Here is a 57671-nt window from a genome sequence, read left to right as displayed (position 1 = left end):
GGTAAAACTACTTTATTGAATGCTTTAGGAGGGCTAGATAAGTGTAATTCTGGTGAAGTTTATTTAATGGGTGAAAGGTTTGATAATCAATCTGTTAATAAAAGAGCAATAATGCGTAATAAACACCTAGGGTTCATATATCAGTTACATCACTTGTTACCTGAGTTTACAGCTATTGAGAATGTTATGATTCCTTTAGCGATCACTAAGAAATATAATAGAAAAGACTCAATAAAGCTTGCTAAAGAAATACTTGAGAAAGTAGGTTTAGATCATAGAGCAAATCATAAACCAGCAGAGCTATCAGGCGGTGAGCGACAAAGAGTAGCAATTGCTAGAGCATTAGTAACTAACCCAAACTGTATTCTTGCAGATGAGCCAACAGGTAACCTTGATAGCCAACGATCTGAGAGTATTTTTCAATTAATGCAACAGCTTAGCGATGATTATGGAACAAGTTTTGTAATTGTGACTCATGATGCAAAATTAGCTAGTCGAATGAATAAGATCTATAAATTAGTTGATGGCGAAATAGAGCTGGTTTAGCATTCTAGTTAATTTTATCTGCTTAAATATTAACCAGTTATTTTAAATACTTCACGGATTAATATTTAAAAAAAACATGATTATGGTGTGTGTTTAGTATAGAGAGTGATGGAATTAAGAAGTTTTAACTTTATGTTTTTCTAAATGACTCATTAAAGGCTAATAAAAACTAAGTATAATCTATTAATTTGGTATCGTATTATTTACAATTATCAGGTAGTATATTTTTGTCTATACCTTTAGATGAACAGCTTGTTATAATTAAGTTAGATTTATCAATCTTGTAATCAAGATAAAGTTCCCCATACTTTGTGTGCTTTTTATTAATATTTTCATCATTAGATACTTTACTTTGTATTATTTTTTGTTCTTTTTCACTAGAGTGCCCAGTTTTTTCTGTGCAACTTACAATTAATGTAACTAACAATAAAATACTCGCTAAATGGTATAGCATAACTATTCCCTAGTAGAGAAATACACATTAATATTATATAGAGTATTTTGGTATATAAGCTATATAAGTTAGTTTCATGTATGATGTCGTTGAAAACAAAAGGTTATGGATTAGTGAAAGTAGTAGTGATTATCACTATTATTAGTATATTAATAACTATTGGAAATAATGAATATTCAAGCTATATTAATAAAACTAATCTAACAACAGATGCTTTATATGGGACTTTTGATGTCTGGGCATTGAATAAATTATAATAATCTCCATGTAAATAATTTTGAAATAGATCATTATATGTCCTTTCCTTTTGGTAATTTTGCCTATACAAATTCATTTAGAGAAGAGTTATATGATAGCTTTGAAACTTATGCTGATACCACATTTGAATTAATAGATGCTTTATCATCATCAAATGCTAAAACTGCTGTTGAGCTATCTTTATCCCCATTTTTTACTCGACAATATAGCAGCATATCTCAGATACTAAAGATAGAATCACAATCATCGATATTGGGTAAAGTGGGAACAAAATTGATTAATGAAATAAAATTAAACAATTCATCCAACATACATTTTTATGCTCTAGATGAAACATCAATCTTAAAGCCTAACTCAAAAAGCATGGATGGAAGAAGATTTGTTTATGGATTGACTAATGGTACGGGTAAAGTTGGCATAGGTCATTCATACTCTTATTTAGTATACTTAGGCAGGAGATGGGGCAATGGGTGGTACCTGTTAATTTGCAGCGAGTGACTGCTGCTGATTCTGGTATTAGTGTAAGCTTAGATCAATTCCATAAATACATATCTAATCAAGAGAATTCAGGAGATATTAATGTTCTGATTGGTGACTCAAAATACAGTTCAATGGAATGTATTCATAGAGTTTACTCAGAACATAATAATACATTATTGTTAAGCAGGCTTAACTCTGTTAGAAATTTATCTTTTCAAGATCATAGTGATAATAAGCTCAAAAAATATGGTGAGTCTTTTAAATTAAATGATGAATCAATATGGACTACAGCTCCATCTGATTCTGAACAATGTGAAATAGTTACTACACGAGGAAAAGTATATACTGTAAAATTGACTCGTTGGAATAATTTAATTATTCATGGAAAAAGGAACATGCCAATGCATGAGAATTGTTTTGATATTGTTAAAGTTCAAGTTTTTAAAGACAATGGAGATCCAGTATACTACAAAAATATGTGGTTGATGTTAGCTGGCAAAGATAGAGGAAAGCTGACTAGTTTTGAAATATTTTCTAGATATTCAAGTAGATTTAATATTGAGCATTTCTTTAGGTTTTCTAAGCAACATTTACTTTTAGGTAAATATGAAACTCCAGATACTCCAACACTAGATATTTGGAATCAAGTTAGTGTACTTGCCTACATAAATTCACTTGCATGTGCAAGTTTATTGGATACGGATTTATTACATCCTTGGCAAAAACAAATGCGTAAAAACAATAGTATTTCCACGCCTTATCAAGTGCAAAGGAATCTATCAACCATATTACAAGAGATTGGTTCACCAGCAAAGCATTGTGTATATAAATCTCATGGATATGGACGAGCTCCAGGTACTATTTTAAATAAAAGAGCTTCTTATCAGCCTTATAAAAAATCAGAAAATAGTGAGTATGGTAAAAAACAAAAAATACCAGACTCTAAGATAGTTTTGAAAAAGTCTAAAAATGAAATAATTAGTGTTCTAGAACTAACAAATCATCAAACTAATTTGTTAAATTCCTATATAAATTAGGCAGATTTTAGAAAATTATATAGTATTTGAGATTCCGCTGATAGGTGGAAGAGTAAACTGTCCCTGTTATTCAATACCACTTTATAAAATATTTTTATTCCTTGCTTTTATGCAGCATCTAAAATACCAGAATATACTTCATCATGAGTCATATATCCAATACTAGAATGTAGTCTTTCATTGTTGTAAATATCAATATATTCTTTGATACCTACTTTAGCCTCTTTCATAGTTATATATGATGCCGGATAAACATTTTCATATTTCAGTGTTCTCCAAAATCTCTCAATTGCAATATTATCTATAGATCTTCCTTTAGCATCCATAGATATATTTATTTTATTATCAGATATTATTTTAATATGCTCTTTTGCTGTATATTGAGTTCCTTGATCAGAGTTAAAGATATCAGGTTTACCATATTTAAATAACGCTTCTTTTAACACACTAGTTGTTAGATGTGTATCCATAGTATTAGAAATCTTCCAAGCTAGTGTTTTCTTGCTATGCCAATCTATTATGGCTGCTAAATATGCATACCCACATTCTAGTCTAATATACGTGATATCAGCACTCCATACCTTATTAGCTTTATCTATAACAACCTGATTCGTCTCATTTTTAAATACATTAAGTAAGTATGGATATTTCTTGTGTTGCTTATTAATGACAGTTGTCTTTTTTTTAGGATACAATGCCTTAATACCCATTAATTCCATAGCACTTTTGATTAGCTTCCTTCCAACTAGAAATCCTAATCTATTTAGCAACTTTACTAGCCTTCTCGTACCATAATATGGATGTTTAGTATGTATCAAATCTATTGCATTTAATAGTTTAATATCATCATTACTACTAAATTTTGATATTGGTGTATAATAGTACACACTCTTAGATACAGATAATAGTTTAAGCTGATTATTTAAAGATAATTCTAGCTTAGTATCTACAGAGTTTACTCTATCATTTGATGATACCAAGCTTTTTAGCTTTCCCATTAAAAAATCCCTCTCTACTATTACCTCGACTAGTTTTTTACTTGTTGCATCTTTATCTTTTCTAAGCTCATCTATTTCCTGCTTATACTCCTTAACAACAGAGCTTTTATCAAATGCTAAGCAAGCATTAGATAAAAATTGCTGCTTCCAATTATGCACGTTTTTAGGAAGTAAATCATACTTACTTGCTATCTCATTAACTGTCATATCGCCTTCTAGCAATTCTATAATTACTTTAGCTTTAAAATCAGCTGTATACGTTACTCTTTTTTTACTCATTTATCTATTTCCTAATTTATCTAGTTAAGTTTAACATCTAGGAATAAAAATCTTTCTAAAATCAGTAGCTTTTTCTGGGGACATTATAGAGATTACTACACATCAAAAGTCCTATTATATAATTCTGATAAATCTGCTGTTGCGATGTATATAAATAAGTATAAAAATTTTGGTAAAACATCTTTAGACTTTAAGAAAAATGAATTATTTAATGAATTAGCTCCACCAAATGGAGTTGTTATAGATAAATATATAAAATGGATTTCACCATCAGAAATTAAAATAGTTCAAAAGATAAGTTTATCAGGAAAGTATAAATGATATTCTAATAAAAAATTATTTTTAATTTACTGACATCTAGTATACTGCATTGGTAGATAGTTATATTTTTCTGTAGGTTATCAAACTATGAAAACAGTCGTATTTGTCTACAATGATTCTTTAAAATCATATAAAGAGAATTTCTTATTAAAAGTTGAAAGAGATCTAAATGGATATCAATACAACACTTTAATTATTGATAATATGCCAGAGGTTGTTGAGATTCTTGAAGAGAACTCTAGAATATGTTGTATAGTTTTAGATAGAGCAAGTTTTAGCGTAGAAGCTTTTCATAATATTGCTCATTTAAATACAAAATTACCTATATTTGTTGCCTCTGACTATAATCAAGGTATCAAGCTTAACTTGAAAGATTTTAACTTAAATATTAATTTCTTACAGTATGATGCTTTGGCTAATGAGGATTCTGATTTTATTCATAAGACCATCACAAATTATTTTAATGACATTTTACCTCCATTAACTTATGAGTTATTTAAATATTCAAGAGATTTTAATTCATCATTTTGTACGCCTGGACATCAGGGAGGCTATGGCTTCCAAAGATCTCCTGTCGATGCTTTATTTTATGATTTCTATGGTGAAAATATTTTTAAAACTGATTTATCTATTTCAATGAAGGAACTTGGTAGTTTGTTAGATCATTCAGAGGCACATAAAGATGCCGAAGAATATATATCAAAAGTTTTTAAATCTGAAAGATCTCTTATTGTGACTAATGGAACATCAACAGCCAATAAGGTAGTTGGTATGTACAGTGTTGCTGATGGTGATACTGTTTTAGTTGATAGAAATTGCCATAAATCTATAACTCATCTTATGATGATGGTTGATGTTAATCCTATATACCTAAAGCCAACAAGAAATGCATATGGAATAATAGGCGGCATACCTAAGAGTGAATTTCAAAGAAAAACTATTCAAGAGAAAATAGAAAATAGCAATATTGCAGATAATTGGCCAGAATATGCTGTTATTACAAACTCAACTTATGATGGTATTTTGTATAATACTGATACAATACATGGTGAGTTAGATGTCAAAAAGTTACACTTTGATAGTGCTTGGATACCTTATGCGATATTTCATCCAATATATAAAAATAAAACTGCAATGCAGATTAATCCTAAGTCTGAGCATATAATTTTTGAGACACAGTCTACGCATAAGCTTTTAGCTGCCTTTAGTCAATCATCTATGTTGCATATAAAAGGTGATTATAATGAAGAAGTTTTGAATGAAGCATATATGATGCACACTTCAACATCACCATTTTATCCAATAGTTTCAAGTACGGAGATGGCAGCTGCGATGATGGAAGGTGAACAAGGCTATAACCTTATAGATAAAACTATTGGTTTAGCAATAGATTTTAGGCAAGAATTAGTTAAGTTAGAATCTGAAGCTAATGGTTGGTTTTTTGATGTTTGGCAGCCTGATAATATATCAAACAAAGAAGCTTGGTTATTAAAAAATACTGATAAGTGGCATGGTTTTAAAAATGTAGATGGTGATTTTTTATCACTAGATCCTATTAAGATAACTATTTTAACTCCAGGGATAAAAGATAACAATGTTCAAGATTGGGGTATTCCAGCAGATGTTGTGGCAAAGTTCTTAGATGAGCATGATATTATTGTTGAAAAATCTGGTCCATACTCTTTATTGTTCATATTTAGTTTGGGAACTACAAAAGCAAGATCAATAAGACTTATATCTGTATTAAATAAATTTAAGCAGATGTATGATAAGAATATCTTGGTAGAGAAAATGTTACCAACTTTATATGCAGAGGATCCAAAGTTTTATGATAATAAAAGAATACAAGAAGTTAGTGAACAGCTACATAAATATATGCAAGATGCTAATTTACCAAGTCTGATGTATCATGCTTTTAATGCCTTACCAGAACAAAAGCTTAATCCTCATAGAGCTTTTCAGAAATTATTAAAAGGTAGAACTAAGAAAGTTTTGTTGGCCGATATATATGAACATGTTTGCGCTGTTATGATACTCCCTTATCCACCAGGAATTCCAGTGATATTCCCGGGCGAGCGGATAACAGCAGAATCAAAAGTAATTTTAGATTTCTTATTGATGTTAGAAAAAATAGGCTCAATGTTACCAGGATTCGACACAGATATTCATGGTCCAGAGAGAGCTAAAGATGGTAAACTATATATAAAAGTTCTTGATGATAAAGATTAGTAATTTTTTTTGAGAAAAATACTTATAAAAATTCATAAAAAGATGTATAGTGTCTTCTGTTATAGTTTAAATTTAGTGGGTGATTTTTTATGCTTAAGACTCCTCTTTTTGAGGCACATGTTGCTGCAGATGCTAAAATGGTTGATTTCTCCGGTTGGTTGATGCCAATTAATTATGGTTCGCAAATACAAGAGCATAATAATGTTAGAGAGAACTGTGGTGTATTTGATGTTTCGCATATGCTTGCTGTAGATATCAAAGGTAATGATGCTGAAAAATTCTTACGTCATATGTTGGCAAATGATGTGATTAAATTAGTAAGTAATAAAGCACAATATGGTTGTATGCTAAATCATGAAGCTGGTATTGTTGATGATTTGATTACTTATAAAATTGACTCAGAGAGTTTCAGAATTGTTGTAAATGCTGGTAATAGAGAATCTGATGTCGCATGGTTTAGGGAAAATGCCAAAGATTTTGCTGTTGAAATAACTCCCCAAGAAGATCTAGCTATAGTAGCTGTTCAAGGGCCTAAGGCAGTTGAGGTAGTTAAACATGTGGTGACATCAAATATAGCAGAACAATTAGATGAGCTTAAACCTTTTTCATTTAAGTTTTTTAGTAAATGGATGTTTGCACGTACCGGTTATACTGGAGAGGATGGTTTTGAAATAATGCTTCCGGTAGATCAGGCTATAGATTTTTGGAATAACCTATTGAAACATGGTGCTACACCAGCAGGTCTTGGTGCTAGAGATACGCTTAGATTAGAAGCTGGCATGCATTTGTATGGTTCAGATATGAATAGCTCAACAACACCTTTAGAAAGGGGTCTTGGTTGGAGTGTTGATTTATCTGATGAAGATAGAAACTTTATAGGTAAAAAAGCCTTATTAGCTAAAAAAGCTAAAGGTGTTGATACTAAATGGGTCGGTATAGTTCTTAGATCTAAAGGTATTTTAAGATCTGGTCAAGAAATAGTTTTAGATAATGATGAAAAAGGTTATATTACAAGTGGTAGTTTTTCGCCAACTTTAAAGGTTGCTATAGCTTTGGCGTATGTGCCAAAACAAGGGAATAATCCTAAAGTAAGTATACGTGGCAAAGAACTAGATGTTGAGGTTGTAAAACCAAGATTTGTTAAAAATGGCGAGTCTTTAATATAAATTATAGATGTCATATTGGATTTATTTCAGCATCTCACTTATTAATATATAAATTTTATTGAGATCTTGAAAAGAGCTAAGAATGACACTTTTTAAAATTGATTAATAAAGTTAAATTGATTTAATTATCGGAGGTATAAAAATGTCAAACATTCCTAATGAATTAAAGTATACAAAGTCACATGAGTGGATAAAAATAGATGGTGATGAGGTTACAGTAGGTATTACAGAACATGCTCAGTCTCTATTAGGAGATCTTGTATATGTAGAACTGCCAGAGGTTGGGGAAGAACTTTCAACTGGTGATGATAGTTGTGTTGTTGAATCTGTTAAAGCTGCATCTGATGTATACTCTCCACTTGATGGGAAAATTATTGAGGTAAATGAGTCTTTAGTTGATGATCCTTCTCAAGTAAATAATGCGCCATATAAAGATGGTTGGTTATTTAAACTAAAAATTGCTGATGAGTCTCAGTTAGTTGACTTATTAAGTGCTGAAGCTTACGCAAAAAATATGGAAGAGTAGTTTTTATAACGGTATAAAGTTTTACTAATTTACTCTTTTTAGAAATCTCTTATACAAAGGCATGGAGGAAATATGTCTTTTATCCCACATAAGTCTGAACAAATTAAAAAGATGCTGGATACTATAGGTGCAAGTTCTATAGACCAGTTATTTGATGAGATTCCTACTCAGTTAAGAGCAGACACTCTAAAAATTCCAGATGGAATCAATGAAATACAACTAGCAAATGTCGCGAGAAAAAGAGCTAATAAAAATCACCATAATACAAACTATATAGGAGCTGGTGCATATAGTCATTATATACCATCTGCTATATGGGATATTGTAGCTCGTGGAGAGTTTTACACGGCATATACGCCATACCAGGCTGAGGCTTCTCAAGGAGGCTTACAAGTTATCTATGAGTTTCAAACCATGATGGCAGGATTAACTGGTATGGATGTATCAAATGCATCTATGTATGATGGGGCAACAGCATTAGCTGAATCTGTACTAATGGCGATTCGCTCTAATAAGAAAGCAAAATCGCAAAAGGTTTTGATTGCCGAGGCATTACATCCTACTTACTTAAATGTATTAGAAACTATCACAAAGCATCAAGGTATAGAGATTGATGTTGTAAGCCTTGATTCTAACAATGGCAAGACCAATGTTGCTAAACTTGATGATTTTGCAGATGCCAAATATGCTGCGGTGGTAGTCCAAAGTCCTAACTTCTTTGGTCAGATAGCAGATGTTGATAATCTTACAGATTGGGCGCACGAACATGGGGCTTTAGTAGTAGCTGTAACTAATCCAATGTCTTTGGCAATATTAAAATCGCCTGATAAATGGGGTGAAAAAGGAGCTGATATAGTGTGCGGCGAAGGTCAGCCAATGGGTGTACCTTTAGCTTCTGGTGGTCCATATTTTGGGTTTATGACTTGTAAGATGGCATATGTGCGTCAAATGCCTGGGCGTATTGTTGGTAGGACTGTTGATCTTGATGGTAATGAAGGTTTCTGTTTAACTCTACAAGCTAGAGAACAACATATTCGCCGTGCAAAAGCCACTTCAAATATCTGTACTAACCAAGGTCTTATGGTAACAGCGGCAACTATTTACATAAGTTTGCTTGGTGCTGAAGGTCTAGAAAGAGTTGCTAGTGTATCTCATGAGAATACTAAAAATTTAGCAAATGAATTGTCTAGGCTAGATGGAGTAAATGTTAGGTTTGATAAAGCATTCTTTAATGAAGTAGTTATTAATTTACCTGTAAATGCTGAGATTTTTGTAACAGAAATGGAAAAAGAAGGTATTGATTCGGGTTACTTCTTAGGTGAATATAGTAGCGACTTAGAAAACTCTATTATGATTTGTTCTACTGAAATCCATACACAAGAAGATTTTGGTGAATATATTGTAGCAACTAAGAAAGTTCTAGCTAGGTTAGGAGGTTATTTAAATGGTTATTTTTGAAAAAACTAGAGGTGTAAATTCACCAGCTGTAATGCCTAGTAAAAAAGGCGATATTTCAGATATTCCAGCAAGTATGCTTCGTTCTAAAAAACCTATTTTACCAGAGCAAGCAGAATTAGATGTAGTTAGACATTATACACAGTTATCACGTAAGAACTTTTGCATAGATACTAATTTTTATCCGTTAGGCTCTTGTACTATGAAGTATAATCCGCGCGCAGCACATAAATATGCTTCATTATCTGGCTTTTTAGAGAGACATCCATATGCAAGTAGTCAAAGTGCACAAGGTACTTTAGAGTGTTTATATGATCTGCAGGATTTGATTAAAGAATTAACAGGCATGACAGGAGTCTCGCTTGCTCCTATGGCAGGAGCTCAAGGTGAGTTCGCTGGTGTAGCTATGATAAAAGCATACCATCATAAACGAGGTGATTTTGAGCGTAATGAAATTATCGTTCCAGATGCCGCTCATGGAACAAATCCAGCTACTGCGAAAGTCTGTGGCTTAAAAGTTATTGAGATCCCAACAAAAAAATGTGGCGATATTGATATTGAAGCTCTTGATAAAGTACTTGGCCCAAAGACAGCAGGTATTATGCTTACAAACCCATCTACTGTTGGCGTGTTTGAAAGAAATATAGCTGTTATTGCAAAGAAAGTTCATGAGGCTGGAGGTCTATTATATTATGATGGTGCAAATTTAAATGCGATTATGGGCAAAGCTCGTCCTGGTGATATGGGCTTTGATGTTTTGCATATGAATCTACATAAAACTTTTGCGACTCCTCATGGTGGTGGTGGTCCAGGTGCTGGCCCAGTAGCTGTAAATGCTAAATTAAAAGAGTTTTTGCCAATACCATTAGTTGGTAAGAAAAATGATAAGTTTGTATGGCTAGAAGAAAAAGATGTACCAAATACCATCGGTAGATTATCTGCTTTTAATGGTAACATAGGTGTATTGCTTAGAGCATATATATATGGTGCAATGCTAGGTGGTAATGGCCTGACAGAAGCATCTGAAATAGCAACTCTAAATGCTAACTATATGATGGTTCGCTTAAAAGAAGAAGGCTTCACAATAGCATATCCTGACAGAATGGCGTCTCATGAGTTTATAGTGACTTTAAAACCAGAATTACAAAAATATGGTGTCACAGCTACAGATTTCGCTAAGTGTTTGATAGATAAAGGAGTACATGCTCCAACTATGTACTTCCCATTATTAGTGCCAGAATGCTTGTTAATAGAGCCTACTGAAACTGAGAATGTTGATAGTATGGAAATGTTTATCCAAGCAATGGTTGAAATTAGAGATATTGCAAAAGAGAACCCAGAGTATCTTAAAAAAGCACCATATAACCTACCATCTCGCCGTTTAGATGATGTTAAAGCTGCAAAAGAGCTTGATATTGTCTGGTCACCAAAATAATTTTGAGTAAATTATTATATTTTAATTATTTTAATAAATATAATCAATATATAGAAAGTCTGTCTAGATAAGCTTATTATGTTTATAGGAGAATATATGTCTAATAAAAAAAGTATAAATTGGGGTATTATAGGTGCTGGGAATATTGCTAAAAAAATGACTGCGGCAATAGCACAAATACCTGATGCCAAATTAGTTGCTGTAGCATCTAAGTCATTAGAAAGAGCAAAGTCTTTTGCAGAGAAAAATAATATTTAGCATTACTTTGATTATCAGGAAATAGTTAATTGTAAAGAAATTGATGTTATATATATTGAACTACACATAATTTTTATTTTGAAAATGCAAAGCTAGCATTAGAGCATAACAAACATGTACTTATAGAAAAACCTTTTACAGTAAATGCTACAGAAGCATTAGAATTAGTATGTATTGCAAGAGAAAAAAATCTTTTTCTAATGGAGGCTATTTGGACAAGGTTTTTACCAAGTATTAATTTAATAAAGAATAAAATACAAAAAGGTGAAATAGGAAATGTAAAAGAAATTGATATATCATTTGGTAATTTTGTAGCAACTGAGTATGAAAAAAGATTGAAAGATCCAAACTTAGCAGGTGGTGTTACATTAGATATGGGTATTTATCCAATTTCATTTATATGTTACATTTTAGGTGAGCTTCCAAAAGAAATTAAGTCTATGGTACATTTTAGCGATCTAGGTGTTGATGAAGTAGCAAATTATATGTTTAGATTTAAATCTGGATGTTTTGCTAATATAAAAACCAGTTATAATTTAATTATGAAAAATGGTGCTATTATATATGGGGATAAAGGTTATATTGAATTTCCAAATTTTCAATCTGGGGAGAAATTTACTTTAGTTAAACTAAATTGTCCCTGTTATTCAATACCACTTTATAAAATATTTTTATAGTTGAATTTTAATATTTAGGAATAAAAACTTAATTATTGTTTGTTTTACTACAACTCCCAAGCTTCAATAATATCTTCTTCAGTAATTTTTTTTGGTTGATATTCTTAAAATATATCATATATTGTTTTATAAGCTGGGCAATATACATACCTTCACCTGATATATAGAAAATATTATTTTCATTACAATACTTTAGTAGGTAATTTTTCTTATTATGCCTTTTCAGGCATAGCATGACAAAATACTATTTTTGTGCCTTTAATTAGATTTATAAACTGAATATTTTGCTCTAGATCAGGTGATGATGAAATAGGAGTTGCATCTACTACTAGATCATAAGGTCCTTCAAAATGGGGAATGTTCTCTATACCAAGTTCTTTTCTTTTTTGAGTCATTTTCTCAGCATTTCTACCGATGATAGTTACTTTGATACCTAAGTCTTGTAAGACTTTAAAAGCAACTCCAGAGACTCCGCCATTACCATAAATTATGGCAGTTTTGATATTCTGCTTAGATTCTTTGATACCTTTTGCTAAAGCAATTTGTAAACCATAACAATCAGTATTATAACCATAAAGCTTACCATCTTTATTAATAATTGTATTTACAGCTAGAGTTTGCTGTGCAAGAGGTTCAACATAATCTAAGAAAGAGATCACCTTTGATTTTAGACCATTATGAGCTGTGACAGTACCACCGTTTATAAAAGGTGCTCTAATAGTATCAGTATAAGTTTTAGCAGATATTGTCTCTTTAAATGTGAAATAACAGAGATTTAGACCTAATCTCTGTATAGCAGTATTATGTCTAGTTATTGATGAGTTACTACCAGATGTTGACAGTAAAAATTTAGTTTTAGTGTTTATAGGGGCTTTAGAGATATCTAGCATATATTTTAACCTATGATTTGTTAACTATGGATAATCATTAATGAGTGGGATCTTAAGCTTGGAAGTTTACCAATATTGACTTTTTGTATGGTTTCTGTGCCTGCTTGTTCATGATTAGCGACAATATACCATACTTTACTATCAGGTTTTGGTAAAAGATCATTTATCTCGTAATTATCAATAGCTGTCGCATTATAAACAATAATAATATCTTTCCAACTATCACCATTAGCGTAGTTTTTAAAGTGAGAGATAATAACACCAGATTTACTGTCATGATGAGCAGTTGTTATATTTAGGTTTTTATCAATAACTTTTCTGTTATTTATTCTAAATACGGGATGTTCTTTACGTAATTTTATTAATCCTTTAACATAGTTAAAGAACTCTTTGTAATGTAGTTTGTCTGACCAATGAAAGGCATTAATTTCATCGTCACTTTTATAACTATTATGATCGCCTTGCTTTGTTCTTAGAAACTCTGCACCACCATGTATGAAAGGTATTCCTTGAGAGGTTAGTATTATCCCTAAAGCTAAGGCATTTTGTCGTACAAGAGTATTTTCAAAAATATTACTAGGAAGATTATTTCTATAACAGTTCGTTGCGATATTATGATTTTGGCTTTTTTCAATTTGGTCCCATAGTGTGTAGTTATCATGGGCATCAACATAGTTGATAGATTCATTTGGTTTGGCAGTTAGGTTATGGATAGAGCCTCTCAAACCTTCGATAACATTACCTATATTTTCAGGGTTGTGAGAGTTACCATTTATAAAACCTTTGCCAGGGTTGTTGTTACCACGGATAGCATCTCTATAGGAGTCATTAAAAATAGAGAAATCTTGATTTCTTTGAGTGCCACGGTGAGTCCCATTTGTTAACGGTGAATTATCAGCTTTCCATGGTTCGCCATATATGATTATATTAGGGTCAACTTGCTTTATTTTTGTGACAATATTTTTTATAGTATCTAAGTCAATCAACTCCATTAGGTCAAAACGCACACCATTTATTTTGTAGTTTTTAATCCAATGAACAACAGAATCTTGAATAAATTTACTTACCATAGGGTGTTCAGTCGCTAACTCGTTACCACAACCTGAACCATTAGTAAAATTACCTAACTTATCAGTTCTAAAATAGTATTTAGGTACAATTTTATCTAAGTTTGATGTATCAGTCATATGGTTATAAACCATATCCATTACAACACCAATACCTTTTTGATGGAATTTTAAAACCATTTCTCTAACACCCTTGATTCTTTGAGTTGGATCATAAGGGTTCAGTGAGTAGCAACCATCAGGGGCATTATAGTTTTTAGGGTCATATCCCCAGTTTCTGTTGTCTTCTTCATCGATTTTTTTTTCATCAACCGAAGAGAAGTCAAAAATAGGTAGTAGATGTATATGAGTTATACCAAGTTCTACTAAACTATCTATTCCTGTTGATATCTGTTTATCATTATCTGCATAAATAGAATTTTCCTCTACTGCACCGAGAAATTTACCACGAAGATTTTCATCTATGCCACTTTCTGGGCTTATTGTGAAATCACGCAAATGCACTTCATAAAGAATAGCATTATTTTTGTTTGTAATTTTTTGAGATTTATCTTCTAACCATTTTTCTGGCATTAGCTCAGAATTATTTAAATCTACCAAGAAACCACAATCACCATTTATGCCTAATCCACAAGTATAAGGGTCTACAGCGTAGGTTATTTTTGTGTAGATATTTCCTCTAGGATCTAAATCATCAAAATATAACTTATATAAATAATATTTATTTTCGTAGCTACTGCGATTTATTTTCACATGGTGGGTTCCGTACTCTAATTCTGGTATTAGTTCATATGAGGAGTCAGGTTGCTTTTTGTTATTAGGTGAGTCTTCATTATACAAAAGAACTTCAATTTTTTTAGCTGTAGGTGCCCATAGTCTTAGGGATATTATATTTTCGTTAAAAATTACTCCCATATCATTTTTTGGATAGTAAAATTTATCTAGGTAGTTCCCCATTAATACTTTTGTTGGTAAAAAAATATTGTTTGCACGGATTTCAATTAAATCTGAACCTTTTATATTACTTGGAAGGTTTGTAAATATTATCTGTTGAGACTTCTCTTTTATAATAATATCAATATCAGCAACTTTGCTAGAATTTATCCATAGTTCAAAAAGTGTCCCAATTTGTGGTTTATCTGATAAGTAGGCTTTAATTTTATCACTTTGATCCATTACAGTATATTCTATTTTAGGGTTTGTTCTATTTATAACATCTATTAGAGAAGTATAAATATGAGCATCACCTTGAATAATGTAATAGTTATTATATTGTTCAGATATATCAAAGGAGTTAGTTTGTTCAGCCCATTCATTATGCCAATGCATGGACCATGTTTTTTTTCTAGCTATAACATTATTTTTGTTACATATAGCATAAACCCCAAAATCACTTTGGCTAGATAAAAAAACTATTTCAGTTGATTGATCTTCACTATAAGTCCATAGATCCCAGCTAAAGTTCTCTCCATGGTATAGACCATCTTTTTTGATAAAGTGTACTAGAGCTCCATGTCTTTGTTCTCTAACTATATCAAAACTTTTCTCAGCACTAATAGAAGGATCTTGTTTACTAAAGCATTTGATATTAATTTGAGATGTTTCCTTACTAATATTTGGATCAACGAAAAGTTTATTATTAGTGATGTGTGTCTGAGAACTTTTGAGGGAAATTTCCCAGTCTACATCTACAATTTTATAGCGTTGATTAACTGATTTTGTAACAGCGGCTAAGTCGACTTTATAACCTAGAGCTATAAAATTTTCGGATGATTTAATTTCTAGTTTATTTGAGCTAACAAGCCAGTTAAAACTTAAAGGGATAAAATCATTATCATTTATTGAAACTTTAAATTCACTACCTTCTAAATCAACTAATATAAAAGAGTATTGGTTTGTTCCTGGGTTAAGATTTTCTATAGCAAATATATCTTTAGTTAGCCATAAGCTGCCATCATTACTATCTATAGTCCAGGTAAGTTTAAGCTCCTCTTGCTTTTGCCAGTTGTTAAATTTTCCTACAACATATCCATGTAAGAATCCGTTTGCTTGTATCCTAAATCTAATACTATTTGTTTCATAGTCTAGATTAATATCATGAGCAACATTTAGTAAGCTAAAATTTCCAGCTTTGTCTTGAATCCAAATATTCTGATCTATTGTTTGCATATAATATAATTTCTCTTTCAATTAAATATACGTATGATTATTGCTATTACGAAGCTACCGGTTTTAGAACCAACGTAGCCATTGGAGGTATTTTGATGCTCAATCTTTGATCAAAGCTATGTAAATTTTCTTGTTCTGTAAATATTTTATTTTCGATAATTTGTCCAGAACCGCCAAATTTGAGTTCATCTGAATTAAAAACTTCTTTATATGAGCCTGCCCTTGGAACACCTAAATGATAGTTGTAATATACTTCAGGTGTGAAGTTACATATAAAAATCAAATGGTTGCCAGCCTTATCATTTCTTACAAATGATAAAATACTTTGTTCGGAGTTATTTGCATCTATCCAATTGAAACCTTGGTGATCATAATCACATTCCCAAAGAGCTGTTTCACGACGATAAAAATCATTTAGTTCTTTGAAAAAGGTTAGTGTTTGTTTATGAGCATCATATTCATCAACAACTTGCCATTGCAGCTGTTCATACTCTCGCCATTCAACAAATTGTCCAAATTCGCTACCCATGAAAATAAGCTTTTTACCAGGATGTCCTATCATGTATGTCATGTACAAGCGTAAGCCTGCATATTTATTCCATAAATCTCCCCACATTTTATTGATTAGAGATTTTTTGCCATGAACAACTTCATCATGAGATATTGATAATATAAATTTCTCTGAGTAGTGATATACCATTGAGAAGGTAATTAAATTATGATGATATTTACGATAAACAGGGTCTAATGCAATATATCTTAGAGTATCGTTCATCCATCCCATATTCCATTTAAAATCAAAACCAAGACCACCATCCTCTACAGGCGTTGAGATGTCTGGCCAAGATGATGATTCTTCAGCTATTGTCAAAGCACCTTTACATGTGTGTTTAAGTACGCTGTTTAGCTCTTTTAAGAATGTTGCTCCTTCTAGATTTTCATGCCCACCATAGATATTTGGCTCCCATTGCCCATCTTCTCTATCATAATTTAAGTAAAGGATATTTGATACAGCATCAACACGAATTCCATCAATATGAAACTCATTTATCCAGTACATTGCATTTGATATGAGGAAACATTTGACTTCACTTCGACCTAGATCAAAGTTTTTTGTACCCCAACCTTTATTTTCAGCTTTGTTATAGTTTTGGTATTCATAACAAGCACTACCATCAAAGTTTATTAAGCCATGTAAATCTTTACAAAAATGTCCAGGAACCCAGTCTAGAATTACCCCAATATTTTTATTATGTAGTTTATCAATAAGACGTTTTAAACCTACAGAATCGCCATGACGACTATTTACAGAGTAAAATCCAGTTGGTTGATATCCCCAAGAGGCATCTAAAGGATGCTCATGAAGAGGCATAAATTCAACATGGGTATATCCCATTTCCTTAACATATTTTGGAAGAGTTTCAGCTATTTCATCATAACTCATAAATTCATCATCTTTGGTTTTCCAAGATGCTAGGTGAAGCTCATAAGTATTGATAGGATTTTGATAATAATCAACTTTTGCACGTTTTTTAAGCCATTTATCATCATGCCATTTATATTTTGTCTTTGTATTGATAATAGAGGCTGTACTTGGCCTTAATTCAGATAAAACTGCATAAGGATCACTTTTATGGACTTGTTGGTTAGTATCTTTATTTGTAACAACAAATTTATATTTATCTCCCTCCTTTGCTTCAGGTATAAAGATACTCCATAGTCCTAACTCACTAATAGCTTTCATATAGTATTTATCATTTATTCCCCAGAAACTAAAATCACCAATCACACAAATGTTTTTAGCATTAGGAGCCCATGTTGTAAACCTGATACCTGTAACCTTATCCTCTCGAGCTTTATGAGCACCCATAAAATTATATGCATAGATATGTTTGCCTTCATGGAAGTAGCACTTATCTAGATCGCTTATGTGTGTGTTTGTGTCAAAACTTTGTTTTAATTTTTTCATAAAGCTCCTAATCAAAAAAAATATAAAATGAACTTCATCATCCACAAAAGTAGAGTCTGTTAAGAAGTTTATAAATATCATTGTTTTTATACTAACAAATTATTAACAGCTATAGTATTACTAAGTTTATATCAGCTTAATAAATTAGCTAAATAAGTATGAAAAAATCTATAAATAATAAGTTTATTAATCATTCTAAATTGAGAAAGATAGTGGTAAGATGAATAGTATATTAGTTTTATTTATGGAATGTTGATTATGTATTAATCAATAGCAAAACACTAAGGTAAAATAAAGAAAATGGCAATTCAAACTGTATCGACAAAACCTTTTGCTAATCAAAAACCAGGAACGTCTGGATTACGTAATAAAGTCAAAGTCTTTAAACAGTCTGGATATTTAGAAAACTTTGTTCAATCAATATTTAATTCCTTAGATAATATCGCAGGTAAAACTTTAGTAGTAGGTGGGGATGGTAGGTATTACAATAAAGTAGCAATACAGACTATTATCCATATAGCTGCAGCTAACAAATTTTCTAAAATAATTGTTGGTCATAATGGCATATTATCAACTCCTGCTGCTAGTTGTGTGATCAGAAAGTATAAAGCTTTTGGTGGAGTGATTTTATCTGCAAGTCATAATCCTGGTGGTCCAAATGGTGATTTTGGTATAAAATATAATATTTCAAATGGAGGTCCTGCTCCAGAGAAACTTACAGACAAAATTTATCAAGAAACTCAAAATATTGATAGGTATTATATAAGTGATGCTAGCCAAGCTACTATAGATTTAGACAAAGTTGGTACATACGTAGTAGAAAGTGCGACCGTAGAAGTTATTGATTCTGTAGCTGATTATGCTGAGTTAATGCAACAAATATTCGATTTTGAAAAAATTCGTCAGTTATTTATAAAAGGTTTTAAAGTTCGTTTTGATTCAATGAGTGCTGTTTCTGGACCTTATGCAAAATATATTTTTGAAACCATATTAAATGCTCCTGTTGGAACGGTTGTTAATGCCGAGCCTTTAGAAGATTTTGGTGGTCTTCATCCTGATCCTAATCCGGTAAATGCTGCAGATTTAGTAAAGCACATGCGAAGTGGTGAGTATGATTTTGGAGCAGCTTCTGATGGCGATGCAGATAGAAATATGATTGTTGGTAAAAAGATTGATGTAGCACCGTCAGATAGTTTAGCTATTATGGCTGCTAATGCGAATCTTATCCCAGTATACTTAAAAGGACTTAAAGGTGTTGCAAGATCTATACCAACATCAACGGCTGTCGATAGAGTGGCAGAATCTTTAAATATCCCATGTTTTGAAACTCCAACAGGTTGGAAGTTTTTCGGTAATCTTCTTGATGCTAACAAAATTACCCTTTGTGGCGAAGAAAGTTATGGAACAGGCTCTGATCATATTCGCGAAAAGGATGGTGTTTGGGCCGTTTTATATTGGTTAAATTTAGTAGCTGCAACAAATAAAAATATAGATGATTTGGTAATTGAACATTGGCAAAAATTTGGGCGCAATTTTTATTCTAGACATGATTATGAGGCAATTGATAATAAAATTGCTAATCAAATTATGTCCTCATTAAGACAGAAGGTTATAGGGTTACAAGGAAGTAAGCTTTGTGGTAAGACTGTATGCAAGGCTGATGATTTTAGTTATAAAGATCCAATTGATGGTTCAGTTTCAAATCATCAGGGTATTAGAGTTATTTTAGAAGATGGCTCTCGTATCGTATTTAGGCTATCTGGTACAGGAACACAAGGAGCTACTTTAAGAGTATATTTAGAGAAATATCAAGAGGATGTTAACAGTTTTGATATCCCAACACAACAAGCTTTAGCAGATTTAGTAGATACCGCAGAGAGTTTGACAAATGTCAAATTTTTAACAGGAATGAATAAACCAACTGTTATAACCTAATTCGTAAGGAAATATTAAACAAAGGAGTTAATAATATTATGAAATATTCTGATACCTCACCAAATCATCAATTATATAAAAAAGCTATGGCATTAGTTTTGGCAGGAGGTCGCGGATCTCGCTTATATAATCTGACTGATACTCGTGCAAAACCAGCGGTTTATTTTGGTGGTAAGTTTAGAATTATAGATTTTGCTTTATCTAACTGTTTAAATTCTGGGATACGTAAAATAGGAGTTGTGACTCAATATAAGTCACATTCATTATTACGTCATTTACAGCGTGGCTGGGGTTTTTTAAGAGGTGAGTTAAATGAGTTTATAGACTTACTTCCTGCACAACAAAGAGTTAATGAAGAGCATTGGTATAGAGGTACAGCTGATGCGGTTTACCAAAATATTGATATTTTACGCTCATATTCTCCAGAATATGTTGTTGTATTGGCAGGTGATCATATCTATAAGATGGACTATTCTGTAATGTTACGTGATCATGCGAAAAGTGGTTGTAAATGTACAGTAGGGTGTGTTGAAATTCCTAAAGAAGAGGCTTTTGCCTTTGGGATAATGGGTATTGATAAAGAGCGTAAAGTGACAGGTTTTGTTGAGAAGCCTCAAGAGAATGCTCCAACAATACCTGGTGATTCAGATAGATGTTTAGCAAGTATGGGTATTTATATTTTTAACTCGGATTATCTATATGATCTTCTTGAAGAAGACATTACAAATAATCTATCAAGTCATGATTTCGGAAAAGATATAATTCCAAGAGCAGTAAAAGAGCAGCAGGCTTTAGCTCACCCATTTAGCATGTCTTGTGTACCTAGAGGTGAGGGTGTTGAACCATATTGGAGAGATGTAGGTACAATTGATGCTTTTTGGGCAGCCAACCTTGATTTAGCAGCAAATATGCCAGAGTTTAATTTATATGATAAAGACTGGCCTGTTTGGACTGCTCAAGAGCAGTTGCCTCCTGCGAAATTTGTACCGGATCAAAAAGGTAACAATGGTGTTATTACAAATACTTTAGCTTCTTGCGGATGTATAGTACTTGGTTCAGAGCTTTCTAAGACATTAATGTTCTCAAATGTTAGGATATCATCATACTGTATTATTGATCAGTCGGTTATAATGCCGGGTGTTGTCGTCGGTGAGAATTGTCGTTTGAAAAAAGTTGTAATTGACAAAGGTTGTGATATTCCTGATGGCATGGTTATTGGTGAGAACCCTAAAGAAGATGCTAAGAATTTTTTTAGAACTGACAAAGGTGTAGTCTTAGTTACTAAGCCTATGATTGATAAGTTAATAAAATAAGTTAATTGAATATAAGAGAAAATCATGCGAATTTTACATGTCTGTAGTGAGCTATATCCACTACTAAAAACTGGAGGTCTTGCCGATGTTACAGCTGCGTTACCTCCGGCATTGTCAGAAATAGGTGTTGACAGTAGAGTTTTAGTTCCTGGCTTTCCAGCATTTATGAACAATGTTGAAGAAAAAGAACTTTTAATAGAGCTATCAACAAAATTTGATGATAAGGTAGCTATATTTATAGCAAAGATCCCTAATACAGAAATCAAAATATATGTGATTGATGCTCCTAGTTTATATGATCGTCCAGGAAATCCTTATGCTGATAAAGATAATAATGGGTACGTAGATAATTATAAAAGATTTGCATTATTAGGTTGGGTTGCAGCTGAGCTAGTAAAGGGCTTGGATTGTCAGTGGATTCCTAATATAGTGCATGGCCACGATTGGCACTCAGGACTAGTTCCTGCATATATAAAAGCAGCAGAAATCACAACAGGTATAAAAAGTGTCAAGTCTGTGTTTACTATACATAATTTAGCATATCAAGGGCTCTTCCCAATAGATATATTTCCAGAATTAGGTTTGCCTAAAAGTTTCCTAGGTATGGATGGTTTAGAGTTTTATGGGCAAGTATCTTTTTTGAAAGCAGGCTTAAACTTTGCTGATAAAATTACTACTGTTAGTCCAACATATGCTAAAGAAATTCAATCATATGAACAAGGTTGTGGTTTAGATGGATTATTATCTAAAAGGAAAAATGATTTATATGGTATTTTGAATGGGGTAGATCCTAGTGTTTGGAACCCACGCATAGATCCTGTTATAAAAAATAAATACTCTAAAGGATCTGTTGCTATTAGTAAAGCAAAAAATAAATCATTTTTACAGAGATCAAAAGGTCTTAAGATCCAAAATACTGCGCCTTTATTTGGTTTAGTTAGTCGTCTAACAGAACAAAAAGGGTTACATCTTGTTATTGCTGGTTTAGAAGAAATCTTATCTAAAGGTGGACAGCTTGTCTTATTAGGCAGTGGCGATCGTATTTTAGAAAATGAATTTAAAACTATAGCAGAAAAATATCCTAATTCTGTATCTGTGCAGATAGGTTATGATGAGAAATATGCTCATGAGATTGTTGCAGCTTGTGATGTTATTTTGGTTTCTTCTCGCTTTGAACCTTGTGGTTTAACGCAGCTTTATGGATTAGTTTATGGTACTTTACCTTTAGTTCATAAGGTAGGAGGGCTAGCAGATACAGTTACAGATACCTCTTTAGAGAACTTAGCAGATAACACTGCAACAGGTTTTGTATTTGAGAAATTTACAGTAGAAAGTTACAAGCGAGCTGTTCGCAGAGCTTTTGCATTATATGATCGCAAAGTTGATTGGAGAAAAGTTAGACAAATAGCAATGCAACAAGATGTTAGCTGGAGCGCTGCGGCTAACAGGCTATATGGTATTTATCAACAATTAGTAAAGGAAATAGATTAAAAAAATCTCATATATCTTGTATAGAAAATGTTTTAATGACATTATATTGCCAAATTAAATCAATATTTTTTAACTGAAGTAAATTTCTTATTAAAGGTTTTATTAAAATGAATAAAAAAAATCAGATAGAGCTATATCTTGAAAAAATACTAAACTGTGATGTTAGCCAAGCAAATGATCAAGACTTGTATTATGCTTTGTTAACCTATGCTAAAGAACAAACAGCTAAACTTCCTGAGCAAAGTTATAAAAAGAAAATTTACTATATTTCTAGTGAGTTTTTGATTGGAAAAATGTTAATTAGTAACCTAGTTAATTTAGGTGTTTACGATGATGTTTGTCAGGTATTAAAAGATAGTGGCAAAAATATTGTACAAATTGAAGAGTTTGAGCCAGAACCATCTTTAGGTAATGGTGGTTTAGGAAGATTAGCCGCATGTTTTTTAGACTCTATAGCATCTTTAGGTATTCCAGGTACAGGTATTAGTTTGAACTATCATTATGGTTTATTTAAGCAAAAATTTAAAAATCATAGCCAAAGTGAAAGACCAAATCCTTGGATAGAAAAGCTAGGTTGGTTAAATAAGAAAGATGCGAGCTATAAAATTGATTTTAATAATTTTAGCGTTGAGTCCCAATTATGCGAGATTGATGTAGTTGGTTACGCAAATAATTTTGTAAATAAATTATGCTTATTTGATATTACTAGTGTTGATCCAGATGTGATAGAGGATGATATATCTTTTGATAAAACTGCTATACAGAAAAATTTGACACTATTTCTATACCCTGATGATAGTGATGAAGATGGCCATCTTTTAAGAATTTTCCAACAATATTTTATGGTAAGCAATGCAGTTAGTTTAATTTTCTCAGATATTACTAAAAATGGTTATTCATTAGAAAACTTACCAGAGTATGCTGTTGTACAAATTAATGATACTCATCCAACTTTAGTTATTCCTGAGTTGATTCGTCAATTGGTAGCTAATGGTATAGATATTGATAAAGCTATAGAGCTTGTTAGTAAAACTGCCGCGTATACCAATCATACGATTTTAGCCGAAGCCTTAGAAAAGTGGCCTTTAAGTTATTTAGAAAAAGTTTTATCTAGTCAAATGATAGATATTATTAAATATTTAGATAAGAAAACTAAAGAGCACTATAAAGATCATGAGCTTGCGATAATTGATGATAATGATTGTGTTCATATGGCACATATTTGTATTCATTACAGCTTTAGTGTTAATGGTGTTGCTGCACTTCATACAGAGATCTTAAAAAAATCAGAGTTAAAGCACTTTAATGATATATATCCGACTAAATTTAATAACAAAACTAATGGTATTACATTTAGACGTTGGTTGTTGCAAGCAAATCCGGAATTAGCATCTTATCTGAAAAATTTAGTAGGTGATAGTTATATCCAAGATTCAAAACAATTAGAAAAACTATTAGCATATCACAATGATAAAAATGTACTGACTAAGCTTGATGATATTAAAAAAACTAAAAAAGAGCAGTTTATAGAGTTTGCAAGCTATTATTCAGGTGTCGATCTATTAAAAGATGGTATCTTTGATGTTCAAATAAAACGTATTCATGAATATAAGCGTCAACAAATGAATGCTTTATATATCATTCATAAATATCTTGAAATTAAATCAGGGCTTTATCTAAAGCCTAAGCGACCAATTAATTTTATTTTTGGTGGTAAGGCTGCTCCTGCTTATACGATTGCTAAACACATTATTCATTTGATTTTATGCTTACAAGAGCTAATTAATAATGATGAAGAGGTTAATCAATATATTCGTGTACTTTTTGTTGAGAATTATAATGTTAGTGTAGCTGAGAAACTGATTCCAGCTACAGATGTTTCTGAACAAATATCTTTAGCCTCTAAAGAAGCTAGTGGTACAGGTAATATGAAGTTCATGCTAAATGGAGCTATTACTCTTGGTACTATGGATGGTGCTAACGTTGAAATAGCGGAGTTAGTAGGAAGTACTAATATTTATACATTTGGTAAAGATAGCAATACGATTATTGACTTATATAAAACACATGGCTATAAGTCGATAGATTATTATCACAATCCAGTTATTAAAAATGTTGTTGATTTTATAATTTCTCCAACCTTATTATCAATTGGGGATAAAGACAAATTAATTCCCTTGTTTAATGAGCTAATTAGTAAAGATTGGTTTATGACTTTGATAGATTTAGTTGAGTATATTAAAATTAAAGATAAAGTATTTAGAGATTATGAATATCGCGAACATTGGCTAAGAATGAGCTTAGTAAATACAGCTAAATCTGGTTTCTTTAGTTCAGATAGAACTATTAGTCAATATAACAAACATATTTGGAAGATTTAATCTAAAGAGATGTTTTTTGCAACTTGCTTTGTAAGTTATAGCAGCATACTTTTTTCATGGCAGAAAAGGTATGCAAAACTGCCTAGCACTGTGCTATTGCTTTATTGTGAACTAATGACAGTTATAAAACTCACTAAAGTTCAGACAATCGTAACTGTCTACTCATCAGTTCACAATAGCTTAACTCAATGTATGCTTTAATTTAGAGAAAATATATGGAAAAAACTGGAGTCTTATTAGCTGTATCAAGTTTACCTAGTAATTTTGGTATTGGCGACTTAGGTAAAAATGCTTATAAATTTGTAGATATCTTAAAAAAAGCAAATATTAAAATATGGCAAGTATTACCACTTACACCGTTAGGCTATGGAAATTCACCATATCAGTCTAGTTCATCATTTGCTGGAGATAAAATATATATATCTATTGATAATCTAGTTGATATAGGTTTGCTTGAGAATTCTGATATTGAGTATTTAAATGCTAATTTAGATACTATTGATTATGATGTTGTCCGATCACATAAAGCTAAATTATTAGATAGAGCTTTTGAAAATTTTAAAATATCTACAAATAGGAAGCTTAAATTAGAGTATCAAAAGTTTATTGATGAAAATAGTTGGGTTTTGAAATATGCTATTTTTAAAGCCTTTAGGAAGGCTAATAATGACGAAGCTTGGAACCTTTGGCCACAAGAGTATAAAAACTGGATCAGGGATAAATCTATAGATACTGATCAATATCAGTTAGATATTGATTATGAACTATTTCTACAATATATATTCTACAGACAATGGTTTGAACTAAAAAAATATGCTAATCAAAATTCTATACAAATTATGGGAGATCTACCTATTTATTTAGGTTTTGATTCTGCTGATGTATGGGAGCATCAAGCTGTATTTTTGTTAGATGAAGACCAAAAGCCAACATTTGTAGCAGGAGTTCCGCCAGATTTTTTCTCTGCAACTGGCCAATTGTGGGGCAATCCCCTATATGATTGGGATAAATTACAAAAGACAGGTTTTGAGTTTTGGATAGAGCGTTTAAAAGGTAATTTCAAATTATTTGATATTGTTAGGATTGATCATTTTAGAGCATTTGATACATATTGGAAGATTCCAGCTAATGCTAAAACAGCTATCAATGGAGAATGGATAGAAGCTCCAGGATATAAGTTTTTTAATACGGTTTTTGAGAAATTACCTGGTGCAAATATCATTGCTGAGGATCTTGGAGATTTACGTCCTGAAGTGTTGGAGTTACGCGATCACTATAATTTAAAAGGTATGAAGGTTTTTCCTTTTCATTTTGATCTTAAGACTGGTAATTTTATTGAAGATCCAAATATTGTTGCTTACTCTGGAACGCATGATAATAATACTCTAAAAGGTTGGTATTTCGATGAACTAAATAGATACCAAAGAAAGCTTTTAAAACGTTATTTTAAAGCTAATGATAAAAATATTTTTAGAAAAATTATTAAGTATTTACTAAACTGTGATGCTGAATATGTAATATTACCAATTCAAGATATTTTAGAATTAGGTAGTGAAGCTAGGCTAAATACCCCAGGTACAGTTGGTTTGCCAAATTGGGAGTGGAAATTGATTAATTTTAATGGGTTACATCAATTTATACTGGGGATGGTATAATATTTTTTGCTTAGGCATTTTATATATAGATGAGAAGAGTAGAAAATCCTTTAACTATCTATTTGCCATTATGATGACTGACCTCATTGGTTTTTGTCTTTCTAGTTAGCAATAGGAGCAATCATTTTACTTCTGGAGAGAATCATGGAAGAAATAGAGATTCTTGAACTCAATAAGGAATACAGTTTTGACGTGAGAGTGGAGGACGGTGAAAACCATTTTGCATGACGCTTAGAATTATCACCTGATAAAGTAACACTGACAGTGAAGGGTGAGACAAATGAGAGTAGAGGATTCTCTTTGGGTTTTTCAGATATTGATGAAGTATGGTGCAATGGGTATACTAAGTCATATATATTGAAGAATTTAAAGGTGCTTCGCGGCCAATCTGGAATATTGGAGCATAACAAGATTGGATTTTTTGAGTATGTTTATGAAGTTGATTATTTCGCATACTTTACGGGTAGAGTGCATCAAGGGCAGAAGTTCTGAGGTTTTTCAGTTGATTTCTAAGAGGCTAAAAGCTGGATTTCACATACGAACACTCAAGAGAAAATATTAAAGTACTGTGAAGAAAAGAAGCTTTTTATTTTTAATGACAAGGACTTTGATCCTACTCAATTTAAAGTGCCTATTCAGGGCGTCGGTCATATCATTTTAGGATACAACGTCAGTGCTCATTATTCTGCGAGCGACTTTTCTTCAGGTGTACATTTCCCACCATCTTTCCATCTTCTGCTTTCTGAAGAGCAGTCACTGGTCTGCCTAAAAGAGTTGTATGACAGATTCTATGACCTAATGTCTTTTATCATTGGTAATGATATTAGTGTTAACAGTCTGAAGATTACTTTCGATACAACTATGTACTCTACAATGAAAGCATCTTTATATTATCCCCATACCAAATACTGTCACCAACGTAAGAGCAGATATCCTCTATACCCACTGGGTAGAGATCTACGATTCGATACCTTTGGATATCCCGAATTCGATATTTCTGTCTTTGACCGTTTTTTCTCGTTAGATAACGATAATTCATCAAAGTGGAAGAAATACCGAAAATATAGAGATATGAACAGCGTTGAAGAACGGTTTTTAGGTTATTTTAGACTCCTTGAGTCCCTTGCCTTCAAGTCAAAGAATTATGTTAATGAAGAAATTCTAGGTTCACTAATTGATAAGTTTGAATCGTGCCTTGTTAAAAGATTTGGCGATAAGAAGTCAGTTATCGGCTTCTTAAAAGATCTGCTTAGGTATAATGGTTCTAAATACAATACCGTGAAATGTATTGGTGATTTCTATAAGTCTCTACCTAAGGAAATACGAGATAAATGGATATTTTCTGGCAGCGATATTTCTGGAATTTGCAAACTGAGAAATGATATAACCCATGCTAATGATTACCAAGAAAGTGATATTAGCCTATATAAGAAGTCCATATTTATAGAAACACTTCTTGTTTTTGCCCTATACGAAAAGTTAGGTATATCCAGTGACAAAGTAGCGCTTATTATTCACAGCTTAGATGGGCATGACCACATCATGAATAGAGGATGAAGGGGTATTTTCTTAGAGGCTTCTGGTAATAAAAAAATGAAATTAGCAGTACATATAACAAGTCAATGGGCTTCATGCCTTCGATGTTAGACAGATTACTCTGCGCTTCGCTTCGTACACGAAATCTTAAATGTGAACAAAATTATCTAAAAAAATAAAGAAAGAGCCAGCAAGCTCTCAAATTTTATAATTACTCAAAGCTAACACCAAGATGTAAAGCCGTTTTAGACTCATTAGAATCACAATCCTCGGCTTTCTTATGTGTATCTTTTCTAATGGAGTAGATCAAATAACAGCTTACTGTAAAGGTACGAGCCGATGGCATTTTCATTATTTTTTCGTATCTAGAGAGAAATATCATTATCATCTAAGCATTTTTCGCAACTCTAACTTTAAATATGTTAGAATTTATGTCAATTAATTAGGTTAAAAAATATTCAAAATGCTTACATTTCAAGAAATTATTTTAAAACTACATCATTATTGGGCATCTAAAGGATGTGCGATTATTCAACCATTGGATATGGAAGTAGGTGCTGGGACATTTCATCCAGCTACAACACTACGTGCGATAGGTCCAGAGCCATGGACAGCAGCTTATGTGCAGCCTTCAAGAAGACCAACAGATGGTCGTTATGGTGAAAATCCAAATCGTACGCAACATTATTATCAGTATCAGGTTGTAATGAAACCCTCACCAGATAATATTCAAGAGCTTTACTTAGGTTCACTAAAGGAACTTGGTATAGATGCTCTAGAGAATGATATCCGATTTGTCGAAGATAACTGGGAGTCGCCAACTTTAGGTGCTTGGGGGCTTGGTTGGGAAGTATGGTCAAACGGTATGGAAATTACTCAGTTTACTTATTTCCAACAAGTTGGGGGATTAGAGTGTAAGCCTGTAATGGGTGAAATTACTTATGGTCTTGAGCGTCTGGCAATATATATCCAAAATGTTGACAGTATGTATGATTTACTTTGGGCAAATACTCAAAATGGTCCATTATATTATCGTGATGTATTTATGCAAAATGAAATTGAAATGTCTACGTATAATTTTGAAGAGGCAAATGTGGATGAGTTATTTAATCAATTTAATTTACTAGAAAAAGAAGGGTATCGACTAGTTGAAAAGAATCTATCGATCCCTGCTTATGAGTTTGTCTTAAAAGCTTCGCATACCTTTAATTTACTAGATGCTCGTCATGCAATATCTGTTACAGAGAGACAAGGGTACATTTTGCGAGTTAGGAAATTAGCTTTACAAGTTGCACAAGAGTATTACAATGCAAGAGAAAAACTAGGTTTTCCTGCTTTTAAAAAATAATTTACTTCTTGTATGCAATAGCAGATATTTCAACTAAAGCACCTATGTTTTGATGAAGAACACCTAAAGATGTAGATCTAGCAGGTTTATTTGTGAAGTATTTTTTATATTCCTTATTAAAATCTTTAAAATCTTTCTGTTTAGCAATAGCAACATTTACATCAACGATATCATTTAAAGTGTAATCATGTGCTTTTAATGTCTTTTCTATTAAAAGAATCGCCTTTTTAGTCTGTTGAGTTATATCTTCATTCTTTAATGATTCATTATTGCTTTGGGCATTTTGACCGGATATATATAAAAAATTACCAGCTTTAACGGCGGGTCTGTATAAGCTATTAGAGTATCCTAGAGATATTAAACTTACAAATAGTATTGATATAATTAATTTTTTCATTGTTAGACCTTATTATTTTAAGTTTGTAAACATAAAAAGTTTAGCATATTTAGACTAGTTTATAGATGATAATATTGTTTTGCATTAGTAATAAAAATATGTAAAACTGCTTGGCATATCTTAGAACTTTGTTTTAAATAATGAAATCTATATCACAAATACTTATATTCTTAGGTATTCAAGTTAAAAATGATGTAAAAGTACAAATAGAGTTTGTTTTTTTGGATAGTCGTAAATGTAATGAAGAGTCTGCATTTATTGCCCTAAGAGGACAAACTACAGATGGTAATAAGTATATTAAAAATGTTATCTCTAAAGGTGTTAATTTAGTTTTAACTGATAGTATCGAATTTGAGGATAGGGATAAGATCTTTTACGTCGAGGATTTGAAAAATAAACTCGCAAGTTTTGCTATATGGTTTTATGACTACAAAAAGCCAAAAAATATCATAGGTATAACAGGCACAAATGGTAAGACTTCAATTTCTAATTATATTGCACAATTTATAGATTTAAATGCACAAAAAACATTACTGTTAGGTACAAATGGTAATGGTATTTACCCAGATCTAAAAGAGAGTTCTCATACTACACTTGATGTTTTATCTTTATATCAGACTGTATCGAGTTATAGTGATTATGAGAATTTAATAATGGAAGTATCCTCACACGCATTGGATCAAAAGCGTGTTGCTGGACTAGATTTTGATACAGCAGTGTTTAGTAATCTTAGTCATGACCATCTTGATTATCATAAGACTATGGATGCTTATTTTGAAGCGAAAGCTAAGTTATTCCAGTTTAAGAGCCTAAAGAAAGTAGTTATAAATGTAGATGATGACTATAGTAAAAAACTCTGTGCTATCTGTAGCTGTGAAGTTGTAACTGTAAGTCTAAAGTCAAAGCAAGCTGATATATATTTGAAAGTCAGTGATATTAAAAATATGCAGACAAGTTTTGATTTGTATATTGCTCAAGAATTTGTGGGTGGGTATAAAACTTGCTTAATAGGTGAGTTTAACTTAATGAATCTGGGTTTAAGCTTGGCGGCATTAGATGGCTATATAGCTAGAGAGCAAGTTCTAGCAAATGTAGATTTAATTAATCCAGTAAAAGGACGTATGGAAGTTATCCAGTTGACTAATAATGTTAAAGTTATAATTGACTATGCGCATACGCCTGAGGCTTTAGAGAAAGCTCTACAGACATTAAAAGATTATTCTTTGGGTACTTTATGGTGCATATTTGGTTGTGGCGGCGATAGAGATATAACAAAGAGACCTGAAATGGCATCAATAGCTGAAAGGTATGCTGATAAAATAATAATTACCGAAGATAATAACCGTTTTGAGGATTTAGGTAATATTTTTAATGATATTCAGAAAGGTTTTGTTAATGCAAATCAACATAAGTTTATTTCATCTCGTGAAGAGGCTATAAAATATGCTATTGAGAATTCTAAGGCTGGAGATGTTATTCTTTTAGCAGGTAAAGGCCATGAATGTTATCTTGATAAAAAGGGTGTTAAAAGACATTTTGATGAGCGAGAGATAATCAAAAGGGTTATACTATAGAAATCTTGAATATAGCAAGTAAAGCCTTATAATTTAACTAACTTTGTCCTATGAATTGAAATTAAAAAATGATTAATAAGAAAATATTTATTATACCTATAATTATGGTTTTATTAGCGAGCTGTTCATCTATTCAATTTAATCCTGCTGCCAGCAAGGTACAAATATCTAGAGCTGCTCCAGCAAAAGATTGTAAATTTATTAATACTGTTACATCAACTCAAGGAAATTTCTTTACTGGGGCATTTACATCTAATAATAATATGCAGGAAGGGGCTTATAATAAAGTAAGAAATGAGGCTGCACAAATGGGTGGTAACTATATTCAGTTAATATCTAGTCAAGATGGAGATACTGGAGGAGGGGGAGGTAGCTTTGAAGGAGGTTATAACTCTAGCTATCAACAAACTAACTATTCTGTGACAGGATCTGTCTATGACTGCCCAAATAATAATGCTTAAAATAAATCTTAACAATATTAATAACTAGCGTTTAGTTAGGGATTATCTTAGAATCTATCTATATAAGTATTTATAATTCTCAAATATGATCAAATCACTAAAACAATTAGCAGTGCAAGCTGGCTTAGAATATGTTGGTGAAGATGTTTCAATTCAAACAGTAACTATTAACTCAAATGAGATAAAACAAGATGCATTATTTGTAGCAATTGTGGCTAATCGAGATGGTCATGAGTTTATTTTAAGTGCTATTGCTAATGGGGCGAGGGCACTTTTAGTTTCAAAGAAACAAGATTTAGATATTCCACAGATAGTTTGTGGTAATACTATCAATGGCCTAAGAACTTTAGCGAAAGAATATCGTAAATCATTAAATATGCCGATAATATCCTTAACTGGAAGTTGTGGTAAGACAACAATAAAAGAGATGATTGTAACTCTTTTATCGAATAAAAAAGTTCATTTCACGCAAGGTAATTTCAATAACTATCTTGGTGTGCCAATGACAATATTAGAAACACCACAAGATATTGATTTTGCTGTAATTGAAACTGGTACAAATGTCAGAAGTGAAATAAAAGCAGCCGCTGATATTATTCAACCAAATATTGCAATGATTACAAATGTTGGGGCTAGCCACTTAGAAAATCTTAAAACTTTAGATGGAGTAATGATAGAGAAAGGAGAGCTTTTGAAAGCATTGCCTAAAGATGGTTATTGTATTGTCAATCTTGATGATGAGAGAGTTTCTATTTATGTAGATAAGTTGGATTGTCATAAAATAACCTGTTCAATGAGCAACAAAGCTGCTGATATTCTACTTCTAGATTATCAAGTATCATCAGAGTATTATGATGTTAAAGTTAAAATATTTGATAAAGAGTATAACTATAGCCTACCTAATATTGGCAAGCATAATTTACTCAATAGTATATTAGCTATTGCATGTGTAGTTGCTGTAGGTATTGCACCAAGTGAGTTTTTAGCAAATACTCAAAAAATCAGAAGCTATAAGGGTAGGTTTTATACTGAGAATTTGACTAATAAATTAACTTTAGTCGATGATACCTATAATGCTAGTGTTGCTGCAATGAAAGCAGCTGTTGATGATTTAACTGATTTTCAAGGTAAGAAAATACTTGTTGCAAGCTCTATGAAAGAGTTAGGTGATGAGGCTGAGAATTATCATAGACAAATGGGACAATGGTTAAGACAAGCCTGTTTGGATAGGGTTTTCTTATTTGGAGATAGCCAGTTAATGAGCTGTGTACTTAAAGAGGCTAATGATCAAAGAATAGATTACTATGAAGCAAAAGAAAATCTAAATAGAGATCTGAAAGAGTTTATAGAGAAATATGAGCCATTTGAAACTAAAATAATAGTCAAAGGAGCTAGAAGTTATAAAATGGAAGAGGTCGTTGATTATATTAAATTATCTTTTGTGAGCAAAATAAATAGCGTATAATCGAATTAAATCTTTTAAATTATAGGAAAATAGTTATTATGAGAAAAATGATAAAATTTACACTATTGATTTTTGCTTTGACTTATTCGTGTTCAGCAATTGCAAAGGGCTTTAGTTGCCCAGTTTTTAAGCCAGGGGAAATTGTAGCAGTGTTAAACCTTTCTGTGGGAATAATTGTAGTAATGTACCTTTTTGTAAAACAACTTGCTGGCCTACAAGCTCAGGTTCGGCTTGGGCTGGAGCTGGTGTGGCAAGTAAAAGTAAACAGTTATATTGTCCTCATGCGACTTTTGCAAATTGTCATTTCTCAGGGCCGCCATCACCAACAGATGTAAATCCTAAAAATCCAAGTCTTCCATGTAAAGTAAATAAAGATGGCAAAGCAGCTAATTGTAGATGTAAAGTTTTTACAGGACCAAGTTATGTCAATATGGATGGTATTATGAATCTTGGTGTATATTATGAGACGGTAGCTGTGTGTGGTAAAGATGGCTCTAAGTGCAAAAATGCATCGACATGTTTGCCTGGAGGAAAGGGTGACTGTAAAGGCAAAATAGCTCCTGTGTGTTCATATGTCGCTGCTCAGAATATAAAAGATGATAGAGTATCATTTATCCCTGGTTATGATTTGATATCAACGTATAGTTTTGATATGAATAAGGATTATGGTGCTACAGGACCAGAAGGTGGGCCGAAATGTTCAAATATTGATGTCGCAGGTTGTATGGCTCAGCCTTGCAAATATGAAAAGGTTCTAAAGAATTTACAAATTGTACTTGTCCAATAACTAAGAATGTTAAATCTTTTAGATTACATTCAAAGGTAGATTCTTGTGATATTGCAAAAGGATACGTTTGGGAATAAGTTATTAGTTGGTGATCTGTTTGGTACCTACTTTTTTGACATATTCTTTAAATCATTATATTAGCTTTATTTGATTATATAATAGTTAGATTTTATCCTTGATAATATTTAAAACTCTTCTTAAAGGTTCTGCTGCTCCCCAAAGCAACTGATCTCCAACTGTGAAACAATGAAAGATATCATCAGCTAATAATGATGGCTTTATACGTCCAATAGCTATATCTAGAGTTCCAGAGGTTGCTTGGGGAGTTAGATTATTCAGAGTATCTTCTTTATTATTCTCAACTACTTTGACCCACTTGTTACCGTTAGAGATTTTAGCCTTAATTTCTTCAATAGTTAATTTCTTTCTAAGTTTTATAGTAAGTGCTTGAGAATGTGATCTTAAACTAGGCACTCTAACACATACGCCATCAACGGGAATAGTTTTTTTAGTATCAAGGATTTTATTAAGTTCAGTAGATGCTTTATATTCCTCTTTAGTTTGGCCATTATCCATAGCAATATCAATCCATGGTAGAAGATTATAAGCAAGTGTCTGTCCCGTTTTTTGCCGAGGTATTAGATCAGTATTTTTTGATAGTTCACGTAGAGTTCTTTCTCTTGTTAAGATATTTTGGTTAATATCACTGGTTTTGTTTAGTAAAGATGTCTGTTCTAATAACTCTTGCATAGCAGCAGCACCTGAGCCTGAAATAGCTTGATAAGTACTAGAGTTAACCCATTCAACAAGATTCTCTCTTAATAGTCCTGCTATTGCTAGAGACATTAAACTAACAGTACAGTTACTACCAATAAAATCTTTTTTACCATCGTCAATAGCATTAGTTATTTGGGCTAGATTTAATGGGTCTAAAACTAGAGTGCTATCCCCATTTAAGCGTAAAGTAGATGCAGCATCTATCCAAAAACCTTGCCAACCATTAGCTCTAAGTTTTGGGTGAATATCTTTTGTATATTCTCCCCCTTGACAACTTAATAGGATATCCATTTTGCTAAGCTGTTCTATATTAAAAGCATCTTGTAATGTACCATATTGTCGTATAAAACCTGATGGGTCTTGACCAGCTTGAGATGTTGAAAAGAAGGTTGGAGATATATTATCAAAATCTCTTGATTCAAACATTCTAGACATTAAAACAGAGCCTACCATTCCTCTCCAACCGATAAAACCAATTTTAAGCATAAAACCCTCCTATATAACTTGATGATAAAGTATAATACAAAACTAACTAATTTAATATTTTATTAAAGGTATATATATGATAGTGCATAAGTTTGGAGGAAGTAGTCTCGCTACAGCAGAAAAAATAAAAAATGTATCTAATATTATAAATTGTAACAATGAAGCAGTTGTTGTTTCAGCATCAGCAAAAACTACAAGTAATTTGCAAAAAGCTATAGATCAGGCAATTATTGGTAATGATTATAACGAGACTCTTAATGCAATTTTGGATCATCATAGTGGAATCATCAAGGAATTGATTCCAGAAGATGAAGTCTTGAAAGCTTTAATCATTAGAGATTTACGTAATATTAGAAATATTTTAAACACTATTACTATTACAAACTTCTGTGCAGATAATTTAAGGTTTTTTATTTTAGGTTTTGGTGAAATATGGTCTGCCAGTATTCTAACAGCATATTTAAAGTCAAAAGATAATAATGCATATTTTATAGATGCTTCGGAGTGTTTGGTTGTTAATGATCGTAGTTATCCTGTAACTGTAAACTGGCAACAAAGCTTAGAAAAGCTAGATAATATCAAAGCAGAGCATTCAGCTAATGTCTATGTTATAACAGGATTTATTGCCCAGAACAAATATGGTAAGAGAACTATTTTAGGCCTAAATTGTAGTGATTATTCAGCAGCAATTTTTGCAAAACTATTACAGGCTGAAAAATTATATATTTGGACTGATGTTGCTGGCGTATATAGTGCAAATCCTCAAGTTGTACCAGAGGCAAAACCTCTAACTCAGCTAACCTATAAAGAAGCTCTCGAGTTAGCTTATTTTGGAGCATCTGTTGTACATCCTTTAACTATTACACCAATGGCTTTAGAGAGAACTCCTATATATATAAAAAGCAGTTACGCTCCTGAAGAAATTGGTACAAAAATCAGCTCAGATATAGATGAAAATCAAGGTCTTATAAAAGGTTTAACAAGTGCCTCAGATGTCGCTATTGTTAGGGTGCAAGGCGTTGGCATGATAGGTGTGTCAGGTATATCATTTAAAGTCTTTGGAGCACTAGAAAAAGCGGAGGTGTCAGTAATGATGATATCTCAAGCAAGCTCTGAGTATTCTATATGTTTTGCAATAGACAGCATAAATGCTGATAGAGCAACAGAAGCCTTAAAACAAGAATTTGCTAATGAAATAAAGAATAATCTTATAGAAGAAATAGTAGTGCATAAGCATCACTCTTTGATAACTGCAGTTGGTGAGGGTATGAGATCTAAGACTGGATCATTAGCAAAATTAGTAAATTCACTTAAATTAGTAAATATAAATATACACGCTATTGCTCAGGGTTCATCTGAACGAAGTGTTACTTTTGCTATTAAAGCAGAGGATGAATCTCGTGGTGTTCAAGCAATGCATCGCCACTATAATACTAAAAGTGATGATATTGCTATCGTGGTCATTGGAGCTGGTAATATTGGTAAAGAATTTATCAAGCAGATGAAACAAACTTATCAAAAGTGGTATGAAAAGGGTATAAATCTTGTGCTTATTGGAGCTACTAACTCTAGACAAATGAGGATTGTGTATGAGAATTTATTGTTTGAAAACATAGATAATTTGCTTGAGGAAAATATAGAACCAGTAAACTTAGAAAAATTAGCAGAATTTATGTTTCGTGCTTCAGCAGTTAAAAAAATTGTTATAGATGCAACTGCAAGTGAAGAGGTTTCGAAAAGTTATGTTAATTTCTTACAAAAAGGCATTAGTATTGTAACTCCTAATAAGTATGCAAATTCAGGAAATTATGAATTCTATCAAGAGTTAAGAAAGACCTCTAGCAAAAGTGATTCAATGTTTTTTTATGAAACAAATGTTTGTGCAGGGCTACCTGTTATTATAACCTTACAGAGTATGGTTAGAAGTGGTGACCAAGTTAAATCTATCAGTGGTATTTTCTCAGGAACATTGAGTTATTTATTCACACAGCTAAATAATGGAGTGATTTTCTCAGATGCTGTAAAAATGGCATACGATGCTGGTTATACAGAGCCAGATCCACGTCAAGACTTGTCTGGTATGGATGTTGCTAGAAAAACTATAATTTTGGCAAGAGAAATAGGATTAAATCTTAGTCTAAATGATCTGGTTATAGAAAATTTAGTCCCAGAAGGGTTGATAGATTGTAGTGTTGAAGAGTTTTTTGAAAAATTACCAACATTTAATGATCAAATAATGAAACAGATTGAGGATAAAAAGCAAGCTTTTGCTGGAGTTCATTATGTAGGCTCTATAAAAAATGGAACTGCTACTGTAGGTATTCAAGCTTATGATGAAAATAGTCCTTTTGCTAATGTCAAAGGTACAGATAATATAGTAATGATAAGTACTCAAAGGTATACACAGCCAATGGTTATTCAAGGTGCTGGTGCTGGTATTGAGGTTACTGCAGCAGGTGTTTATGCAGATGTTATAACTGTAATAAGAGAAAAATAATCATGAAATTAGCTAATATAAATTCTGCGAAAGCTTTTGCTCCAGCTACTAGTGCTAATTTTGCAGTTGGCTATGATCTTTTGGGTTTTGCTCTAGAAAGCGTAGGCGATACCGTAGAACTTATTAAAAAAGATGACAATGATTTAATTATAAAGCAAATAACAGGCACTAAAGGAGCTGATAAGCTCCCATTTGATAGTGACAAGAATGTCGTGACTGCCGTTATTAAAAAATTTCTAGCTGATAAAAATATAAACATAGGTTTTGATGTTTATATTAATAAAGGAATAACTCTTGGCTCGGGAATGGGAGGGTCTGCAGCATCTTCAGTAGCAGCTTTGGTTGCTATGAATGCTTTTTTTGAAAAACCGTATTCATATGATGAGTTAATTGATTATGCTATTTATGGTGAGAGCCTTATATCTGGAGCGTTTCATGGTGATAATGCTGTATCTTGTATGTTTGGTGGTTTAGTTTTGTTACAAAATTCAAAACCATGTAAAAAAATACAACTGCCGATTGCTGATTGTAAAGTTGCCATTGTATGTCCTGATTTATCAATAGAAACAAAAAAGGCTAGAGAGCTTTTAAAAGAGTCTTATGATCTATCAAAAATTGTTGAACATAGTGCGTGTTTAGCAAGTGTAATAAGTGCTTTATATACTCAAGATTTAGATTTGTTAGGTGAGAATTTAAAAGATGTACTTATTGAGCCAAGAAGAGCAAAATTAATTACTGGTTTTTATGATGTGAAAGATGCTGCTTATAAGGCTGGGGCTCTTGCATGCGGGATATCAGGTTCTGGTCCAACAATGTTTGCATTAGCAAAAGAAGATAATATTGCAAAAGTCACTCAAGCTATGCAAAATAAATTTAATGAATTTAATCTAGAGTCTGATAGCTGGATTAGTTCTATGAGTAAAAAAGGCGCATATTTATTAGAGAAAAAATAGTAAAGGTTATATATGAATTTTATTAGTACAAGAGATAAAAATGTTAAAGTTTCATTAAGTGAAGCTATGCAGTCAGGGCTAGCTCCTGATGGAGGGTTATTTGTACCAGAAAGATTCCCTAAAGTTGATTGGCAAAACTTTGATGAAAATATAAGCTATGCTGGGTTTGCTGCAAATATATTGAGAGAGTTTTTTAAAGGTGATGAGTTAGAAGACTCGTTAGATAAGATTTGTCAAAATGCATTTACTTTTCCTGTGCCAGTAAAAAGATTGGATGAAAATACTTCTATTTTAGAGCTTTTTCATGGTCCAACTTTATCATTTAAAGATTTTGGTGCAAGATTTTTAGCAAATTGTCTAGGTTTTATCAATAGTGATAAACCTTTTACTATTTTGGTTGCAACTTCTGGTGATACTGGGTCTGCTGTAGCAGCAGCTTTTCATGGTAAGAGTCGTACTAGAGTAATAGTAATGTTTCCTAAAGATAAAATATCTGAAAGACAGGAAAAACAAATAACTTGTTGGGGAGATAATATCCAGGCTGTAGAGGTTGAAGGTGTCTTTGATGATTGTCAAGCATTAGTGAAAGAAGCTTTTAAAACATCTTGGTGGATGGATAAGACAAAACTAAATACATCAAATAGTATAAATATTGGTAGGTTATTACCTCAATCAGTTTATTATGCTTATACGTCTTGGCGGAACTATCTAAAAACAGGAAAAAAAGCTAACTATATAATACCATCTGGAAATATTGGTAATATAACAGCAGCTTTTTGGGCTAAGCAAATGGGTTTCCCTATTGATGAAATATCAATGAGCTTAAATACAAATGACACAGTTATAGACTATCTAAAAACAGGAGAGTTTAATCCAAGAGCAAGTGTGGAGACGTTAGCAAATGCGATGGATGTAGGTAATCCTAGTAATTTTGAGAGGTTATTATATTTATCAGGTAATTATGAAAATTTCAAAAATAATGTAAAAGCTACTTGTGTATCAGACCCTGAAATCAAAAATGAAATAGAACAAGTGTATAATCAATATAACGAGGTTATCTGCCCACATACTGCGACAGGATTTGTTGCCAGAAAACAAAGTGATAGCAGTAAAGACTATATAATTGTAGCCACAGCACATCCCGCTAAGTTTGAATCTGTAATCGAGCCAGTATTAGGTATAGAGGTTGCTCCAACAGAGGCTTTACAGCAGCTATTAGACAAAGAGCAGCATAAAGTAGCAATAAATAAATCTATGGATGAGCTTTGTAAAGTTTATTTAAAAGCTTTTGATAAGATGTAGATGGCTTTTGCTTTAAAATAAAAATGGATGTTAATTAAAGATAATTATCAAATATATTATAATGTCTTAATCTTTCCATCTCGTATGGAGCTGGTTTAAAATCACACTTAACTTCATTAACATTGTAATATTCTTCTGGTACAAAATTAAGTTCTTATTAAAGGGAGATAAGCTATAATGATTTACTGCTTTATTGGAGGATCTAAACTTATGCGATACTGGGCATAGTGATGGATTAATACCAATATTGTTTTCCTCTTTATTAAGAGATAGCTGAAAAAGAAGTTTTGTTTTTTTGTATATATCAACTGGATTGATAGTATGGAACGGCTCCAAATTTGCTATGCCACTATTAACAAAAATATTATATGGACCTTCGTTCTTATACATTATAGCATGACCACCGGCTACGATAATAGCAAATTGAGAGTCTGGCATATTGATCATACCCTCCTATTTGGGACACTTAGGTGTTAAGAAAAGGAGACAAGATGAGATATACAAAAGAGTTTAAAGATGAAGCTGTTAAATTATGTTTACAACCAGATGCAAATAGACGAGAAATAGCAGATAACTTAGGGGTTAAATATAAAACCATTTGCAGTTGGATATCCAAAGCCATGTCAAACCCTCAGAAAGAAATAAAGATAGATTATAAAACGCAGTACCAGCAACTATCTTTTGAAAATACTGATTTGAAGAAAAAACTCAAACAGGCAGAAACAGAGCGTGAAATACTAAAAAAGTCAGCAGCGTACTTTGCAAAGCAAAATCTGTAAGGTACGCCTTTATTAAGGAGCATTATAAAGTTATGCCAGTAACAACACTATGTAAATCTTTGAATGTGAGCACATCTTCATATTACAGATGGATTCATAAACCTATAGGTAAAAGGCAATATAATGATGCTGAACTAGATGATGCTATTTTAATGAACATAAATCTAGATATGGAAGTGTTAGAATATACAAAGAACTTAAAGATATGGGTTGGAAAGTTACTCAACCTAGAGTATCTAAACGTATGAAATTACTTGGTTTACATGCTAAAGCGGCTCGTAAGCATAGGAAAACTACAGATTCTAACCACAACAAACATGTTTATGATAATTTATTAGAACAAAACTTCACTGCTTTATCTGTAAATCATAGGTGGGTTACAGATATAACTTATGTACCTACACAAGAGGGGTGGCTGTATCTTTGTGTGATTATAGATTTATTCTCAAGATCAGTTATTGGTTGGGCAATGGATTCTAGGATGAAAGCGGATTTAGTTTGTAATGCTTTAAATATGGCATTATTTAGAAGAAATTTTCCTAGTGGTGTGATTATACACTCTGATAAAGGGTCACAGTACTGTAGCAAACAATATCAAGACATTATTAAAGAATACTGGCTACTATCAAGTATGAGCTCTAAAGGATGCTGTTACGATAATGCTGCTTGTGAAAGTTTCTTTGGAACTTTAAAAGTAGAGTTAGTACATGATGAAAGCTATAAAACTAGAGAAGAAGCTAAACTATCAATATTTGAATATATTGAAGCTTACTATAATACAAAAAGGAGACATTCTACAATAAATTATATGACTCCATATCAATTTGAATATATAATGGAAAATGAAGTAGTAAACTGTCCCAAATTGACGGGGTAGATCATATCTTGAAGGTTTTCCTTTATATCTTTTGGTTTTTGTATATTGAAGATATCTTTCTCTGCAAAATAAATGCAACTTAAATTTAAAGAAGCTATAACATCTCTTATTAGTCTTGGATATACTCCATATTGTTCAATCACCCTAAAGGGTTCTGATGACATGATATTAATGTTTGATTCAACTATATTTGCTGCTATTTCCATCATTTTCATGATTGAAAAATGTTTACTACTAAAATTATGAAGAGCATACATTATAGAAAACAATACACAATATTTACTGTTAGTACCCTGATAAACAAAATCATATCCATGGATATCCTTTATAAAACAGTTATTTCCCCTTTGAAGTATAGTTGGAATACTTTTGTCCAGTATTTTTTGTATCATGAACTTATAAGTTATTAGTTAGATTTCAAGCAGGAATTATAACGTTATTATGTAAGTGTTGGAGTGTCTAAGTTTGATAGTGCTTGTTAATTTTTGATAATGAAATTCATTTTTTATACTATTTTGTCGTAATTTATGAAAGTTCTTAGGATAATTTTGACATTTTTATATTAATGATATTAGTAACTTGCATTATTTTTCCATTCTTAGAGATTTTTATATAATTACCGTTTTTAAACCAATCACCCAATACATACCTAGTGTAGCTATCTGCAATATGTGTTGCTATTTTATGAGTATGACCATGAACTATAATATTACAATCTTTACGATACTTTTCTATACCTCTAGTTGTAACATCGACATCTGGATTTTTACGGTTTTTTACATAGCTTGCTTCACGGACATTTCTTGCAGTATATTCTCTTATAAATAATGGTAATCTTCTAAAAATAAATCTCAAAATTGGGTTATATGCAATCCATTTTCTATAGGTTTGATAGCTTCTATCATCTGTACAAAATAAATCTCCGTGAGACAAGAGTATTTTTTTATCACAAATATTTATGTAAAAGGGATCTTTAATTAGTTTAACACCACTTTGTTTAGCAAACTTTCGACCAATTAAAAAATCACGATTACCATACATAAAAAATATTTCTAGATTTTTGTCTGAAGCTTCTTTTAGCCAATTTGTTATTTTATGATAAAAGTTATCTCTATGATTATCACCAATCCAATAATCAAAAAAGTCACCAAGTATAAAAAGTTGGTTTTGTGCAGATGCGATGCTATCTAGAAGCTTTTTGAAAAGATCTGCCATTTCTGCATGGTTGGCATTTAGGTGTAGGTCTGAAATTAGATAAATATCTTTCTTATGAGCCATGCTTTTTACGATAGTTTTTAAATTTGTTAATCATTTCTTCATTAAGATTTTCTTTAACATACTCAAATATGCTTTCAAAATTTGTCACAGCTAAAACTGGAATATTAAAGTCTTGAGATATTTTCTTCGTTGCTGAAATATCACTATCTTTAGCTTTTTCTTGACGATCAATAGATAGTACAACACCTGCAATTTCAGCATTGATTGTTTTAAGTTTATTATATGATTCATGAAATGCTGTACCAGCTGTCATTACATCATCAACTAATAAGATTTTTTTATCTGTCATATCAGTACCAACAAAAATACCTCCTTCACCATGAGCTTTAGCCTCTTTACGGTCAAAAGCATAAGGAATATCTATATTATATTTAAGAGCTAAAACTGTTGAAATAGCTGCTACTAAAGGAATTCCTTTATATGCAGGACCAAATAAAACATCATATTTGATATTACTTTGAGTTATTTTCTTAGCATAATAATTAGCTAATGTTGCAAGTTGATTACCAGAGTTAAATAGCCCTGCATTAAAAAAATAAGGACTTATTCGCCCTGATTTTAGCGTAAACTCTCCAAACTTAAGAACTTCACTTTTAAGTGCAAACTCAATAAACATGACTTATCCTTTGACTATTAAAATATTAATATAAGTATAAATAATAATTTCTGTAATACCAAGATAAACTACAAAAGTGACTATTAATCACCTTAAAATTACAGAAAAACTACAAGTATATTTAAAATTTATAAACTGCTATAATTTAGCTACTTAATACAGGTTTTTAAACTCTTAATGTCAAAACATATTCATATCTTAGGCATCTGCGGAACTTTTATGGGATCTCTAGCAGTCTTAGCAAAACAAAATGGTTATAAAATTACTGGCTCTGATGCTAATGTGTACCCTCCAATGAGTACTTATATTGAATCTCAAGGAGTTGAAATAATACAAGGGTTTGATTGTTCACAGTTAGACATAAATCCAGATGAGATTATTATTGGTAATATTATGACAAGAGGAATGCCAATAATAGAGAAGATCTTAGAAGAAAAACTAAATTATTTTTCAGGGCCGGAATGGTTATATCAAAATATTCTTAAATATAAGAAGGTTATTGCAATAGCGGGAACGCATGGGAAAACTACAACTACAACAATGGCTATTAAGATACTTGAGCAAGCAGGTTTAAATCCTAGTTTTCTGGTTGGCGGTGTGAGTAGCGATTTTAGGGTTTCATCGCGTTATACAGAATCTGAATATTTTGTTATTGAGGCAGATGAGTATGATACAGCTTTTTTTGATAAACGCTCAAAGTTAATTCACTATGATCCAAGTATTTTGGTTATAAATAATGTTGAGTATGATCATGCTGATATTTTTAAGGATATAGATGCCATATACTGGCAATTTCATCAACTTATTAGAAAAATGCCAGCTAATGCCAATATTATTTATAATGCTACAGATAAGAATGTGAAAAATATAATAGATATGGGGTGTTGGTCAAACACTACAAAAATTAACTCAACTAAAAATATTTTTATTAGTGAGAGTTTGCCAGATTTTTCAGAATTTAAACTGAGTAATAATCAGCAATATGTAGATATCTCATGGGAATTAATCGGTGAGCATAATGCCTTAAATGCTATGAGTGCTTATGCTGTAGCAAAAAAGCTTAATATTTCAGATGAGAATATTAAAAAAGCTTTAGGGAGCTTTAAAGGTGTCAAAAGGCGTTTAGAGGTTTTATCTGATAAGAATAATATTACTCTATATGATGATTTTGCTCATCATCCGACATCTATAAGGTTGACTATAGAGGCTGTACGTAATAAAGATACAAAAACATATATTTTAGCTTTAATTGATCCTCGTTCAAACACCATGAGACAAGGTGATAACAAAGATAATCTACCTATGGCTATTGTTGATGCTGATCAGGTACTTTTATATAATCATAGTTTATTAAAATGGGATGCTAAAAAACTACTAAAAGACTCTAATAATGTTAGTTTTATGAGCAGTATAGAAGATTTTATTAGAAATATTAAAAGCTTAATTATTGAGCATCAAGATAATAATATTCAAATTGTTATGATGAGTAATGGTTCGTTTGATGGCTTAAGAGAAAAGCTAGTTGAGCTTCTGGAGGCATAAGTGAGTAGTTTAATTTATGGTATACATGCAGTTGATAGTTTGGTCGAGTCAAACCAAGCTAAAGAGGTAATCGTATTTAAAAAGCAGAATATCAATCCTAAGATTGAAAGCATTGTTGCTAGTGCAGAAATAAAAGATATTAACATTACATTTATTGACAATTTTAAAGAATTACCTAGTCGTATTAGAAAGGGTGCTAATCATCAAAATATTTTTGCAATAGAAAAAAATAATTTTAAAACTTATTCAGAAAAAGATATCGAAAACTTAATTCCAGAGAATAAAAATGCATTTATTTTAATATTAGATAGTGTTCAAGATCCTCATAATTTTGGTGCTTGTATTCGTAGTGCTCATTCTGCAGGCGTTGATTTTATTATAGTGCCAAAAGATAACAGCGCACCAATAAATGCTACAGTTAAAAAAGTAGCTTGTGGTGCAGCTGAGCATACAAAAATAATAGTAGTTACAAATTTGGCACGAACTATTGAAAAGTTAAAGGGCCAAGGAGTGTGGATTGTTGGTTTGGCTGGTGAAGCAGATGAGAGTTTATATGATATGAATTTAAGTGATTCTATTGCTATAGTTGCTGGGGCAGAGGGAAGTGGAATGCGTCAGCGTACAAAAGCAAGTTGTGACTTTTTAGCTAAATTACCCATGTCTGGTGAAGTTTCTAGTCTAAATGTTTCTGTGGCAGCCGGTATAGCATTGTATGAGACTGTAAGACAAAGAATATCTAGCAATTAAAATAATAAGTTGTTGTATTGGACGGTTTGATAGGGAGTCTATGTCGAGATGAAAATTCATTATAAAATTTGCAAAGAGGAATAATGAAAGCTTAAAAGCTACAGCAGATCTAAAATTAGATAGTATTTTTTGCTAAATTTGCTTGAAAGAGACTCTCATAAAAGCATACTAATTGAAAATCTTATAAAATATATTGTAAATATAAAAATCACATCATTAAAATGGCTTATAGTATTAGAAATTATTAGAATATAAGTATTCATAGCGAGTGAAAGTACATTGCTAAAATGTAATGTTAATAGAAAAATTTTACTATCTTTTTCACCCTTATGAAAGGAGTCTTTAAAATCTGTAATTAATAATTTAACAGCTAGATATTTTAGAAAATAGAGCTTTTGAAGAAGTAAGCTTGGCTATAGCTATATAAGTATAAGTTCTTGCTTTGTGATAGAATACATCGTAGCGAGTTTCTAATAAGATGATAGTTTATGCAGTTTGCTTTTTTAAATAGTAATAGATATGCAACTATTAATGCCTTTAAGGCTTCTATTGCTGTAATGTTAGGGTGTTCAGTAGGGTGTGTATTGGGTAATATCCTTGATATTCAGAGAATGTATTTGTGGATTGTAATAACGATACTTGTTGTTATGTCAACTCAACCAAACTTAGGTGGAGCATTAGATAAGGCCGTTATGAGGTTTTTAGGGACACTTATTGGCGCAACTGTTGCTATAGTGATAGTAACATCTGTAGATAACAATACTACTCAAGTATTATTAATGCTACCATTTATCTTTTTAGCAGTATATTTTGCTGGAGCATCTAGGTATAGCTATGCAGGTACTTTAGCTGGTATAACATTAATTATTATAATATTAATCCACAACCTGGCATAGAGGTTGCGATATATAGAGCAGTCGAAATATCTTTAGGAATAATAATTTCTCTGGTTGTAAATAGGTTTATTTTACCTATTAGAGCGGAGACTAGACTTAAAGAGAGTTTTGCTAAAACAATTTTTCAAATACATGATTTTTTTGATATTCTCTTTATTGAGCGTAATCATTCCCATAGAAAGCTTAGAGAGAGTATTTTGCATGAATTTGCTAAGCATCTTACTCTTGTTAAAGAATTAAAATATGAAAAATCTGCTAAAAAAGTACGTGAATTTGAAAAAATGAGTCTCTATATTCGTAGATTATATAGATATATGATTGTTATGTATGAATATATAGAGGCATCATTTGATACCAAAACTATAGAGAGCTTAGATAAAGAGCTAGCATTTATTGAGTTTAAAAAATATATTATGAAATCATTAGTAGATATCTCTAATGATATTAAAACTAGAAAAAGGATAAGCTATAAAGAGTTATTACGTTTTGAAAATCATATATTACCTTTATTAAAAAATGTTGAGACTTTAAATCACAAAGATGAAAGTTTTACTTTTTATATTAATATGTTTTTAAATGCCCTAAAAAGATTATCTTTAGAATATAACTATATTTTGCAAATTTCAAAATATTGATTTAATAGAATCTTTAGGATAGTATGTAGCCTTGAATTTTATTATTACATTTATATTTATAAGAGGTTTAATTTTTTATGAATCTTCACTTAAGGAATATTTTAATTCCTGTACTTATTGTAACGATTATCGTGGATATTATGGGAGTTGGGTTAGTTTTCCCAATAATGCCGTCATTATTCTTTGGTAAAGCATGTATTATATTTGGTGATCCTGGAGGAAATTTTCAAAATTGGTATTATTCAATAGCTTTAGCATGTTGGCCTTTGGGGTTGTTGATAGGCTGTCCAATCATAGGGGAACTATCAGATAAGTATGGTCGAAAGGTTATATTAATTGTTTCACTATTAACAACATGTATTTCATATATATTATCTGCATATGCAATATACTCTCATGATTATTTATTATTCATTGCGAGTAGATTTATTAGTGGTTTAGCGGGTGGGTCTTTTGAGATTGCTCAAGCAGCAGTTATTGATATATCTTCAGAGCAAGAAAGATCAAAGAATCTAGGGTATATAACAATGGCAGCATCATTGGGATTTGTAGCTGGGCCTATAGTGATTAGTTTTGTTTCATCTATGAGTATTAATCATATAATACCATTCATATTTGCTGCGGTATTATCTTTTATTAATATTATATTTATTACAATAATTATGAAAAAAGATTTACCTAAGAACCCTGGCTTAGTAATAGAGCTAGGAACAATATATAAGACTATATCGTTCTTATTATCAGATAAAAGAATTAGACTGATAGGGGTTGTTTATTTACTTATACAATGTGCCTGGGGATTTTATGGTCAAGGTGTGGCATTATTCTTAAACTTAACCTATCATTATAGTATATCCCTAACAGGTCTTTTCTATGCTGTTATGGGGTTATCTACAGTTATTGCAAGTATAACAATTCAACCTAAAATTTTTGCTAAATCATCAAACCAAGTTGCTTTTGTTCGATCAGCGGTTATTTGTGGTATAGGTTTTGCATTTGTTGCTATCTTAACTAATCAATCAGCCCAATGGCTATTAGCAGTGATTTTATCTGCAGCCCAATTAATTTGTTATACAGCTCTGCTATCCATGATATCTAGGGCTGTTACTGATAAAGAACAGGGTAAAGCAATGGGTGCTGCAGGTGCAGGATTTGGGTTAGCTTGGTTCTTAAATGATATTATGATGGGGCATTTATCAGCAATATCTCCATCATCACCTATTTTATTTGGCTCTATTATGTACTTTATTGCAGCGATTATTTTCGTATTTTCTATTAAAATCTTGCGTGAAAAGGTACAATAATATCCAGTTTAATTAATATTATTTTATTTTTTTAAATGCAACTAATATCTTTAAAAAATATAAGTCTTAATTTTGGTACACATATAGTTCTTGATGGTGTCTATTTAGACATATCAAAAGGACAAAAAATATGTCTGATAGGCCGTAATGGTACTGGTAAATCATCTTTGTTAAAGGTGATTGAAGGGCAAATTATTTCAGATGGTGGTGAAGTTATAGTTCATAATCATGCTAGGGTTGCTAGCATGATTCAAGAAATCCCTAGTAATATCGATGGAAGTATTTCTGAAGTTATACTTCAAGGTTTGGGAGAACTCGGGGAAAAAATAATATCATATCAATATGTTCTAAGGCATAATCCCCAGTCATCTGATTTAGAAGTTTTGCATAAATATATAGATGAAAATCATGGTTGGAGTTATCTTAATGATGTTGAAATTTTAGCATCAAAACTTACTCTTGATTCAAATGCTCAGTTTAAAGATCTATCAGGTGGAATGAAAAGAAGAGTGATTCTTGCCAGAGCATTAATAAAGAAACCTGATTTACTACTTCTAGATGAACCTACAAACCATCTTGATATAGATTCTATTAATTGGTTAGAGGAGTTTTTAGCTAATTTTAGTGGAGCTATACTTTTTATAACGCATGATAGAAAATTTCTAAATAATGTTGCAAAGAGTATTGTTGAATTAGATAGAGGAAATTTATATTCTTTTGATGGAAACTATACTAAGTTTTTGGAGAAGAAAGAGCAAATCTTAGATGCACAGGAAAAGGCTAATAGCGAATTTGACAAAAAATTAGCTCAAGAAGAGGCATGGATACGCCAAGGCATAAAAGCTCGTCGAACTAGAAATGAGGGGCGAGTTAGAGCCCTAGAACAAATGAGGCGTGAACGTAAAAAAAGGCGTGAAGGAGTTGGAAAAGCAAATATTAAAGTTGCACAAGCTGAAAACTCGTCTAGAAAAGTTATCCAAGCAAACAACATTAGTTTTGAGTACCAAGGAAGCTATCTTTTTAAAAGCTTTTCTACAGAGATTCATAAGTCAGATAAAATCGCGATAATTGGTCAAAATGGCTGTGGAAAAACGACTTTACTAAATTGTTTACTTGGCGTTGAAAAGCCTTCTTTGGGTAATGTTGTATTAGCGGATAATATTAAAATAGCATATTTTGATCAGCTTAGAGATCAATTAGATGAAAGCTTAAGTATAATTGATAATGTTAAAGAAGGTTCTGACTTTATTAATATAGATGGTAAGGAGACTCATGTAATAACATATCTTCAGAAGTTTTTATTTACCCCTGAAAGATTACACTCTCCGATAACGCATTTATCAGGAGGAGAGAAAAATCGTTTACTATTAGCTAAAATTTTATCTAAACCGAGTAATGTTGTAATTCTTGATGAACCCACGAATGATTTAGATATTGAAACTTTAGAAATTCTTGAAGAGATGTTAATAAATTATCAAGGTACTATAATCTTAGTTAGTCATGATCGAGAGTTTATAAATAATGTTGCAACAAGCTCGATTGTATTTGAGCATGGGCAATTGAATGAGTATGTTGGTGGCTATGATGATTGGATATCTCAACAAAAGCAAGTTGAGCAAGTCAAAACTACTAAAAAGATTGATGAGCCAAAAAATAAACTTGCTTATGAGCAGCGTAAGCAGTTAAGAAACTTACCTAATCAAATAGAAAAATTAGAAAATAGTATTGCTAATATAGAAGTACAAATTGGTGAGCTAGATTTTTATCAAAAATCTCAACAAGAGATAGAAAAAGTTCAAAATTATTTAGGTGAACTGAATCAAGAATTAGAGGGAAAATATTCACTTTGGGAAAAGCTTTTGGAATTAGAATAATCAGAATTTGTTAATTCATTTATGCTATTATATTGATCATGTGCATTTAATATTTAGCAGTATTTATCCTAAAGCATGATAGAAGCAAACATTGATTCAAAAGATCTTAGAGAAGAAAAAAAAGTTTTAGCAATAGCATCATTAGCAGAGTTTGCTGAAAGATATGGATATTATATAATTCAATCATTATTAATATTTTATTTGATAGATAAATTTCAGATATCTCAAAGTTTGTCAGTATCTTTAGTAGGTACAACTCTCGCAATGGTCTATATATCAGCTATTTTAGGTGAATTTATAGCTGAAAAATATTTAGGTTACTATCGAGCAGGATTACTTGGATCATTCTTTATGGTTGGAGGATTCTTTATTTTAGCTGTTTCAAGTAGTCAGACAATTTTATATTTAGGGCTTAGCTTTATTTCTGTAAGTACAGGGCTTATAAAGTCCAATATGTCTGCTTTTATTGGCAGGTTTTATGATAAATCGACCCTGAATGATTCAAAAAGAGATTTTGGTTTTAATATTTTTTATATGGGAATAAATCTTGGTAGCTTTGGAGCTCTATTTATAGCTAGCTGGTTAAAAGATAATTATGGATTTGGGGCCCCTTTTTACAGCAGTATGGCAGTTAGCATTTTTATGTTATGTCTACTTCTCTTAGGGTTTAAATTTTTAGGTAAGCATATTATAGACTTTAAGCTTAATATCTCTATTGTTATGAAAGTAACCGTTTTTTTAGTTGGATATATAATGATTTTATTTTATATTTTTAAACAGCCATTAATCGCTAACTTTTCTATAATCATAGCATTAGTAGCTTCTATAGCAATACTAATAATATCAGTGAAGCATTCTAATCTTAAAAAGGTAGTAGTAGCTGGTATATTTTTTCTACTATCAATAATCTACTGGGGATTGTACTTTCAAATATTTATTAGTGTACTATTATTTACACAATATGCAGTTGATAACTCTTTATTAAATCCTAGTCAGTTTTTAAGTGTTGAATCTTTGAGCGTATTAGTTTTTGCCAGTATTTTAGGAAAGTTTTGGATATCCTTAGATAAAAAAGGTAAGAAGGTTGAAGATGTTGATAAATTTAATATAGCATTTGTTTTTATTGTCGTGACATTCTTGATAGTACTAGTTTCAATACTAGCTTCATCACAAGGTGCCAAGGTCGCTGCATACGGAATTATACTTGGTTATATTGTTTTAGGTATTTCAGAGCTATCTTTATCAGCCATTGGTTTGTCAATGATTACAAAAATAACACCCAAAGGCTTTGTAGCTTTATATATGGGGATATGGCTTGTTACTCTAGGTGTGGGTGGTAAACTAGGAGGCTTTATAGCTAGCTTCTTTTATATTCCTGAAAATAATTTGACTTTAGCTAAAGCGAATATGTGTGATGGTTTAGATACTTTTATCGTTCTAGCTGTACTAACAAGTCTTTCGATTTTATTATTAAGAAAATTTGTTAATAAAAATGTGTAAGTTAATTTTTTTGATATAGCTTATCCGAAAGGAGTATGTCATTATAATAACTTGATCGTAGAACTTACTTTTGCAATTATCTTTAGACGAGTGAAATGGATTTCATAGTAAGGTCATATGTTTTATTTTATTTTTTAACTTCCCAGGTGTTTTTAAGAGTTACTATTCTATTAAATATAAGTTGATCTTTTTTACAATCTTGACGATCAGCTATAAAGTATCCAATTCTGTTAAATTGAAAACGCTCTTCAGGTTCAACATTTTCTAAGGATTTTTCAACTTTTGCATTTTTGATTATATATAATGATTTTGGGTTTATAATATCTTCAATTTTATCAAAACTTCCAGGGTTTTCATCATTAAATAAACGATCGTAGATTCTAACTTCAGCATCTAAACAAGTATTAGCATCAACCCAGTGAATTATACCATTTGGTTTTTTTCCATCTTCTGGCTTTTTGCCACCTAATGTTTCTGGTAAATATAAGCATTTTAGTTCAGTAACATTTCCAGTACTATCAGTTATTACCTCAAAGCATTCTATTACATAACCATTTATTAAACGAACTCTGCCATTTTGACTAAGTTTTTTCATGCCTTTTTCTAGTTCGAATACAAAATCATCTCTTTCGATAAGTATTTCTGAAGATATTGTAATATTGCGGCGACCAAAATCAGGATCTTGAGGGTGGTTAGGTACGTTTAGCTCATGACTAGGCATATCTTTGATAGTAACTTTTATTGGATCTAAAACAGCATTTTTTCTTGGTGTATTTTTGTTTAGATCATCACGAATAGATTCTTCCAAAACAGAGACATCGATTATAGAGTCTTGTTTAGATATTCCTACAATATCACAAAAATAGCGAATTGACTCTGGAGTATAACCTTTACGGCGATAGCCTTTAATAGTTGGCATACGCGGATCGTCCCAACTATTAACAAGTTTATTATCAACTAAGTACTTTAGCTTTCTTTTACTTGTTATTGTGTAGTTTAAGTTAAGTCTTGAAAACTCAATCTGTTGAGGTTTAGTTTTAAATTCTGTTTCAGAAACTACCCAATCATAGAAGGGTCTTTGATCTTGGAACTCTAAAGTACATAGGGAATGAGTAATACCTTCAATAGCATCTTCTAGTGGATGGGCAAAACTATACATTGGGTAAATACACCATTTATCACCAGTTTTAGGATGGTTTGAAAATTTTATTCTGTATAAAGCAGGGTCTCTTAGGTTTATATTGCCTGAGGACATATCTATTTTTGCTCTTAATGTTTTGCTTCCTTCAGAAAACTTACCATCTTTCATTGCTTCAAGAAGTTCTAAGTTTTCTTGAACAGTACGATTTCTATATGGACTATCTTTTCCAGCTTCTTTTAAAGTGCCGCGATATTTTCTAACCTGTTCTGCAGATAGATCGCAAACATAGGCTTTACCTTTTTTAATAAGTAATATAGCTAGCTCGTACATTTTATCAAAATATTCAGAAGCAAAATGAGGTTCATTTTGCCATGTAAATCCTAGCCACTGCAGATCCTCTTGAATAGCATTTATATATTCGATATCTTCCTTGTCTGGGTTTGTATCATCAAAACGTAAGTTGCATTTACCATTGAATTCTTTTGCAATACCAAAGTTTAAGCATATGGATTTTGCATGACCGATGTGTAAATATCCATTTGGTTCAGGTGGAAATCTAGTTAGTACGCTAGAAAATTTCTTAGTGCCTAGATCTTTTTTTATAATATTTTTTATAAAATTAGTTTTGTTTATCTTAGTCTCATTACCCATGATTTTTTATTTAGAAATAGTTGAGTTAACAAATTTATTAATAGTTTACTTTATTCATAAAACAATAACATATTTTTTTGAAAAAAAAGTATATATTGGCTATAATTTTCACTTAAAAGCTAATCGTTATTTAAGCTAGGGAACTTTACTAATGGATCCTTCTACTATAGATGATAATAAATATTTATATACTTCAAAAAATGTATATCAAAACTTATCCTTAGAGCAACTTGCAAAACATGCCCAAAAGAGTTGCGGTTTTGTACAGCATGAAGCTAGAACACTTGTTGTAGATAGTGGTAGTATTAAAGGAAGACTTCCTGATGATAAGTATATTACTGAAACTAAGTATGCTAAAAAGAATGTTTGGTGGAGTGAAGATGGCTCTGATAATAAGAAAATAAAAAGAAAAAACTGGAAACTTGTTAAGCAAAAACTTTGTAAAGATGTTTTAGAGAGAGATTTATTTATTGTAGATGGATTTTATAACCATGATGAAAAAAATAGAATTGCTGTTAGATTGATAACTACCGAAGCATCTGCAGCTTATTTTTTTAGATTAGTTACAATATTTAGTGATAATTGCGAGCAAAATAAGTTTGAGCCACAATGGGTTGTGATGCATTCTCCAGAAACAGAGATTGAAAATTATGAAGAGCTTGATTTAAATTCATCAAAAGTTGTTGCTACAAATTTAAAACAGCGTGAAAGTATACTTGTGGGCACATATTATTTAGCTGAGATAAGTAAAGTGCTTTTATCTGTTATGAGCTACTATTTATCTTTGAATGATATAGGTGTTTTTTACTGTGCTGTTGGAGTTGATGTGCAAGCAAAAAGTAGTATGTTTTTTGGACTATCAGGTAGTGGTAAAACAACATTAGCTTTGGATAAGCAGAAAACTCTTGTAACGAATGAGGCTGTTGCTTGGACAGAGATGCGTGGAATATATAGTTTAGAGTCTGGTCTAACTATTAAATCTGCTAGTTTTAAAAAAGATGATCCTCGTATTGCTAATTCACTAAAAGAAGATCTTTTAATTGAGAATCCTAACTTTGATGATAGTCAAAATATTATATTTGGTCAGAAAAATAAATCGCAAAGTAATACTTATCTAACTTTTTCGCGAGAGAATTTTGATAGTGTGGTAAATACTGATAGTCCTAGTGCAATAATATTTCTTGTTAAGGATGCAAAGGGTATTCTTCCAATAGTTGCAAAATTAAGTAAAGGCCAAGCAATTTATTACTTCTTATCTGGGTATACATGTACCTCAACAGGAGTTGAGTTAGGTGTGACAGAGCCTAAGCCAGAATTTTCAAGTTGCTATGCCCAACCTTTTTTATTACTTAGACCAACTAGGTATGCAAGTATTTTGCGTCAAAGATTAAAGCATAGTAACGCTAATATTTATATGATGAATGTTGGTTGGATCGATGGCGATTATAAAACAGGTCGAAGAGTGCCTACAGAAGAAACAAAAATAATAGTCGATTATTTATTGAATAAGCCAGAAAATGTAGGTTTTAAGTTTGAAAGACAAAAGTATTTTAATTTTAAAGCATTAAGATCGATTCATGATAATAATGAGGTGATTCATCTAAATAATATATGGGACGATAAGTCTGAATATAAAAAGCAATATAAAGCGTTAGCAAAAAGTTTTGTTAAAAATTATACTCAATTTGAAAATGACGAATTTGCATTAAAATATAAAAAATTTGAGCCAGATATTTAGTAGTTAGTTTTGTTGACTATATGAAAAATACTCTTTATTTATTATAATACCCCTAACTCATATAAATTTAAAAAAATATGTTAATTTACCTTTTTAAGTGGCTTAACCATTATTTTAATGGATTAGAAGTTTTTAGTAGTTATGTTTCTATCAGAATTATTATGATTTCTATAACATCTTTATTAATAACCCTCTTTTTGGGAGGGCCAATGATTCGTTGGCTGCAAAAGATGCAAATAGGTCAAGTTGTTAGGGATGATGGTCCAGAGAGTCATTTTTCTAAAAAGAATACTCCTACAATGGGAGGTGTTTTAATATTGTCATCTATAGTTATATCTTCATTGTTATGGGGAAATTTATCAAGTATTTACCTATGGATTTTAATATTGGTTGTTGTTTTTTTTGGAGCTATTGGGTTTATAGATGATTATTTAAAATTAGTTCTTAAGAATCCAAAAGGTTTAAGAGCTAAACATAAGTTTTCACTACAGTCGATATTCTCAATTGTATTAGCAATAGTTTTATTTTATCTTTTATCAAAAGATGGGCAAATGGACTTATCTATACCGTTTTCTAAGAGCTTGTATATTCCCATGGGACTTATTTTATTTATAGTTCTGACATTTTTCATTATCAATGGTAGTAGTAATGCAGTTAATTTGACTGATGGTTTAGATGGTTTGGCAATAGTTCCTGTTGTACTTGTGGCTATGGGACTAGGAATATATGCATATATAGAAACAAATAGTAATTTGGCAAATTATCTTTTATTTAATTACTTAGGTAACCCAGGACTTGCTGAGGTGGCAGTTTTTTGTGCAGCTGTTTGTGGTTCAGGTCTAGGATTTTTATGGTTTAATTCTTATCCTGCTGAAGTTTTTATGGGAGATGTTGGATCATTAACATTAGGAGCTGCCTTGGGAGTTATCGCTATTATGGTTCGCCAAGAGTTAATATTTTTCATAATGGGTTTACTTTTTGTAGTAGAGGCTTTATCTGTAATGTTACAAGTAGGCTCATATAAGCTTAGAAATGGTAAGAGAATATTTAAAATGGCTCCAATTCATCATCATTTTGAGTTGAAAGGTTGGCCTGAAACAAAAGTTGTTGTACGTTTCTGGATAATATCATTAATACTTTTTTTAATTGGTTTGGCTGCTATTAAGGTTAGATAATGTTTAGCTTTTATTTTAACGATGTTAAGATTTCTAAATTACTAATGGTTGGATATGGAGTGACAGGGAAATCAGTTTGTGATTTTTTAGCAAGTTTTATTGATCTTGAAGTCGATATATCACAGAGCGATGAAGGGTTTGATAATTATGATTTGGATAGTTATGATTTAATAACTGTCAGTCCAGGTATACCTCTTAATAAATCTCCGTATAGAATATTATCTAAATATAAAAATAAGATCGTTAGTGATATTGATATATTTTACCAATATATTAAAAATACAAAGGCTAAAACTATTGCAGTAACTGGCTCGAATGGTAAGAGTACAGTAGTTACTTTACTTGA

Annotated in this window: 48 protein-coding genes and 2 pseudogenes (2 of these 50 cut by a window edge); 39 read left to right on the top strand and 11 right to left on the bottom strand. The window is 31.5% G+C overall.

The annotated features are described in order from the left end of the window. Positions 1–546, top strand: partial view of an ABC transporter ATP-binding protein gene (locus CDV26_RS08610; RefSeq protein ID WP_088772932.1) — the 3' portion only. The gene continues 138 nt to the left of window position 1, outside the view; only the last 546 of its 684 coding nucleotides appear in the window; its start codon lies beyond the left edge, outside the window; its stop codon occupies positions 544–546. A 199-nt stretch (positions 547–745) separates the two neighbouring features. Here CDV26_RS08610 and CDV26_RS08605 read toward each other — a convergent pair whose 3' ends face one another. Beyond that, entirely contained in the window at positions 746–1000 is a 255-nt protein-coding gene (locus CDV26_RS08605; RefSeq protein WP_088772931.1) for a hypothetical protein, read from the bottom strand. An 83-nt stretch (positions 1001–1083) separates the two neighbouring features. Between CDV26_RS08605 and CDV26_RS12230 the strand changes: the two genes are divergently transcribed. From CDV26_RS12230 to CDV26_RS08595, 3 genes are read left to right on the top strand one after another with little or no spacing between them, the layout of a single operon-like run. Beyond that, on the top strand, positions 1084–1257 hold the full coding sequence (locus CDV26_RS12230) for a hypothetical protein (protein WP_157671563.1): 174 nt from the start codon (positions 1084–1086) through the stop codon (positions 1255–1257). Positions 1258–1294: 37 nt separating this feature from the next. Next, positions 1295–1756, top strand: coding sequence for a hypothetical protein (locus CDV26_RS08600; RefSeq protein WP_088772878.1), 462 nt, complete (start codon positions 1295–1297; stop codon positions 1754–1756). Then, positions 1717–2775, top strand: coding sequence for a hypothetical protein (locus CDV26_RS08595; RefSeq protein ID WP_157671555.1), 1059 nt, complete (start codon positions 1717–1719; stop codon positions 2773–2775). The genes CDV26_RS08600 and CDV26_RS08595 overlap by 40 nt, the downstream gene beginning before the upstream one ends. Before the next feature lie 107 nt (positions 2776–2882). On the opposite strand, the gene CDV26_RS08590 is transcribed toward CDV26_RS08595, so the two are convergent. Then, positions 2883–4052: an IS3 family transposase gene (locus CDV26_RS08590; protein WP_088772930.1), complete on the bottom strand. Its 1170-nt coding sequence runs from the start codon at positions 4050–4052 to the stop codon at positions 2883–2885. A gap of 144 nt (positions 4053–4196) precedes the next feature. Between CDV26_RS08590 and CDV26_RS12225 the strand changes: the two genes are divergently transcribed. From CDV26_RS12225 to CDV26_RS08555, 8 genes are all read left to right on the top strand, one after another. Then, complete coding sequence (locus CDV26_RS12225) at positions 4197–4373, top strand: hypothetical protein (protein ID WP_157671561.1); 177 nt, start codon at positions 4197–4199, stop codon at positions 4371–4373. Between the two features lie 87 nt (positions 4374–4460). After that, entirely contained in the window at positions 4461–6602 is a 2142-nt protein-coding gene (gene ldcC / locus CDV26_RS08585; RefSeq protein ID WP_088772929.1) for a lysine decarboxylase LdcC, read from the top strand. Positions 6603–6691: 89 nt separating this feature from the next. Next, positions 6692–7768: a glycine cleavage system aminomethyltransferase GcvT gene (gcvT, locus tag CDV26_RS08580; RefSeq protein WP_088772928.1), complete on the top strand. Its 1077-nt coding sequence runs from the start codon at positions 6692–6694 to the stop codon at positions 7766–7768. 142 nt (positions 7769–7910) lie between these two features. After that, positions 7911–8294: a glycine cleavage system protein GcvH gene (gene gcvH / locus CDV26_RS08575; RefSeq protein WP_088772927.1), complete on the top strand. Its 384-nt coding sequence runs from the start codon at positions 7911–7913 to the stop codon at positions 8292–8294. Between the two features lie 72 nt (positions 8295–8366). Continuing rightward, positions 8367–9752 (top strand): aminomethyl-transferring glycine dehydrogenase subunit GcvPA, encoded by a 1386-nt coding sequence (gcvPA, locus tag CDV26_RS08570; protein ID WP_088772926.1) that lies wholly within the window; start codon positions 8367–8369, stop codon positions 9750–9752. Further along, positions 9739–11184, top strand: coding sequence for an aminomethyl-transferring glycine dehydrogenase subunit GcvPB (gcvPB, locus tag CDV26_RS08565; protein WP_088772925.1), 1446 nt, complete (start codon positions 9739–9741; stop codon positions 11182–11184). Before gcvPA ends, gcvPB begins: the two co-directional genes overlap by 14 nt. A gap of 96 nt (positions 11185–11280) precedes the next feature. Continuing rightward, the gene (locus CDV26_RS13655) at positions 11281–11442 is read left to right on the top strand and encodes a Gfo/Idh/MocA family oxidoreductase (protein WP_157671559.1); all 162 of its coding nucleotides are present in this window, start codon (positions 11281–11283) and stop codon (positions 11440–11442) included. A gap of 200 nt (positions 11443–11642) precedes the next feature. Beyond that, positions 11643–12119 carry a Gfo/Idh/MocA family protein gene (locus CDV26_RS08555; RefSeq protein ID WP_088772923.1) on the top strand — a complete coding sequence of 159 codons (477 nt, stop codon included), beginning with the start codon at positions 11643–11645 and terminating at the stop codon, positions 12117–12119. Positions 12120–12166: 47 nt separating this feature from the next. On the opposite strand, the pseudogene CDV26_RS08550 reads toward CDV26_RS08555, so the two are convergent. From CDV26_RS08550 to glgB, 3 genes and pseudogenes are all read right to left on the bottom strand, one after another. Beyond that, a pseudogene (locus CDV26_RS08550) lies at positions 12167–13009 on the bottom strand (shikimate dehydrogenase family protein). 20 nt (positions 13010–13029) lie between these two features. Further along, positions 13030–16245: a type I pullulanase gene (gene pulA, locus CDV26_RS08545; RefSeq protein ID WP_088772922.1), complete on the bottom strand. Its 3216-nt coding sequence runs from the start codon at positions 16243–16245 to the stop codon at positions 13030–13032. 46 nt (positions 16246–16291) lie between these two features. After that, positions 16292–18214 carry a 1,4-alpha-glucan branching protein GlgB gene (glgB, locus tag CDV26_RS08540; protein ID WP_088773482.1) on the bottom strand — a complete coding sequence of 641 codons (1923 nt, stop codon included), beginning with the start codon at positions 18212–18214 and terminating at the stop codon, positions 16292–16294. Positions 18215–18514: 300 nt separating this feature from the next. Between glgB and CDV26_RS08535 the strand changes: the two genes are divergently transcribed. From CDV26_RS08535 to glyQ, 8 genes are all read left to right on the top strand, one after another. Next, the gene (locus CDV26_RS08535; protein WP_088772921.1) at positions 18515–20149 is read left to right on the top strand and encodes an alpha-D-glucose phosphate-specific phosphoglucomutase; all 1635 of its coding nucleotides are present in this window, start codon (positions 18515–18517) and stop codon (positions 20147–20149) included. A gap of 38 nt (positions 20150–20187) precedes the next feature. After that, the gene (gene glgC, locus CDV26_RS08530; protein WP_088772920.1) at positions 20188–21462 is read left to right on the top strand and encodes a glucose-1-phosphate adenylyltransferase; all 1275 of its coding nucleotides are present in this window, start codon (positions 20188–20190) and stop codon (positions 21460–21462) included. A 24-nt stretch (positions 21463–21486) separates the two neighbouring features. Then, positions 21487–22953, top strand: a complete 1467-nt coding sequence (glgA, locus tag CDV26_RS08525; protein WP_088772919.1) for a glycogen synthase GlgA — start codon at positions 21487–21489, stop codon at positions 22951–22953. 107 nt (positions 22954–23060) lie between these two features. Continuing rightward, complete coding sequence (gene glgP, locus CDV26_RS08520; RefSeq protein ID WP_088772918.1) at positions 23061–25334, top strand: glycogen/starch/alpha-glucan family phosphorylase; 2274 nt, start codon at positions 23061–23063, stop codon at positions 25332–25334. A gap of 215 nt (positions 25335–25549) precedes the next feature. Further along, a complete protein-coding gene (malQ, locus tag CDV26_RS08515) occupies positions 25550–26989 on the top strand; it encodes a 4-alpha-glucanotransferase (protein ID WP_088772917.1) in 1440 nt (479 codons plus the stop codon). Positions 26990–27289: 300 nt separating this feature from the next. Then, on the top strand, positions 27290–27481 hold the full coding sequence (locus CDV26_RS08510; protein WP_211276363.1) for a hypothetical protein: 192 nt from the start codon (positions 27290–27292) through the stop codon (positions 27479–27481). A 381-nt stretch (positions 27482–27862) separates the two neighbouring features. Then, entirely contained in the window at positions 27863–28546 is a 684-nt protein-coding gene (locus tag CDV26_RS08505; protein ID WP_157671557.1) for a HEPN domain-containing protein, read from the top strand. 442 nt (positions 28547–28988) lie between these two features. Further along, the gene (gene glyQ, locus CDV26_RS08500; protein WP_088772914.1) at positions 28989–29873 is read left to right on the top strand and encodes a glycine--tRNA ligase subunit alpha; all 885 of its coding nucleotides are present in this window, start codon (positions 28989–28991) and stop codon (positions 29871–29873) included. 1 nt (position 29874) lies between these two features. Here glyQ and CDV26_RS08495 read toward each other — a convergent pair whose 3' ends face one another. Further along, positions 29875–30270 (bottom strand): RidA family protein, encoded by a 396-nt coding sequence (locus tag CDV26_RS08495; protein ID WP_088772913.1) that lies wholly within the window; start codon positions 30268–30270, stop codon positions 29875–29877. Between the two features lie 140 nt (positions 30271–30410). Between CDV26_RS08495 and CDV26_RS08490 the strand changes: the two genes are divergently transcribed. The 4 genes from CDV26_RS08490 (at position 30411) to CDV26_RS08475 (ending at position 34557) form a co-directional block, all read left to right on the top strand. Next, complete coding sequence (locus CDV26_RS08490; RefSeq protein ID WP_088772912.1) at positions 30411–31844, top strand: UDP-N-acetylmuramoyl-L-alanyl-D-glutamate--2,6-diaminopimelate ligase; 1434 nt, start codon at positions 30411–30413, stop codon at positions 31842–31844. A gap of 68 nt (positions 31845–31912) precedes the next feature. Further along, positions 31913–32305 carry a DUF4156 domain-containing protein gene (locus CDV26_RS08485; protein ID WP_088772911.1) on the top strand — a complete coding sequence of 131 codons (393 nt, stop codon included), beginning with the start codon at positions 31913–31915 and terminating at the stop codon, positions 32303–32305. Positions 32306–32390: 85 nt separating this feature from the next. Continuing rightward, complete coding sequence (locus CDV26_RS08480) at positions 32391–33770, top strand: UDP-N-acetylmuramoyl-tripeptide--D-alanyl-D-alanine ligase (RefSeq protein ID WP_088772910.1); 1380 nt, start codon at positions 32391–32393, stop codon at positions 33768–33770. Between the two features lie 247 nt (positions 33771–34017). After that, entirely contained in the window at positions 34018–34557 is a 540-nt protein-coding gene (locus CDV26_RS08475; RefSeq protein WP_245806424.1) for a hypothetical protein, read from the top strand. Between the two features lie 162 nt (positions 34558–34719). On the opposite strand, the gene asd is transcribed toward CDV26_RS08475, so the two are convergent. Further along, complete coding sequence (gene asd / locus CDV26_RS08470) at positions 34720–35820, bottom strand: aspartate-semialdehyde dehydrogenase (protein WP_088772909.1); 1101 nt, start codon at positions 35818–35820, stop codon at positions 34720–34722. A gap of 76 nt (positions 35821–35896) precedes the next feature. Between asd and thrA the strand changes: the two genes are divergently transcribed. The 3 genes from thrA to thrC are packed head-to-tail and all read left to right on the top strand — an operon-like array spanning position 35897 to position 40572. Beyond that, on the top strand, positions 35897–38317 hold the full coding sequence (gene thrA / locus CDV26_RS08465; protein ID WP_088772908.1) for a bifunctional aspartate kinase/homoserine dehydrogenase I: 2421 nt from the start codon (positions 35897–35899) through the stop codon (positions 38315–38317). Positions 38318–38319: 2 nt separating this feature from the next. Continuing rightward, entirely contained in the window at positions 38320–39270 is a 951-nt protein-coding gene (locus tag CDV26_RS08460; RefSeq protein ID WP_088772907.1) for a homoserine kinase, read from the top strand. Positions 39271–39282: 12 nt separating this feature from the next. Beyond that, positions 39283–40572, top strand: coding sequence for a threonine synthase (gene thrC / locus CDV26_RS08455; protein WP_088772906.1), 1290 nt, complete (start codon positions 39283–39285; stop codon positions 40570–40572). A 66-nt stretch (positions 40573–40638) separates the two neighbouring features. On the opposite strand, the gene CDV26_RS08450 is transcribed toward thrC, so the two are convergent. Then, positions 40639–41010 carry a hypothetical protein gene (locus CDV26_RS08450; protein ID WP_088772905.1) on the bottom strand — a complete coding sequence of 124 codons (372 nt, stop codon included), beginning with the start codon at positions 41008–41010 and terminating at the stop codon, positions 40639–40641. Between the two features lie 32 nt (positions 41011–41042). On the opposite strand from CDV26_RS08450, the gene CDV26_RS08445 reads away from it, so the two are divergent. From CDV26_RS08445 to CDV26_RS08440, 3 genes are read left to right on the top strand one after another with little or no spacing between them, the layout of a single operon-like run. Further along, positions 41043–41351, top strand: a complete 309-nt coding sequence (locus tag CDV26_RS08445) for a transposase (RefSeq protein ID WP_157671249.1) — start codon at positions 41043–41045, stop codon at positions 41349–41351. A gap of 32 nt (positions 41352–41383) precedes the next feature. Then, a complete protein-coding gene (locus CDV26_RS12220) occupies positions 41384–41599 on the top strand; it encodes a hypothetical protein (protein WP_088771706.1) in 216 nt (71 codons plus the stop codon). Next, the gene (locus CDV26_RS08440; RefSeq protein WP_088772904.1) at positions 41557–42228 is read left to right on the top strand and encodes an IS3 family transposase; all 672 of its coding nucleotides are present in this window, start codon (positions 41557–41559) and stop codon (positions 42226–42228) included. Before CDV26_RS12220 ends, CDV26_RS08440 begins: the two co-directional genes overlap by 43 nt. A 537-nt stretch (positions 42229–42765) precedes the next feature. On the opposite strand, the gene CDV26_RS08430 is transcribed toward CDV26_RS08440, so the two are convergent. Then, positions 42766–43506: a UDP-2,3-diacylglucosamine diphosphatase gene (locus CDV26_RS08430; protein WP_088772902.1), complete on the bottom strand. Its 741-nt coding sequence runs from the start codon at positions 43504–43506 to the stop codon at positions 42766–42768. Next, a complete protein-coding gene (pyrE, locus tag CDV26_RS08425) occupies positions 43496–44122 on the bottom strand; it encodes an orotate phosphoribosyltransferase (protein ID WP_088772901.1) in 627 nt (208 codons plus the stop codon). The genes CDV26_RS08430 and pyrE overlap by 11 nt, the downstream gene beginning before the upstream one ends. Positions 44123–44299: 177 nt before the next feature. On the opposite strand from pyrE, the gene mpl reads away from it, so the two are divergent. The 6 genes and pseudogenes from mpl (at position 44300) to CDV26_RS08395 (ending at position 52620) form a co-directional block, all read left to right on the top strand. Then, a complete protein-coding gene (gene mpl, locus CDV26_RS08420; RefSeq protein ID WP_088772900.1) occupies positions 44300–45664 on the top strand; it encodes a UDP-N-acetylmuramate:L-alanyl-gamma-D-glutamyl-meso-diaminopimelate ligase in 1365 nt (454 codons plus the stop codon). Continuing rightward, positions 45665–46411, top strand: a complete 747-nt coding sequence (gene rlmB, locus CDV26_RS08415; RefSeq protein WP_088772899.1) for a 23S rRNA (guanosine(2251)-2'-O)-methyltransferase RlmB — start codon at positions 45665–45667, stop codon at positions 46409–46411. A gap of 488 nt (positions 46412–46899) precedes the next feature. Next, positions 46900–47942 (top strand): annotated as a pseudogene (locus tag CDV26_RS08410) (FUSC family protein). A 77-nt stretch (positions 47943–48019) separates the two neighbouring features. Next, on the top strand, positions 48020–49246 hold the full coding sequence (locus tag CDV26_RS08405) for an MFS transporter (protein ID WP_088772898.1): 1227 nt from the start codon (positions 48020–48022) through the stop codon (positions 49244–49246). Between the two features lie 35 nt (positions 49247–49281). Beyond that, positions 49282–51120, top strand: a complete 1839-nt coding sequence (locus CDV26_RS08400; protein ID WP_088772897.1) for an ATP-binding cassette domain-containing protein — start codon at positions 49282–49284, stop codon at positions 51118–51120. 75 nt (positions 51121–51195) lie between these two features. Beyond that, positions 51196–52620, top strand: a complete 1425-nt coding sequence (locus CDV26_RS08395) for a peptide MFS transporter (RefSeq protein WP_088772896.1) — start codon at positions 51196–51198, stop codon at positions 52618–52620. 127 nt (positions 52621–52747) lie between these two features. Here the strand turns inward: CDV26_RS08395 and CDV26_RS08390 are convergent, their stop codons facing one another. Continuing rightward, positions 52748–54412: a glutamine--tRNA ligase/YqeY domain fusion protein gene (locus CDV26_RS08390; protein WP_088772895.1), complete on the bottom strand. Its 1665-nt coding sequence runs from the start codon at positions 54410–54412 to the stop codon at positions 52748–52750. Between the two features lie 151 nt (positions 54413–54563). On the opposite strand from CDV26_RS08390, the gene CDV26_RS08385 reads away from it, so the two are divergent. The 3 genes from CDV26_RS08385 to murD all read left to right on the top strand — a co-directional run. Next, entirely contained in the window at positions 54564–56150 is a 1587-nt protein-coding gene (locus CDV26_RS08385) for a phosphoenolpyruvate carboxykinase (ATP) (protein ID WP_088772894.1), read from the top strand. A 77-nt stretch (positions 56151–56227) separates the two neighbouring features. Beyond that, on the top strand, positions 56228–57325 hold the full coding sequence (gene mraY, locus CDV26_RS08380; RefSeq protein ID WP_088772893.1) for a phospho-N-acetylmuramoyl-pentapeptide-transferase: 1098 nt from the start codon (positions 56228–56230) through the stop codon (positions 57323–57325). Continuing rightward, positions 57325–57671, top strand: the beginning of a protein-coding gene (murD, locus tag CDV26_RS08375) for a UDP-N-acetylmuramoyl-L-alanine--D-glutamate ligase (protein ID WP_088772892.1). It continues 910 nt past the right edge of the window; only the first 347 of its 1257 coding nucleotides appear in the window; its start codon is at positions 57325–57327; its stop codon lies off the right edge, out of view. The genes mraY and murD overlap by 1 nt, the downstream gene beginning before the upstream one ends.

Origin of the sequence: Francisella halioticida (assembly GCF_002211785.1) — a bacterium.
Taxonomy (GTDB): Bacteria; Pseudomonadota; Gammaproteobacteria; order Francisellales; family Francisellaceae; genus Francisella; species Francisella halioticida.
The sequence above is the reverse complement of the archived record's forward strand: the minus strand, read 5'-3'. Positions and strand labels throughout refer to the sequence as shown.

Coding starts and splice junctions, on each gene's coding strand:
- CDV26_RS08605 (WP_088772931.1), bottom strand. CDS start 1,000: ATGCTATACCATTTAGCGAGTATTTTATTGTTAGTTACATTAATTGTA.
- CDV26_RS12230 (WP_157671563.1), top strand. CDS start 1,084: ATGTCGTTGAAAACAAAAGGTTATGGATTAGTGAAAGTAGTAGTGATT.
- CDV26_RS08600 (WP_088772878.1), top strand. CDS start 1,295: ATGTCCTTTCCTTTTGGTAATTTTGCCTATACAAATTCATTTAGAGAA.
- CDV26_RS08595 (WP_157671555.1), top strand. CDS start 1,717: ATGGGGCAATGGGTGGTACCTGTTAATTTGCAGCGAGTGACTGCTGCT.
- CDV26_RS08590 (WP_088772930.1), bottom strand. CDS start 4,052: ATGAGTAAAAAAAGAGTAACGTATACAGCTGATTTTAAAGCTAAAGTA.
- CDV26_RS12225 (WP_157671561.1), top strand. CDS start 4,197: ATGTATATAAATAAGTATAAAAATTTTGGTAAAACATCTTTAGACTTT.
- ldcC (WP_088772929.1), top strand. CDS start 4,461: ATGAAAACAGTCGTATTTGTCTACAATGATTCTTTAAAATCATATAAA.
- gcvT (WP_088772928.1), top strand. CDS start 6,692: ATGCTTAAGACTCCTCTTTTTGAGGCACATGTTGCTGCAGATGCTAAA.
- gcvH (WP_088772927.1), top strand. CDS start 7,911: ATGTCAAACATTCCTAATGAATTAAAGTATACAAAGTCACATGAGTGG.
- gcvPA (WP_088772926.1), top strand. CDS start 8,367: ATGTCTTTTATCCCACATAAGTCTGAACAAATTAAAAAGATGCTGGAT.
- gcvPB (WP_088772925.1), top strand. CDS start 9,739: ATGGTTATTTTTGAAAAAACTAGAGGTGTAAATTCACCAGCTGTAATG.
- CDV26_RS13655 (WP_157671559.1), top strand. CDS start 11,281: ATGTCTAATAAAAAAAGTATAAATTGGGGTATTATAGGTGCTGGGAAT.
- CDV26_RS08555 (WP_088772923.1), top strand. CDS start 11,643: ATGGAGGCTATTTGGACAAGGTTTTTACCAAGTATTAATTTAATAAAG.
- pulA (WP_088772922.1), bottom strand. CDS start 16,245: ATGCAAACAATAGATCAGAATATTTGGATTCAAGACAAAGCTGGAAAT.
- glgB (WP_088773482.1), bottom strand. CDS start 18,214: ATGAAAAAATTAAAACAAAGTTTTGACACAAACACACACATAAGCGAT.
- CDV26_RS08535 (WP_088772921.1), top strand. CDS start 18,515: ATGGCAATTCAAACTGTATCGACAAAACCTTTTGCTAATCAAAAACCA.
- glgC (WP_088772920.1), top strand. CDS start 20,188: ATGAAATATTCTGATACCTCACCAAATCATCAATTATATAAAAAAGCT.
- glgA (WP_088772919.1), top strand. CDS start 21,487: ATGCGAATTTTACATGTCTGTAGTGAGCTATATCCACTACTAAAAACT.
- glgP (WP_088772918.1), top strand. CDS start 23,061: ATGAATAAAAAAAATCAGATAGAGCTATATCTTGAAAAAATACTAAAC.
- malQ (WP_088772917.1), top strand. CDS start 25,550: ATGGAAAAAACTGGAGTCTTATTAGCTGTATCAAGTTTACCTAGTAAT.
- CDV26_RS08505 (WP_157671557.1), top strand. CDS start 27,863: ATGAAAGCATCTTTATATTATCCCCATACCAAATACTGTCACCAACGT.
- glyQ (WP_088772914.1), top strand. CDS start 28,989: ATGCTTACATTTCAAGAAATTATTTTAAAACTACATCATTATTGGGCA.
- CDV26_RS08495 (WP_088772913.1), bottom strand. CDS start 30,270: ATGAAAAAATTAATTATATCAATACTATTTGTAAGTTTAATATCTCTA.
- CDV26_RS08490 (WP_088772912.1), top strand. CDS start 30,411: ATGAAATCTATATCACAAATACTTATATTCTTAGGTATTCAAGTTAAA.
- CDV26_RS08485 (WP_088772911.1), top strand. CDS start 31,913: ATGATTAATAAGAAAATATTTATTATACCTATAATTATGGTTTTATTA.
- CDV26_RS08480 (WP_088772910.1), top strand. CDS start 32,391: ATGATCAAATCACTAAAACAATTAGCAGTGCAAGCTGGCTTAGAATAT.
- asd (WP_088772909.1), bottom strand. CDS start 35,820: ATGCTTAAAATTGGTTTTATCGGTTGGAGAGGAATGGTAGGCTCTGTT.
- thrA (WP_088772908.1), top strand. CDS start 35,897: ATGATAGTGCATAAGTTTGGAGGAAGTAGTCTCGCTACAGCAGAAAAA.
- CDV26_RS08460 (WP_088772907.1), top strand. CDS start 38,320: ATGAAATTAGCTAATATAAATTCTGCGAAAGCTTTTGCTCCAGCTACT.
- thrC (WP_088772906.1), top strand. CDS start 39,283: ATGAATTTTATTAGTACAAGAGATAAAAATGTTAAAGTTTCATTAAGT.
- CDV26_RS08450 (WP_088772905.1), bottom strand. CDS start 41,010: ATGCCAGACTCTCAATTTGCTATTATCGTAGCCGGTGGTCATGCTATA.
- CDV26_RS12220 (WP_088771706.1), top strand. CDS start 41,384: ATGCCAGTAACAACACTATGTAAATCTTTGAATGTGAGCACATCTTCA.
- CDV26_RS08440 (WP_088772904.1), top strand. CDS start 41,557: ATGGGTTGGAAAGTTACTCAACCTAGAGTATCTAAACGTATGAAATTA.
- CDV26_RS08430 (WP_088772902.1), bottom strand. CDS start 43,506: ATGGCTCATAAGAAAGATATTTATCTAATTTCAGACCTACACCTAAAT.
- pyrE (WP_088772901.1), bottom strand. CDS start 44,122: ATGTTTATTGAGTTTGCACTTAAAAGTGAAGTTCTTAAGTTTGGAGAG.
- mpl (WP_088772900.1), top strand. CDS start 44,300: ATGTCAAAACATATTCATATCTTAGGCATCTGCGGAACTTTTATGGGA.
- CDV26_RS08405 (WP_088772898.1), top strand. CDS start 48,020: ATGAATCTTCACTTAAGGAATATTTTAATTCCTGTACTTATTGTAACG.
- CDV26_RS08400 (WP_088772897.1), top strand. CDS start 49,282: ATGCAACTAATATCTTTAAAAAATATAAGTCTTAATTTTGGTACACAT.
- CDV26_RS08395 (WP_088772896.1), top strand. CDS start 51,196: ATGATAGAAGCAAACATTGATTCAAAAGATCTTAGAGAAGAAAAAAAA.
- CDV26_RS08390 (WP_088772895.1), bottom strand. CDS start 54,412: ATGGGTAATGAGACTAAGATAAACAAAACTAATTTTATAAAAAATATT.
- CDV26_RS08385 (WP_088772894.1), top strand. CDS start 54,564: ATGGATCCTTCTACTATAGATGATAATAAATATTTATATACTTCAAAA.
- mraY (WP_088772893.1), top strand. CDS start 56,228: ATGTTAATTTACCTTTTTAAGTGGCTTAACCATTATTTTAATGGATTA.